Source organism: Streptomyces sp. NPDC102441 (assembly GCF_044765585.1).
In the GTDB taxonomy this organism is placed as follows: Bacteria; Actinomycetota; Actinomycetes; order Streptomycetales; family Streptomycetaceae; genus Streptomyces.
Genome location: NZ_JBIWKH010000003.1, coordinates 113251 through 168481, shown reverse-complemented (window position 1 = coordinate 168481; position 55231 = coordinate 113251). Strand labels below are relative to the sequence as shown.

The following is a 55231-nucleotide window of genomic DNA, read 5'->3' as shown; positions in this document are numbered from 1 at the left end:
TCGTGGAACCCGTCGCGGTCCGCGTACGGCACGCCGAGCAGTTCGCAGATGACCAGGCAGGGGATCGGCAGGGCGAGTGCCTGGATCAGGTCGAAGGTGGCCGGCCCGGCCTCGATCGCGTCCAGGTGCTCGTCCACGATCCGGTCGATGTAGGGCTGGAGCTTCTGTGCCACCGACTTGGGTGTGAACCGCCCGGACAGCAGCCGCCGGTACTGGCTGTGGTCGGGCTCGTCCATCATCACGAACGTGGGGTTGAACGGGGCGTCCTCGCCCGCCTCGGACGCCTCACCCTCCGGGGTGTCGTGTCGGGGGCGGCGGGCGGACAGCTTCGGGTGGCCGAAGACCTCGCTGCCCTCCTCGAAGCGGGTCACCAGCCAGCCCGAAGTGCCATTGGGGAAACGGACCTTGAGGATGGGCTGGTCCTCGCGCAGGGCGGTGTACTCGGCCGGCGGGTCGAGCAGCGCGGTACGAGCGACGGGCATGGCGGGCAGAGCGTTGGCCGTCCGGGGAGTCATGGGGCCTCCAGTGCGTCGGATTCCGGCGTACGGAACCGTGCGAGTGTGGGTGTGGGTGTGAGCACCGGGGCGGGGCCGGGGGAGTTGTCCGTGCCGCCTCGGGGCTGTTGTGGCGGAAGAGGGTGTCGGGGCGACCGGTCGGAGCCGGCCGCCCGGGTCAGTTCTGTGGCGGGGTGCCGGTCTGAGCCGTGATGGCTTCCTCGACGCCGGTCCAGACGGACGAGGCGTTGCCCCAGCCGACGTACAGCGCCAGATGCAGTACAGCTTCCCTGAGTTGGCTTGTGTCGAGTTCGCCGTTGATCAGCGCGCCCTCGGTCTGTATCCGGATCAGGTCGCTACGCCCCAGAGCGGCGGTGGCGCCCAGTACCAGCAGGCGCCGGTCGCGCACCGACAGGGCGGGACGCGACCACACCTCGCCGAACAGATGGCTGACGGTGGCGTCGGTGAAGGGATCGCCGGTCGGAGCCTTCGGCATGGTGTCGCTGAACCCCGGACCGTAGACTCGGTCCATCAGTTCCAGGCCGCGCCGGTAGGGGTCGTCCGAGTCCTCGGGTGCGACCGGCTCGGCCCGGGGGAGATCCAGTGTCTCCGCGGCCCCTTCCCGTGCGACCGCTACGGCGGGTACGGAGACCCCGAGGGTTGCCGCGAGGTCCAGGGCGGCGTCCAGATCCTTGGTCATCAGCGGCGTGATCTGCCCGCCGACCGTTTCTGGAAGCTTCCCGTCCTTGCCGCGCATTCCGAGCAGCTGCAGCAGGGTGTGTCCCTCCGGATCGGCCGCTTGGATCACCTCGGCCAGCCGGTTGGGGGCGACGCCCGCTGCGGAGGCGAGTGCCGCCGCCTCGTGGACCGTGCGCCATGTCCCGTACGTCACCACGTTACGCGCGATCTTGGTGGCCATTCCGGTGCCGGAAGGGCCACAGTGGACGACGAGTTTCGCCCAGTCGTCCAGCACGGGACGGGCGGTTTCCACCACCGCGGCGTCCCCGCCGACGATGGCAACCATGCCGTGCTCGGCGGCTTTGTCGCCCGGGGTGACTCCGCAGTCGAGGAACCCCACGCCGCGTTCGGCGCAGGCCGCCGCCAGCTCCTGTACGACCGGGAGCGCGACAGTGGAGAGCAGGACCACCGTGGATCCTGGACGGGCAGTCGTGAGGAGCCCGCCCTCGCCGGTGATCGCCACACGTGCCTGTTCGGCGTTGACGACGGCGACCATCACCACGTCGCTGGCTGCGGCCACCTCGGCGGGCGAGCCCAGGACGTCCGGTACGCCGGGCAGAGTGCTTGCCGCGTCGGGGCGGATGTCGTGGACCGCGGGTGCCCGGCCGCTGCGGGCCAGGCTGACGGCGACGCCGCCGCCGATCATGCCGAGGCCGATCACCCCGGCCCTCACGGCCGGTTCCGTAGTCATGACACGCTCCCAGCGGTCGGGGTGGGGGACGTGCCGGCGGTGTCGAACGGCTCGGCAGCGACCACTGCCGCCCGCCAACTCCGCACGGCGCGGACCATGTTGACTCCCGCCACACCACAGACCCGGCCGCCCTTGCCGTAGAGGGCGACCAGCTTGCGCGTGGCCGTCGAGCCCTCCACGATCCGGACGCTGTCGGCGCCGCGTGTCGCACCGTAGATCTGGATCTTCAGGTCGTACTGGTCGGACCAGACGTAAGGCACCGGTGCGAAGGGAGTGGCGCCCTGAGGGCCGGCGAGGATGTTCCGGGCGACCGCGAGACCTGCCTCGGAGGCGTTGGTGCGGTGTTCGATGCGGGTGGGCTCGCCGGTGATCGGATGGGTCCAGCACGCAACGTCCCCGGCCGCCCACACCCCGTCGCCGGCATGCAGAGCCGCATCGCACAGCACACCGTTGCCGAGCGGTACGCCGCTGCCCTCCAGCCAGTCCGTGGCCGGGCGGGCGCCGATTCCGACCAGAACGGCGTCGGCCGCCACGGTGCGGTCGTCGGCGAGCCGGACTCCGGTCGCGCGGCCGGCACCGTCGTGCAGGACTTCTCGGACCAGGACCCCGGGCTCGATCCGTACCCCCTTCTCACGGTGTACCTCGGCCAGCATCGCGCCGAGTTCAGCGCCGAGACTGTCGGCCAGCGGCACGGCCACGTCGGTGACCATGGTCACGTCGCACCCCAACCCGCGTGCGACAGAAGCTGCTTCCGCACCCACGAAGCCGGATCCGACGATCGCGAGCCTGGTCCCCGGCCGGAGCGCGGTGCGCAGTTCGAGCGCGTCCTCCACGGTGCGCAGCGTGTGTACCCCGGTGAGTTCCCCGGTGCCGGGCAGGCGCCTGGCGTGGGCTCCGGTGGCCACCACCAGATGCTGGTAGCCGATCCGCGTGCCGTCCGCCAGGGCGACTTCGCGGCGGCGGGTGTCCAGCGCGACGGCCGCGCTGCCCAGCCGCAGATCGAGGCCGAGTGTGTCCAGGGCGTCGGGTTGCCGGAGCGCCAGGCGGTCGACGTCCCAGGCCCCGGAGAGCAGTTGCTTGGAGAGCGGGGGCCGGTCGTAGGGGTGGTGCGGTTCGTCGCCGACAAGGGTGAGGGGACCGGTGTAGCCGCCTCTCCGCAGTCCCTCCGCCGCGCTCAGACCGGCGGCCGAGGCTCCCACCACCACGATCGGGCCGGTAGGGACGCTCACGCCACTACCTCGATGGCCGCTGCGGGGCAGACCGCCGCCGCCTCGCGGACCGCCGCGAGCTGCTCGGCGGGCGGGTCGGTGTCGAGAAGGATCACGACTCCGTCGTCGTCGCGCTGGTCGAAGACCTCGGGCGCGGCCAGGACGCACTGTCCGGCGCCGCAGCACTTGTCGTAGTCGATTGAGATGTTCACAGCAATACCTCCATCACGCCCCGTGGGGGGTTGGGATGCGCGCAGTCGGGCGAAGCGGAGCAGATGCGTGCCCCTGTCACCTAACTAAGTTCAGTTACGCACGCTAGCCCCCTCGGATCGGTGGTGCAATCCGGATCGCGGGATTTTGCCGACTACTGACCTGCGTCAACCTGTCTGGCAGGACAGCATGTTGTGACGGAAGCGCTACTCCTCGGCGGCGTCACCCGTGAGGATCGCGCGGATGTTCCGTGCTGCTTCCGTGTCGGCCGCCGGGGGCTGCGGGCCGCCCGGCACCGCCGGCGAAACCAGCGCGTCGATCAGCCCCGACGCCAGTTCCTCGGTCAGGGCCCCCGCCCCCTCGACCATCAGTGTGTGGTGCAGGGCGATCGAGCCGTGCAGACTCGCCCACAGCGTCTGCGCAGCCTGCTCGTCCGGCATCATGACGGGATGGCCCGCCGCCCTGCACTGCGCGAAGCCCTCACGCAGCGACTGGCTGATGTGGCGGGAAGGATGCAGATGCAGCCGGGAGACGTCGACCTGCGGCTGCTGAGTCTCGTACATCAGGCGGTAGTGACCCGGTAGCTCCTGCGCGAACAGGCAGTACGCCCGAGCCTGCGCCAGCAGTCGCCCCTTCGCCGGCTCCGCCGCGTCCGTGGCGCATGTGTCAGCTGTCCGCATCCGTGCCGCCAGGTCCGCGTACTTGTCTTCCAGGGCGGCCCATACCAGGTCCGCCTTGTCGGAGAAGTGCAGGTAGATGCTGGGTGCGGCCACCCCTGCCTCGCGTGCCACCGCGCGCATGGTCAGCTTCTCGGTGCTGCCCCACTCGTCCAGCAGTCGTGCCACCGCGGCCAGGATCTCGCGACGTAGCTGCTCCCCTTGGCCGCGCGGACTGCGCTTCCGTCCGCCGATGGCGTTTGCATCCTTGCTCATATCGCCCTCTTCCCGTGGTAGAGGACAGAGTAATCCGGCCGTCTGCGCAGGTCAGGCGGTCCCGCCACCGAGAGGAACAGGGGGCGTCCCCGTCGTGGCGCACGACCAGGACGTGGGTCGCCCTCACTCGTCCCCGTCTGTCGCGCGGTGGATGAGTGGACCCTTGGACGGCACTCGGCCATGGGATACCGGGCAGGACCTGCTCGGACGTGCCTGCGGGGCACGTCCGAGCAGCCGGATGCCGGGGGCGTACCTCAGACGGTGGCCGGGACCTTGCGCTCACCGGGCATGACGAAGTCCTTACGCTGCGGCCGGCCCTCCTGGGGTAGCACGGGCGTCGTGGCGGGCCGGCGCCCCGGGGCCGAGAGAATCATGATCAGGAACTGTTCCGGCATCCCCGTGAGCCCGTACGCGCCGTTCTCGTCGGTGCGGGTCCGGGTCAGCTGCCGGCCCTGGGCGTCGATGACGGTGATCTGTGCACCGGTGAAGGCAGTGCCGGATTCCTCCGTCACCGTTCCGTACACCATGGGCGTCTCGCCGAGTGCCGAGTGGTGGCCGGGGCGGGTCGCGTGCGGCGTCGGGGCCTCGATGGAGGGATCCTCCACGACGGCTTCCAGCGAGGTCTCGTCCCCGTCGGTGTCCGCCGCGCGGCGCTTCAGCCGACGCTCGCGCAACACCCCTGCGGCGACGAGGGTGGCTCCGGCCGCGAGCCAGGCACAGAGCACCAGGGTGGGGCGGAGCAGTCCCTTGTTGTCGAAGTAGAAGACTCCGTGCAGGACGTCCACCAGGTTTCCGAGCGGCATCACGGGGTGCAGCCAGCGGAAGATCCCGGGAACCATCTGGTACGGGATGGCGCCGCCGCTCGACGGGATGTTGAGGAGGACGAACAGCCCGATGGCCACACCGGGGATGAATTGCTTCACGTACGGCACCAACCCGTACGTGACCCAGGCGACCAGCTGTGTCATCGCGAACGCGTAGACGAGGGCGAGCGGTTCGTTGGGGATGACGTCCACGGCCAGGCCGATGAGATAGGCCACGGCGGTGATGAACGCTCCCACACCGGCGAACGTCAGCAGCTTCGCCCGGCGGCTGAGAGTCACCACGCGGAGCATCATCATGACGGATACGTACGGCACGACCGTCCACGCCATCGTGAGGTAGAACAACGACGTGCCGGTGGCGTCTCCTGAGGCCGTCGGTGCGACCTCGGTCGTGGTGAGCTCGGTGCTCGAGGCTCCGGCCACCTTCTCGAAGGTCTGCTCGACGACCGACTCCAGCATGGAGCCGTTCGCCTTCGCCACGTACAGCGTGGCCTTGCCGTCGTCGCCGACCGCGTAGGAGGCGACCGCGTCCCTGTCCAGCACCTGCTGCTTGGCGTCGGCCGCGTCCGTCGCCGTCAGGATCTCGAAGGCGCCGGGGGCCTCGGCGGACAGGGCGGTGCGGACCTGCCCGGCGGCTGCCGGCGAGGACACCGCGACGCTCACGTCATGGGGCGTGGGGTTGTGGAACGGAAGCATGTAGCAGAACAGGAACCCGAAGAAGAAGAAGATCGGGAACCAGAGTCCGCCGGTCAGGGTGCGCAGCAGACCCAGATCGTCGTCGCGTGGCTCGGACACGTGCGCTCCTTTCGGACCCGGCCGGAACCAGGACGTAGAGATTACTTAACTTAGGTAATGATATCTCCTCGCTGGCCTGTTCTTCACCCTGGGGGTCGGTGGGGGAGGATGGAGGGGTGTCCGACCAGGAAGATTCCGCGCTCCATGAGCTCCAGCAGGCGATGATGACGTTCGCCTACGCCATGACCCGCTCGCAGGTGCATGCGACCTTCGTGGCGACGCTGGACGTGAAGGTCGAGCGCGCCGGGGTCTCGCTCCTGCGTGTGCTGCGCCGCGCGGACGAGCCGATGAGTATCGGTGCCGTCGCCGACCGCCTGCTCGTGCATGCGCCGCACGTCACCCGCCAGGTGACGCAGCTCCAGGGGCAGGGGCTCGTCGAGCGGACCCGGGATGCCGACGATCAACGGATCCAGCGGGTGCGACTGACGTCCCGGGGCGAGGCCGTGGTCGATCAGCTGGAGGAAGAGCTGGTCGACAAACTGCGGAGCCTTCTGGCGGACGTGGACGTGGCGGACGTGGCCGCGACGGCGCGGGTCCTGCGGCTGCTGTCCGACGACACCGTGAACGACCGGCAAGGTGGCCGGGGGGTCGGCGAACGCCGCGCGTGAGGGCGGGGCGCCATGGCCCGGGGGGCATGTGGGGGTGATCGGCGGGCATATGTGGACGCGCGTGTTGGGTACACATCCGAATGGGCAGTCGCCCCTTGTCCTCTGCGAGGTGCCGGCGCGCGAGCCCGGTCACCGGGTGACTTCGGATCGGGCCTTCCGTGCTGACCGGGCACTCGGAGACCGATTCCGCCCCGAGCGTCGGACCGGCGGCATTTCTCCGGGAGTCACGCGACGGCTCCCCACGGTGCGCGATCCCATGCGGCACCGGGCTCTTCTCACCCGTACGGCCACGAAGTTCCCTGGAGAGAAAGGCGTTTCTCATGCGCGCTGTCGTCTGCCATGCCTATGGCCCGCCGGAGGGTCTCGCGGTCCAGGAGGTGTCCGCGCCACGTCCCGGGCCCGGTGAGGCGATCGTCGCGGTGCGGGCTGCGGCAGTGAACTTCCCCGATGTGCTGATCGCCGCGGACCGCTACCAGGTGACGGTTCCCCTGCCCTTCGTGCCGGGCAGCGAACTGGCCGGCACGATCCTGGAGACGGGCTCCGACGCCGCGGAGTGGCGCCCTGGGGAGCGCGTATTCGCGACGCTGCCGACCGGTGCGTTCGCCGAGCGCGCGGTGGTGCCTCTCGCCTCGCTCACCCGGATACCCGGCGACATGCCCTACGCGCAGGCGGCGGCGGCCGGAGTCGCCTACCGCACCGCCTACCACGCGCTGCGGTCGGTCGCGCGGGTACGGCCGGGACAGTGGGTGATGGTGCTAGGCGCCGCGGGTGGGGTCGGCTCCGCCGCAGTGGACCTGGCCCGGCGCCTCGGGGCGCGGGTGGTGGCCGCGGCCTCGGGGCCCGAGAAGCTCGCCCTGTGCCGCGCACGCGGCGCCGAGCACGCTCTGGACTACACGCTGCCGGACCTGAAGAGCCGGCTCAAGGAGTGCACCGGGGGCGGCGCGGACATCGTCCTCGACCCGGTCGGCGGACCGTACGCCGAGCAGGCCCTGCGCGGCATGCGACGCGGCGGCACCTTCGTCACGCTCGGCTACGCGTCCGGCGAGATCCCCGCGATCCCGCTCAACCTCGTGCTGCTCAAGGGCGTGACCGTCCGCGGCCTCGAAGTGCGCACCTTCGCCCATGACGCCCCCGAGCAGTCCAGCCGTGACATGGCGGAACTGCTCGGGCTGCTCGGGCAGGGGCAGATTGCTCCGCACATCGGTGCGCGCTTTCCCCTGGAGCGCACGGCCGAGGCGCTGCGGCTCGTCGCGGACCGTTCGGCGCTCGGCAAGGTCGTCATCGACGTGAGCGAGGACGACTGAAGGCGACGGCGCCGTCGGGCCGGGTCAGCGCATCATCAGGGTGCCACCGTCGACCGGGAAGACCTGGCCGGTCATGAAGTGGGCGGCCTCACTCGCCAGGAAGGCGAGCACCGGAACGAAGTCGCGGTCGATGTCTCCCAGTTTGCCGCCGAGCGGGACGGCTTTGGCCATCTTCGTGTCGTGGTCCGCGAGTTGCTCCGTGGTCATGGCGGCGCGGGTCTTGTCGTACATGGGAGTCCAGATGGCGGGCGCGATGGCGTTGACGGTGATGTCGTACCGGCCCCACTCGACGGCGACCGACCGGACCCAGGCGACAACGGCCCCCTTGCTGGCGGCGTAGGCGGCCTTCAGGGGGTACCCCTGCACGCCGGCGGCGGACGCGAAGTCGAGGATCTGCCCGCCGTTCTCCTTGAGGTGGCGGAACGCCGCCTGATTGGTGAGGAAGGTGCCGGTCGCGTTGATCGACAGGACCCGCTCCCACACCTCTGCCTCGATGTCCTCCGCCGGAGACCCCGGGGCGATGCCGGCCGCGTGGATGAGCACGTCCAGGCCTCCGAGGAGTTCGACGGCCCCGTCGATCGCCGCATCCACGGACGCCTTGTCGGAGACGTCGCAGGTGAGGAAATCGGCCCCCGCCTCAGTCGCGATCCCCTTGCCCGCGTCGGCGGAGAGGTCGAGGGAGACCACCCGGGCGCCCAGTGCCGGAAAGGCGCGCACGAGCCCGGCACCCATGCCGCTGGCTCCGCCGGTGATGACGATCCTGCGGTCCTGGAGTTGTTGCTGAGTCATGGTCGGGTCCTTTCGCGGGCTGCTGGGCAGCCCGATGCGCGCTGGTGGGGGGCTGTCTCCTGCCGTTGCGCCTGTCCTCCCGGAGGTGAACGCCTCCACAGTCCCCAATGAGTGACGTACTAGTCAGAATATTAGCTGGCCGGATAGGGGCATCGTGAGCTGACACCCGGTAGGGTCGCAGAACGCACTCGTCAGAACCTAGGGTCGACGTGGTCATGAGGGAGACGGGTCGGAAGGCCGGAGGAAGCGTGCACCTGACGGAGATCGCCCGACGTCACCCGGACAAGCCCGCGGTCGTCGCCGCCGCGACAGGGGATGTGCTGACCTACCGTGAGCTGGACGAGCGCTCGGTGCGCCTGGCCCGGCTCTTCGCCACCCGCGGAATCGGCTACGGCGACCACGCGGCGCTGCTCTTCGACAACGTTCCGGACTTCCATGTAGCGGCCTGGGCCTGCCAGCGCGCCGGTCTGCACTGGACGCCTGTCGACCGCCACCTGAACCCCGACGAGGCGGCCTACATCGTCCGCGACTGCGGAGCACGACTGCTCCTCGCGGCGCATGGCGTCGCCGAGTTGGCCGATGCGGTCGCCGGACGGGTGGACGCGGTGGAGACCCGGCTGTCCTTCGGCGGGCCCGTGCCCGGCTTCGAGGCGGCGGACGGGGCCTCGTCCGGGCTCCCCGCCGATCCGGCGGGAGATGAGCGCGAGGGCACTCCCATGTTCTACTCCGCGGGCACCACCGGCCGGCCCAAGGGCATCCTCAGGCAGCTCTCCGGTGCGCCCTTCGGCACCGGCCTGCCGCTCGACCAGGCGTTGACGGGCCTCGCAGGGCTGGACCCGGACACGGTGTATCTGTGCCCCGCGCCGCTCTACCACGCGGCATCGGCCGGCTGGACCCTCGCCACGATGCGCCACGGCGGCACCGTCGTCCTCATGGACCGCTTCGACGCCGAGGGGGCTCTGCGCCTCGTCGAGCGGCACCGGGTCACCCACGTCCAGTTCGTGCCGACGATGATGGTCCGCCTGCTCAAACTGTCTCCCGGGACACGCGCCCGGTACCGCACCGGCAGTCTGCGCTCGGTGGTCCACGCGGCCGCACCGTGCCCCGTCGACGTCAAGCGGGCCGTCATCGACTGGCTCGGCCCGATAGTCCTGGAGTTCTACTCCGGCAGTGAGGGCAACTGCTTCTTCTCCATCGGCTCCGAGGAGTGGCTCGCCCACCCCGGCTCCGTGGGCCGGGCCACGCTCGGCCGGGTCGTCGTGACGGACGACTCCGGCAACGAACTGCCGGCCGGCGACGTGGGCACCCTGTGGTTCGAAGGCACCCCGGACTTCCGTTACCACAAGGACCCCGGCCGGACCGCGGACGCCCACGACACGAAGGGCCGCTCCACCCTCGGCGATCTGGGCCGGGTCGACGCCGACGGCTATCTCTACCTGGCCGACCGCAGGGTCGACCTGATCGTCAGCGGCGGTGTCAACATCTACCCACGGGAGATCGAGGACGCGCTGACCATGCACCCCGCGGTCGCCGACGTCGCCGTGGTGGGTGCACCCGACCCCGAGTTCGGCCAGCGGGTGCGCGCGATCGTTCAGCCGACCGACCTGTCGGCCGCCGGCCCGGCGCTGGAAAGGGAGCTGATCGACCACTGCCGTGAGCGACTGGCCGCCTACAAGTGTCCGCGCTCCGTCGAGTTCACCGAACGGATGCCGCGCACCCCCACCGGCAAGCTGCTGCGGCGGCTGCTGTCCGACGGGGGCGCCGGCTGAGGCGCCCCACCTAGCGGTCCGTCCACCCAGGCGGACCGGGAGCACACCGAGAGAGGAACACGATCCCATGTCCGACGAGGTGCTGGTCGAGCACGCGGACGGCGTCACCGTCATCACCATCAACCGTCCCGACGCGAGGAACGCCGTCAACAGGGCGGTCAGCGAGGGCGCGGCGGCCGCGTTCGAGGAGTTCGAGTCGCGCAAGGACCTGACGGTGGCCGTCATCACCGGTGCGGGCGGTACCTTCTGCTCGGGCATGGACCTCAAGGCGTTCGTCGCCGGTGAGGAGGTCGTCCACGAGACCCGTGGCCTGGCCGGCATCACCCGGCAGCCCCCGCGCAAGCCCGTCATCGCCGCTGTGGAGGGCTACGCACTCGCCGGCGGCTGCGAGGTGGTGCTCTCCTGCGACCTGGTGGTCGCCGCGGAGAACGCGCGGTTCGGGATCCCCGAGGTCAAGCGCGGTCTGGTGGCGGCCGGCGGCGGGCTGCTCCGGCTGCCCCGGCGCATCCCGTACGCGGTGGCGATGGAGCTCGCGCTCACCGGCGACTTCCTCAGCGCGCCCGACGCCCGTGCCTACGGCCTCGTCAACCGGGTCACCCCGCCCGGCGGCGCGCTGGACGGCGCACGTGAACTCGCCGCGCGCATCGCGGCGAACGGTCCGCTCGCGGTCGCGGCCAGCAAGGAGATACTCGCCCGGGCCGTCGACTGGCCCACCGACGAAGCCTTCGAGCTCCAGGAACCCCTCATGCGCCCGGTGTTCGCCTCGGCCGACGCCCGGGAGGGCGCGGTCGCCTTCGCCGAGAAGCGCCCTCCCGTCTGGCGCGGGGAGTAGCACCCTGGCCCTCGTACAACCCGCCTGCCGCCTTGGAGGATGACCGTGACCGCGCCCGCCGAACCCCGAAGGCATCTGCCGCCGCGCAGACCGGACTCGGTCCGGCGGACCGTCACCGTGCGCATGACCCCGGCGCCCCGCTGGGACCGCGGCATCGAGCTGGCGGCCACCGGCCGTGACGTCGTGACCCGCGCCGACGGCTCTTCGAACGTCCTGGCCGAGGCGCGGATCGACGTGCGGATCGACGCCCGGGGCACGGTCACGGCGGCGCGGACGCCTGGCACCCCGGATCTCGGGGCCCGGGTGGAGGGGACTTCGGTGACCGACCGGTTCCGCGCCCGGGTCGTCGCACCGGCCGCACTGGCTCTCGGACCGGTTGCGCTCGAGGTCGCACTGCTCGACGATCTGCCCGTGACACGGCTGATCACCGGGTACGCGATGCTGCGGGCGGTCCAGGCGGGGCGCCTCCCGGCGCCCGCCGAGCCACAGGGCGGCCGACGGGCGGGGCCGCCGTTGAACGTGTGCGTGGGGTGGGCACCGGGCGCGACGGCGGACAGCAGGACTCGTTCCAACGGCTTCGTACTCGGGCCGCCGGTCCCTGCCCCACCACTGGCGGAACTGCTGCATGACGCGGCCGACTGGCACGAGGAGCCGGCGCCCGGCCCCGACACCATGTATCGCAGGCGGATGCTGGAGCTGCGCCCGGACGGCGGACGGACGGAGATCGAGTGCTATCTGCGGGATTCGTGGAGCGACGACGCGAACACCGAGTCATCGCTCCACGAGTACACGGTTCTCGCCTCCGCCGCCGGTGAGCCCGCTGTCCTGACCGAGCTGCACAGCCGTCCGCACTGCCTGCCCTTTCCCGAGTGCCCGCTCGCCGTCCGCGCGGCGGACGCGCTCGTCGGGACGCCGCTGACCGACGTTGACCCGACCGTGCGCCAGGTCGTCGGGGGCCCGCGGGGATGTACCCACCTCGCCGACACCCTGCGGTCGATGAGGGTCCTGCCGGCGCTCCTGGAAGCGTTGCGATAGGCGCCGTCGCGGCCGGGCCGCTGAGGACACGTCTTAGCCGCCCCGCACGGAAGACAGGACGGCTGGTCACACGGAACGGACGGAGGGGACGGGCGAAGTCCCGTTCGGGAAGTTCACCCGTCCCCTCCGCCGCCTCAGCTGCCGCCGAACCGGACCGGCAGGTCGTCCACCATCGACACGAGCGTCGAACCCCGTTTGTGCGGGGCCCCCACCACTTCGAAGTCGGGGAACCTGGCAAGCAGTTCGCCGAAGATGACGGAGGCCTCCATGCGGGCGAGCGGCGCGCCGACGCAGATGTGCGGCCCGAAACCGAAGGCCACGTTGCGCTTCACCGGCCGGGTGATGTCGAACTCCTCGGAGCGCTCCCAGACGTCCTCGTCGCGATTCGCGCTCTGGTAGAGCATCACGACGTAATCGCCCCGGGCGATGGACTGCCCGCGGATCTCGGTGTCGGCCGTGGCGGACCGGCCGAAGGCGACGACCGGGCTGACCATGCGCAGCATCTCCTCGACGGCCGGAGCCATCAGCTCCGGCTCCCGGACGAGCATCGCCCGCTGGTCGGGGTGCTCGGACAGCAGCTGCAGGCCGCCGGTGACCAGCCCGCGGGTGGTCTCCGTACCCGCGCCCAGGAGTAGTTTGCAGAAGGTCAGCAGATTGACTTCGGAGAGAGGCTGTCCTCGGAAATCCCCGTGCACCAGGGCCGATACGACGTCGTCCTGTGGATCAGAACGTCGCAGCGCGCACAGTTCACGGAAGAACTCCATCAACTCGGCGATGTTGGCGGCATGTTCCGGCTCGGTTCGGGCGTCGGCCTGGAGCATCGCACTGTTGGTCCACCTCCAGAACTCCGGCCACCGGTCGCGGGGCACGCCGAGGAGTTCGGCGATCACATAGGTGGTGGCCGGAGCCGAAAGGGCCTCCACGGCGTTGCTGACCCCGTCGCCGTCGATCCCTTTGAGGAGGTCGCGGACGATCCGGCGGGCCTTGTCGGTCATGGCGGCGACGGCCTTCGGGGTGAAGGCCCCGGAGACGAGTCTGCGCAGCTCGGTGTGGTCCGGCGCGTCGCTCCGGATCATGTGGGAGGCGCCGGGCATGTGCGGGCCGTTGCCGTCGCGGTCGTGCGCGTCGGAGATCAGCGTGCCGCGCGTGGACGAGAAGAGGGTGGTGTCACGTCCGACGGCGCGCACCTCCTCGTACGTGGACAGGGCCCAGAAGCTGCCCGGCTCACACCAGTGCACGGGAGACTCGGCCCGCAGCCGCGCGTAGGTGGGATAGGGGTCGCCGGAGAAGAAGTCCGGGGCGGTCAGATCGGGCTGGAAGGCGGGGGCGGTCGTGATCGGCATGGCTGGCTCCAGCGGACGCGGTTCAGGAGGGCACGGCGGCGGATGCCCCGGTCACCAGGCGATGGGCTCTAGGCCCGCCTCGCGGCGGACGCCGTCGATATGCAGACGGACCGAGTCGTGGACGGACCTCAGCTTCCAGTCGAACTCGGACACGGCACGGCTGTTGTCGAAGACCTGTGCGTAACTGGGGGAGCGGTCCGGGTTCGCCGGGTACTCGATGGCCCCATCGGGAAGCAACTCTCCGAGCAGAGAGACGAGTTCTGCCATCGTCACGTTGTGTCCGCACGCGAGGTAGGTGTCGTGGCGGAGCGTCGGCCGGGTCAGGAGCTCGGTGAGCAGGGCGGTCAGGTCCTCGACCGCGATGACGTTGTCCCGGGCCTGCGGGCCGTACGGGGCGAGACCGGTCTCGCCCACGGCGAGCCGCTCGATCAGCCGGGACGGCCAGATGGTGCTGCCGGGGCCGAGGATCGAGGACGGCCTGACCTTCACCACCTCCATGCCGTGGACCTGTGCGTAGCGGTCGGCGACCGCCTCGTTGAGCGCCTTCATCCGGCCGTACATGCTGCGGGGTGCGAGCAGGTCGTCCTCGGTCACCGGCCGGTCGCCGTACAGATCCTGGGGGCCGTAGGTGCCCACCGTGCTGGCCAGCAGCAGCCGGCGCACCCCGGTGAGCCGCGCGGCCTCCAGCACGTTGGTGACACCCATGATGTTGATCTGCGAGGCGAGTAGGAAGTCGGAGAAGTCCGGTGACATCAGCGGGCCCATGACGTACGACAGGCAGGCCACCTCGGAGACCTCGTGGCGTTGCATCAGGTCGATCATCTGGTCGAGGCGCGTGATGTCACCGCGCGCGTACGTGATCGACTCACCGGCCCTGCTCTCCGCGTCGGCGGGGGCGGTCACGTCACAGGCCACCACCTGGTGCCCGGCGGCGGCGAGGGTGTGCACGAGCTCGCGGCCCACCAGGCCGGAACTTCCCAGAACAAGAATGGACATGTGCTGTCTCCCGATGACGGCGGGCCACGAGGCCCGCCGAGTGAGGCCGCTCAGGCGCGGACGATGGTCTGGTACTCGATGTATGCGTCGAAGCCCTCGGGGCCGCCCTCGCGGCCGAGTCCCGACTGCTTGAACCCGCCGAACGGCCCGAAGGGGTCCAGCGGAGAAGGAGAGTTGACTGCCACGGAGCCTGCCCGGAACCGTCCCGCGACCTGCTCCGCGCGGTCGGCGTCGCTGCTCCACACAGCGCCGGCCAAGCCGTAGTCGGAGTCGTTGGCGAGGGCCACGGCCTGGTCCTCGTCGTCGTAGGCGAGGACTGTGGCCACGGGGCCGAAGATCTCCTCGCGGGCGATGGCCATGTCCGGCGCGACCTCGTCGAAGAGCGTCGGCTCGACATACCAGCCGCGGTCCAGGCCCGCGCGGGAACCGCCGTGCACCAGCCGCGCTCCCTGCGAACGGCCCAGCGAGACGAGGCGTTCCACCCGGCCCCGCTGGCGCTCGGAGATCACCGGTCCGATCTGGGTGGCCGGGTCATCCGGGTCCCCGACCCGCAGCGCCGCGACCGCGTCCGCCAGGGCTTCCACGGTCTGCCGGTGACGTCGGCGGGGCACCAGGATGCGGCCCTGCGCCGCGCAGATCTGGCCGCTGTTGGCCATCGCCCCCATGACCAGTGCCTTGGCGATGTCGGCCGTCGGCTCCAGGTCGTCGAGGAGCAGCGCCGCCGACTTGCCCCCCAGCTCCAGCGTGCAGCGGCGCAGGTCGTGGCCGCACAGCTCGCCGATCCGGCGGCCTACGGAGGTGGAGCCCGTGAAGCTCACCTTGTCGACGTCCGGGTGGCGGATCAGGTGCTCGCTCACCTCGGCCGATGCTGGGAGGATGTTGAGGACCCCGGGCGGAAGTCCCGCCTCGAGGGCGCATTCCGCGAGCAACTGCGCGTGCAGCGGGGCCTCTTCCGAAGGCTTGAGGACGACGGTGGCGCCTGCGATCAACGCGGGGGCGAGCTTGAGGGCACTGATGAACAGCGGTGCGTTCCACGGCACGATGGCGACCACCACGCCGACGGGCCTTCGGTGCACCCGCAGGGTGCGGCCGCGTGAGCCGTCCCGGGTCTCGGCCCACGGATAGCGTTCGGCGAGTTCGGCGTATGCCGCGAACACCCCCTGCGTCTTGGCGATCTGGCCGGCCGGAAGGGAAGCGCGGGGCAGGCCGACCTCGGCCGTGAGTACGTCGACGAACGCGTCGGCGCGTGCCGTCACGGCATCAGCGAGGCGGCCGACGGCTGCCGTCCGCTCCTTGACGTCCAGGCCGGTCCAGCCGCCGTCGTCGAAGGCGCGCCGCGCCGCGGCGACCGCCCGGTCGGCGTCCGCGACCGAGGCGAGCGGCACACTGCCGATCCGCTCCTCGGTGGCGGGGGAGAACACCTCCAGGCGTTCCGTGCTCCCCGGGGCGGTCCACACACCGTCGATGAAGAACTTCTGATGGTCTTGCACGAAGAGATCCTCGCTTTCGCGGGTACGGCTCGGTCCCGGCGTGAGCGACGCTGCCGATACGGTGGGTGAAAGATAACTGTGCTGTCAGATATGGGTCAACGGTCAAGCTGTCTTTTATTGCATGAGAGTGTCAGCAGTCCGTTTTGTGGGTGAAAATCCTGGAGAAGTGAGAAGTCCAGCCTGCTTCATCCATTGCGACAGTGATGTCAGATGTATAGCTTGCCATGCAAGGAGACCCACATCCTCAGGAGGCAGTCATCAGCGACCACCAGCTCCGCCGGACAGCCGGGGGACTCGGCTGTTACGTCCTGCCCGGCGGCATCGACGACCCCCGTGAGGGGCTGGCGCAGGCCCGTGCGGCCGAGCGTCTGGGCCTGGACGCCGTATGGATCGGGGAGCGCTACGACACCAAGGACCTACCGTCCCTCGCGGGCGCCATCGGACAGATCACCTCGCGGGTGCGGATCGGGGCGGCCGTCACCCACACGGGGCTGCGCCACCCCATGGTCCTCGCGTCCATGGGGCAGACCCTGCAGTCGTTGACCGAGGGCCGGTTCGTCCTCGGGCTCGGCCGCTCGGCGAGCTGGCGATGGGACTCCTACGGCGTACCGGCACCGACCCTGCGCTCCCTCACCGACACGGCGGACATCCTGCGCCGTCTCTGGGCGGGCGAAACCGTCTCCTACGACGGACCCGCGGGCCGTTACCCGAGTCTCCGGCTGCCCCGGCGCCCCGCGGTCGAGCCGCCGCCCCTGCTGCTCGCCGCCGTCGGTCCGCGCACCCTCGATGTCGCCGGAACGGCCTACGACGGGGCGATCCTGCACCCGTTCCTGACCGTCGAAGGAGTGCGGGAATCGGTCCGGCGGGTGCGAATGGCCGCGGAGCGGGCCGGCCGGGATCCCGAGGCGGTGCGCTGCGTCGCCACGGTCGTCGTCGCGCCCGACGCTCCGCAGCCCGAGGAGGATCTGGCCGTCCGGGCCCGTGCCGCCGGCTACTTCTCCGTTCCCGGGCTGGGGGACGCACTGGTCCGCGCGAACGGCTGGGACGCCGCAGACCTGGCCCGCTACCGAGACCAGCCCGCTCTCACGGCACTCGGCCCGCTCCCGGCGGACAAGCACCTCACCCGAGACGAACTGATCGCCCTGTGCGCGGGCATGCCTGACCACTGGATTCCTGCCTCCGCGGTGCTCGGTGACACGGACGCCTGCGCGCGCAGGCTCGCCGAGTACAGGGCGGCCGGTGCCGACGAACTGATTCTGCACGGCATGGTCGGGGAGCAGGTCGGCGCACTGTCGGACCGGTACTCGACGGTGCGGGATGGGAGCACCGGTGCGCGGCGCTGAGGACGGGCAGGCGGACCCGGTCCTGCGGGCCCGCCTCGGGCCGTGGCTGGCGGAACGACTCGGTCCGGGCGTCCGCGACGTACGTGTGGGTGAGCCGCGTCCGCCCGGCGCCGGGCAGTCGAGCGACATCCTCGTCTTCGACGCGGAGTGGGAGCAGGACGGAATCCCCCGGAACGGCGCCTTCGTGATGAAGCGTCAGCCGCCCTCGGACCGGATCTTCCTGGAAGCCGACGTCCTGGACGAGTACCGGATCCTGCGCGCGCTCGCCGGTACCGGGGTGCCGGTGCCGAAGGTGATCGGAGCGGAGGAGGACCCCGCGGTGCTCGGGGCGCGCTTCTTCGTCATGGCCAGGGTGCCGGGGACCGTACCGACCGGGAAGCCGTCGATCCACACCGCCGGATGGCTGCCGACGCTCACGGCGGCCGAGCGGCACCATGTGTGGGGCTCCGCGCTGGACGCGATGGCAGCCGTGCACCGTACCGACTGGCGGCCCGCTCTCACCTTTCTGCCGGGTGCCGACGAGGCGCTGGAGAAGGGGGAGCCGGACCGCGGGGCGGTGGGCCGCAGGGTGCTCGCCGCGCATGTGGGCCGCCTCGGGCACTGGTACCGGTGGGCCACAGAAGGCCGGTCCTTCCCGGTCACCGACGCGGCATGGGAGTACCTGCGATCACGTCTCTCCGAGGTGCGGGGAAGCGAGCCGGTGCTGCTGTGGGGTGATGCCCGCCCCGGAAACATGATCTTCGGGGCGGATCTCTCGGCCGTCGCCGTCATCGACTGGGAGGTCGCCGCGATCGGGCCCGCGGAGATCGATGTGGCGCACTGGCTCGTCTTCGATGAATTCGCCACCCCGGAGGGGGCGGCACGGCTGCCGGGCTTCCCCGGCCGTGAGGCGATCATCGACCGGTACACGCGGTTGGCCGGCCGCACCCCGCTCTGCCTCGACTACTTCGAGGTGCTGCAGAGCTTCTTCCTCGCCACCACCCTGATCCGGCAGGCCGATCTGGGGGTGCGAGCGGGCCGCTTCCCCGCCGGCACCGACATGGGCCGCGGCAACGCCGTCACCCGGAGTCTCGCCCGGCGCCTGGGCCTTCCCGTGCCCGAGCTCTCGCCGGACTATCTGCGCCATCGCGCACCGCCCGGAGCAGCCTCGCGCTGAACAGCGCCCCAGCCGCTCCGGCAGGAAAGCCCGCACCACCCGTGAAGAACGCTCCGAGGGACAAGGACACCTGACGCATATGTCACACACCGTCATCGACGCCGGGACGGCCCTGCCGCCCGAAGGGCCCGTCCCGTGGAGGCACAACCCGGCCTGGGACACACCTGACGCGGAGGCGTTCGCCGAGCTGCTGGGAGCGCTGCGGCGCGTCCAGTCCACCGCCGCCTTCTGCGCGCCGCCCGCCGACCTCACCTCGGCACTCGTCGGTCCCCTGGAGGAGATCGCCGACCATCTCGCCGCGCACCGGGTCGGCGAGGACGAGCGCCTCGCCGGCGCGTCGGCCACCGGCGGCCCCGGCCACCCGCTGCTCATCCCGTACGAGATCGTCTCCTGCGAGGACAGCACCCTGCACGCCACCGTGGAGTTCGGTCCGGCACACGTCGGCGGCAACGGCGCCGTACACGGCGGCATGCTTCCGCTGCTCTTCGACGACGTGCTCGGCGTGTTCGTCGCGAGCCAGGGGGAGCACCGCTGCCGGACCGCCTACCTCCATGTCGACTACCGCAAGGTCACGCCCATCCACCGGCCTCTGCGGATCGACGCCGTCATCGACCGGACGGAGGGCCGCAAGACCTACGTCACGGGTCGTCTCCACGACGGGGAGTCCCTGCTCGCCGATGTCGAAGCCCTCTTCGTCCAGCTGCTCCCGGGCGCGCCGTGAACACGGGGCCGGCACCCGGCCCGCCGCAGTTCGGGCTGTACGTACCGCAGTTCCGTACGGACGTCGACACCATGAGGTCCCTGGCCGTCGCCGCCGACACCCACGGCTTCGACTCGTTCTGGCTCATGGACCACCTCCTGACTCCGGGCGCCCCGCCCACCGATGTCCTGGAGAGCTGGACGCTCCTGACCGCGCTCGCCACCGCGACCCGCCGGGTGCGCCTCGGCCACCTCGTCGGCTGCAACCCGCTGCGGCCGCCGGCGCTGCTGGCCAAGATGGCCGCGACCGTCGACCACATCTGCGGCGGCCGGCTCGACCTCGGCCTGGGCTGGGGCTCGGTCGACGAGGAGCTCACCGCCTTCGGGCTCGGCGACAGGTCCCGTAGCCGCAGATCGAGGGAGCTCGGGGAGACCCTGGAGATCCTGGCGAAGATGTGGACGGGCCAGCCCTTCGACCACACCGGTGAGGCATTCACACTGCGTGGTGCCTACGGGCTGCCCACCCCGGTGCAGGGCCGCATCCCGGTGCACATCGGCGGGGCGGGACGGACCCTGACGATGCCTCTGGTCGCCACGCACGCCGACTGGTGGAACTGCCCGGGATCCGCCCGCCACCTGCTCTCCCGGCTTGCACCCTTGCGCGGCGGCGCGCGCATCTCCGCCCAGTACGCCGTGGGGCTCGTCGCACCGGGTGCCGACCGGGCGCGCGTCGAGTCCGCCGTCGAACGGCGGATGCCCGAACAGTCGTGGGGGCGCCCCTTCGTCGGCACCCCGGGTGAACTGGTCGAGCTCTTCCACGCGGAGCGGGCCGCTGGTGTCGAACTGTTCGTCGTCCGCCTCCACGAACCGCGCAGTACGGCGGCCGTGGAGCTCTTCGCCCACGAGGTCGCCGCGAAGGTCCGGTCCCGTGCGGGCGGCGACGCACGAGTGGCGGACGGGATGCCCATGTCGAGCACGAGTACGAGGAGGACGCGATGACGACAGGCCGACGACTGGTGGTGTGTGCCAGCCACAGCCCCGGTATGGAGCGGGACACGGAGAAGGCGCAGGGCAGGGAGTTCCGCGACGGGCTCGCCCGGGCCCGCGAGGAGGTGGCGGCGTTCGATCCCGAGCTCGTCGTCCTCTTCGGCGGCGACCACCGCAGGGCCTTCCGCCACGTGGTCCCCGCTTTCGGAATCGCGCTGTCCGCAGGCGTCATGGCCGAGGCTGGGCATCCTGCGGCGACCCTGGATGTCCCCGGGGACATCGCCCGGGCGATGAGCGAGCACCTTCTGCGCTCGGGAATCGACGTCGCCGTGTGCCGGAAGATCGACCTCGACCACGCCTTCGCGCAACCGCTGCGCGACCTGCTCGGCGGCCTGGACCGGACGCCCGTGATCCCCCTGCCGGTCAACTGCGCGACCCCGCCGCTGCCCCCGGCCGAGCGGGCCCTCGCCTTCGGCCGCGCCGCGGGAACCTTCCTGGACGGCCTGACGGAACGGGTCCTCGTCATCGGAACCGGTGGTCTCTCCCACTCGCCGCCCAGCCTGGAGGTGGACACCTTCGAACTCGCCGACGAGGAACGCGCCCGGCTCATCGCCCAGGGCGCCGAGGCCGCCCGCAAGAAGATCAACCCCGAGTGGGACGCCGCGTTCCTGGAGGCTGTGGCCGCCTGGGACGAGCCCGCGCTCACCGTCCTGGCCGACGAGGCGACCGAGCGCGCCGGTGTGGGCGCCAACGAGGTGCGGACCTGGCTCGCTGCGGGCGCCACCGGCGGGGCGGGGCTCAGGACCCTGCGCTACCAGGTGGTCGAGGAGTGGATCACGGGCATGGCGGTCGCCGCGAGCACGTGAGATGACAGCGGGTCCCCGTCCGCGGGGACCCGCTCTGCGCTCAGCGTCGCTGCGGGGGCAGCTTCGCGGCCAGGTCCCGCAGGGCTCGGCGGTCGATCTTGAGCATCGACGTCAGCGGCAGCGCGTCGACGAGTTCCAGGCGGTCCGGCGCCTTGTAGTCGGCCAGCTGCCGTCGGCAGAACTCCCTCAACTCGGCCAGTCCTGGAGGTCGTCGGGGATCGGCCGGCACCGCGAACACGACGCCGATCTCCCCGATGACCGGCGCCGCCGACCCCACCACGGCCACCCGCGCGAGCTCCGGGTGCTCGCTCAGCACGTTCTCGACCTCCAGAGGGTGCACGTTGTACCCGCCGCGGATGTAGACGTCCGAGGAACGTCCCGTCAGGACCAGGTTTCCCTCCTCGGTGAACCGGCCGACGTCGCCCGTGCGCAGCCAGCCCCCGTCGTCCAGGGCGTCCGCCGTCCGCTCGGGATCGCGCCAGTACCCGCGCATCACCGCGGTCCCGCGCACCCGCACCGCGCCTGTTTCTCCCGCGGGCAGCGGGCGCTCCTCCTCGTCGACGACCAGAACCTCGACGCCGGACTGCGGGCGGCCCACCGTACGGAACTGCACCTCGGGCGGGTCAACCGGCTCCGTGCCGCTGATGCTGGGGGACTCCGTCATCGCGTACCGCACGACGAGAGGCACCCCGAGGGCCCTGTTGACGCGGCGTACCAGCTCGGGCGCGGCCGGGGCGGTGGCCGAGATCCCCAGGCGCAGGTGCGGCCACGGAGCCCGCGCGGAGTCCGGGAGCTCGAGCAGCTTGGTCCACTGGGTGGGCACGCCGCCCGCGACTGTGATCCGCTCGGTGCCCAGTATCTCCGCCATCTCCGCGGCCCTCCACGGCACTCTGCCGATGACGAGGGTCGTCCCCCACGCGAGCTGGTCCCAGACCTTCGCCATATAGCCGGCGTGCGCGAAGGGCGTCGCGACGAGCTTGCGGTCGAAGGGCGCGCTCATCACGCCCGAGGTCCACACCGCGGCCTCCAGGCCGGCGTGGTCGTACCAGGCGCCCTTGGGGGTGCCCGTCGTCCCGCTCGTCCAGATGATCACCGCGGGGTCCGCCCTGGTGAGCCCGGGAAGTGCGCGCGGACGCGCGTCTGTGTGCCGCGCGGTGTTCAACGCCTTTGCGGAGAGCACCGGTTGCGTGACCCCGGGGAGGCCGCCCTCCTCGTCCCGGATGACGAGCACCGGGCGGCAGCGGTCGAGGACGGCGCGCGTCTCGCGCGGGCCGAGGCGGGTGTTGAGCCCGGTGACGACGGCGCCCAGGCGCACCACCGCCGCGTAGGCCACCGCGTAGGCGGCGCCCGAGGGCAGCATGAGCGCGACGACGTCGCCCCGCACCACACCGCGCGCGGCCAGCTCGCCGGCGACCGCGTCCGCCTGTCGGTTCCACTCGGCGAAGCTGATCCGCTCGCCGCCGTCCACATAGGCCTCGCGGGAGCCGAACTGCGAGGCCGCGGCGGCCAGCGCCTCACCGAGGGAGGCGTACGAGCCGCACAGCACTGGCGCCGGGAGTTGAGGGGAGTCCGTCATCCCGACAATCTATCTAACTAGTGCGTCATTTGTGGAGAGGTCCTGCCTTAGAAAAACGCTGCTGATGCGCATGACTCTTGCCCGAGCGTCGTGCGCCTGGTTATTTTCTGACGCTGTGTGTTTTTCTCCTGGAGGGAAATGTCATGCCAACCGGCTCCGCACCCCCGCAGTACCGCGAGCTGATCGCGGCCCGGCTCGACCGCCTCCCCCATGGCCCGTTCCACCGTCGCGTGCTGATCTGCGCGGTCGTCGTCTTCCTCTTCGAGGTCGGCGACCAGACGGCCGCGGGCATGGTCGCCCCCTTGCTGCCCGAGCGGCTCCACACGAACCTCGACGGTGTCGCCTTCGTCATCTCCTCGATGTACCTCGGTCTCCTCGTCGGCTCGGTCATCGCAGGGCGGGGCGACCGGCACGGCCGACGGCAGATGCTCACCTGGGGCATCGTCCTGATGTCGGTCTTCTCCGGCCTCAGTGCCCTCTCGGTCAACGTGCCGATGCTCGTGGGGATACGCTTCATCGCCGGGATCGGCCTCGGGCTCACCTACATCAGCATGATTGTCTACCTCACCGAGGTGTTCGCCCCGCGCCGCCGGGCGTTCGGCCTCGGCCTCGGGATCGGCTGCGGCGCCGTCGGCTCGATCGGGCTGACCCACCTCGCGCGCGCTGTGATCCCGATGGGCGAGAACGGCTGGCGCGTGATCTTCGCCGTCGGCATCCTCGGGCTGATCGCGCTGCCCACGATCCGCGCGATCCCCGAGTCCCCGCGCTGGCTCGCCGCCGAGGGCCGCGAGGACGAGGCGGAGGCGGTGCTCGGTGCCATCGAGCGCGACCTCGAACGGCGGAAGGGAGCCCCGCTCCCCGTCCCGGTGCCCACACCACTCGATGGGCCGGAGACGGAGGGGAACGGCAGGCCCGGCGAACTCTTCCGGGGGCGGCTGCTGTTCGGGATGGTCATGGTGATGATCGTGTGGGTCTGCCACTCGCTCGGCATGCAGATCATGAACAGCTGGACACCGACCCTGCTCGGCATGCGCGGTTTCACCCCGGACGAGGCGTTGTCGATGTCCTCGACGATGCTCTACGGCGCGGTGTGCGGCTCGGCCGTCACGGTCCTGCTCGGGCACCGCTTCCCACGCCGCGCGGGCATCGTCGGCTTCATGTCGGTGGCCGCCGTCGCCATGGCCGTCTTCGGGCTCTCGACGAACCAGGCCGCGATCGTCCTCGCGGGCGTGGTCGTCCAGTTCACCGTGGGTACGGGGCTGCCGTTGATCGCCGTGTACGCCGCCGAGCAGTTCCCCACCGACCTGCGCGCGCGTGGCAGCGGCATCGGCTACTCGGTCGGACGCCTCACCAATGTCATCGCGCCGTTCACCATCGCGGGCGTTCTCGGGGCGCTCGGGACCAACGCCATCGGGTGGCTGGGCTTCCTCACCTGGGGTCTCATCTCGGTCGCCGTCCTCGTGCTCGGTGGGCGCAGCGCGACGGGGATCCGCAAGCCGGCGCCCGCCGCCGAACCGGAGACCCCGGCGCCGGTCGGCTGAGTGCGCGCCGACGCGTGTGCGCGGGCCGGAAGGGTTTCCTTCCGGCCCACGCACACGCGTCCTCCGACGGTCAGTCGCTGGACGGCAGCGGCTTGGCGGTCTTCTGCGCGAGGGCGAGGGCCCCGAGCGACAAGGAGCCTGCCCCCGCGTGGGTGACGAGGAGTTCGACGCTCCCGTTCGGGTCCGTGTACCGCTTGCCGAGGGCGCTGCCCCCGGAGAGGTCGGAGGAGGAGACGAGCCCCTCGGCGGGCGTCGCGGTCAGGTCGATCATCGGGTGACCGCCGCAGCGGACCTCCGGGTCGCCGGCCGCGCGGACGACGATGACCTCTGTCTGGCAGCACTGGCTGCGCAGTCGGACTCCGGGCTTCAGCACTGGTTCTCTCCGTTCTCCGCCGTGGCGACGAATCCCACGACGATGTCCTTGCGAAGGATCTTCCCGGTGGCCGTCGTCGGCAGTTCTTCCCGGAAGACGATGTGGTCGGGGGTGCGTGAACCGCGCAGTCGCGCGCGGACGTAGGCGCGTAGCTCCTCCGCCTGCCCCACGGCCCCCGGAGCGGGCACCACGGCGGCGAGGATCGCCTGGCCCCATTGCTCGTCCGGCACCCCGACGACAACGACGGAGCTCACTTCCGGGTGCTCCACCAGGACGTCCTCGATCTCGGCCGGGGCGATGTTCTCGCCGCCGCGGATGATGGTGTCGTCCGTGCGTCCGACGACGAACAGATAGCCCTCCGCGTCCTGGTGGGCGAGGTCACGGGTGGGGAACCAGCCGTCCGCGTCCAGAGCCGATCCCGTGCCGAGGTACTCGCCGGAGATCTGCGGGCCCCGCACCCACAGTTCGCCCTGCTCCCCGACGGCGGCCGGCGAGCCGTCCGGCCGGCGTACGACGGCCTCGACCCCCGGCACCGGCTGCCCGATCGAGCCGAGCCTCGCCCGCACGGCGTGATCGTCGCTCTCCAGCGCGGCCCGGTGGTCCTCGGGGCCCAGCAGGGCGATGGTCGAGCTGGTCTCGGTCAGCCCGTACGCGTTGACGAAACCCACGTCGGGCAGCGCCTGCAGCGCGGCCTCCAGCAAGGGACGCGGCATGCGGGCACCACCGTACGAGAGGGACCTGAGGGTGGGGATCACGGCGGGAGCCCCGTCCAGGTGGCGGACGATGCGCTCCAGCATGGTGGGCACCACCATCGCGGACGTCGCCCCCTCACCGCGGGCGAGGCCGAGCCAGCGGCCGGGCTCGAAGTCCGGCAGGTACACCAGGCGGCGGCCCGCGTACAGGTTGGTCAGCACCGTACCTGTGCCGGCGACGTGGTACGGCGGCACGCTGATGAGGGCCGCGTCGCTCCCGTCGGCCGAGTCGAACTCGACGGTGCCCATCACGTAGCTCAGCAGATGGCTGTGGCGCAGCACGACACCCTTGGGCGCGGAGGTGGTCCCGCTGGTGAACAGAACCACCGCGGGATCATCGGCGTCGACATCGGCCGCGGGCAAGGGGTCCCTGGCCCGCGCGACGGTCAGGTCCCGGAACTCGTCCAGCGCCAGGACCGGGGCCCCGGCGTCGGCCACCGCGGGGAGATACCGCGGGTCGGCGATGACGACCGCGCCCTCGATGCGGCGGATCAGTGACGTCAGCTGTTCCTTGCCGAGCCGGTAGTTGAGCGGTGAGAACGGGATGCCCGCGTGGGCCGCGGCGAACAGCATCGTGGCCTGTTCGATTCCGGACCCGGCGAGGAAGACGGCATGGCGGGCGCCGTGGTCGCGCAGGACGCTTCCGGCGCCGGCGACCGACTCGGTGAACTGCTCACAGGTCAGGGTCACGTCGTCGGCGGTGACCACCGGCCGGCCGGGATGGCCGGCGAGGGCCATCTCGAGGATCAGCGAAATGCTCATGGTGAGGTCGTCCGATCGCGGCTGCTCGAAACGGGGTGGTGAGGACGGGCGGGTGGCACGGCCGTCACTTCGGTCCGAAGCGCAGCGCTCCGTCGAGGCGGATGACCTCACCGTTGAGGTAGTCGTTGGAGGCGATGTGCGCCACGAGCGCGGCGTACTCGGAGGGGCTTCCCATACGCTGCGGGAAGGGGACCCCTGAGCCCCAGCGCTGCTCGGCCGTCTCGCGGTCCATACGGAACGCGGGGGTGAAGAAGGTGCCGGGCGCGATGGCCATGACCCGTACACCCGCCTTGGTGAGGTCGCGGGCGGCAGGAAGGGTCAGGCCGACGACGCCGGCCTTGGCGGCGGCGTACGCGGTCTGGCCGATCTGGCCCTCATAGGCGGCGATGCTCGCCGTATTGACCACGACACCCCGGTTGCCCGCCTCGTCGGCGGGGTTCGCCGCCATCGCCGCCGCGGTCAGCCGCAGCACGTTGAACGTGCCGTTGAGGAACAGGTTGATATACCACTGGAACTGCTCGAAGGAGGCGGGTTCGCCATCCTTGCCCACGACGCGGGAGGCACCCGCCGCGCCGCCGTGGGCGTTGACCGTGATGCCCAGCGGGGCCATCTCCTGGGCCGCCGCGATCGCGCCGCGCACGCTCTCCTCGTCCAGGACGTCCGTGCGGACGTAGGTGGCCCGGTCGCCCAGATCCGCCGCGAGGGCCTTACCCCGGTCGTCGTCCAGGTCCGCGACGACGACGGCTGTGCCCTCGGCCGCGAGCCTGCGGACCGTGGCCTCGCCGAGCCCGCCGGCGCCGCCAGTCACGAGTGCCGATACCCGGCTGATGTCCATGTCGGAATTCCTCTCCCGCGCCCGAGACGCTAAATGACAGAGCTGTCAGAAATATGGAAACACGTTGATCGCGTGGTGTACAGGGGTGTAACAGGAACAGGTGTTATTCACTGTTTTGTTACCCCGCCACGTGGGTTTTGTTACCCCGCCACGTGGACCGTATCGAAATGTCGAAGGTGTCAGATGAGTGGTACGGCAAGGTGGCTGAAGAACCCCCGGCGCACACTGAAGACCAGCAGGTCGATGATCTGCTCCTCGGCCATGGGAATCTCGGTCTCCTCGCGCAGGGCCTCCGGCACGCGGGTCAGCAGGGCGCGGAACAGCAGTGTTCCTGCAAGCGGATCGAAGGGGTAGTCACGCCGCGCGGAGGTCAGCACCTCCAGCAGTGCCTGGTCCAGTACCCCCTGGGCGTGTGCCCCCAGCGCGACGATCACCCCGCCCTCCGCCAGCCGCTCCGACCACACGTCCACCGATCCGCGGTAGTGGTCCAGGAAGCGCACGAAGTCCCGCAGCCACGGGCGCAGCGCCGCGTCGTCGAAGACGTCGACCCGGCGCAGCCGGCCGGCCAGTTCGACCGTCGCGGCCGTCGCCTCGACACACACGGTGTGCAGCAGGTCCTGCTTCTCGTGGAAGTACTTGTAGAAGGTGCCGCGCGCGAGGCCTGCCGCCGCCACGATGTCGTCGACGTTCGTCCGGTGGTAGCCCTTCGCGGCGAACTGCTGCGCCGCCGCCGCCACCAGCCGCTCGACCGTCGCGACCGCACGCGGGCTGAGGCCGCGCACCCGCGTGCGCAGCGAGAGCGCCTCGCACTCGGGCGGCGGGGGAACGGCCGGCGTGTACGGCGTGACGGGGGAGAGGAAGGGGAGCAGCACCTCGGTCGGGGTGTGCGGGAACAGCACCAGTTGGAGGAAGACAGACAGGGCCTGCGTCAGCTCCTGGCCGCCGGCCTCGTACACCCGGCCGGTGTGCCGGTACAGGTGCAGCCGGTGGACCACCGCGGTCATTGCCACGGCGGCGGACTCCGGGTCCACGCCGGACACGTCGGCGGCCTCCAGCCGCGCGGCCATGCGGTGGTTGTAGCCCTCGACGAAGTGGATGACCTCGGGCTGCACCGCGGGGTCGGCCGAGGCCACCAGGGACCACTGCACGAACATCGTCCGGTACTTGTCGAAGACCCAGCTCCACTCGCCCAGCCACCAGTTGAGGTTGTCGAAGCCGATCTCGGTGGGTCCGAGCTCGCCGATCCGCCGTGCGACCCGCACCAGGGCGCGGGCACACTCGTCCATGAGTTCCAGGAAGATCTGGTCCTTGCCCGGGAAGTACTGGTAGAGCGTGGCACGAGAGACTCCGGCGGCGCGTGCGATCGCCTCGACGGAGGTGTGGTGGAGGCCGAGCTCGTCGAAGAGGCCCAGTGAGGCGTCGACGATCCTGCGCCGGGTGTGGGCGCCCCTGGCACCCACCTCGGGACTGGTCGGACCGTAGCTGGTGCGGCGGACGGCGGACCCCGGGCCGGGCAGGGTGGGTGCCCGGAGCCCTCTGCCGGGGCCGGGTGGGCCCGCCGGTGTCGATGTCGGCATCGCGGCCTAGGTGCCGGACGGTACGACGAAGTCGGCGCTGCCGCTGATGGCGACGCCGCCGGTCTGCCGTGCACAGGTCAGCGCGACGGTGACCAGTTGCGCACCGTCATCGGACGGCTGGACCTCGGTGACCTCGCCGGAGCAGCTCAGCACGTCATCGGGCCACACCTGTTCGCGGAATCGCACCTGGAACCGCCGCACTCCGCGCGCGCCGAGCCAGTCGGTGGCGAAGGTGGCGAGGAGCGCCGCCTGGTGCATGCCCTGGGAGAAGACCGAGGGGTACCCGGCCGCGCGGGCCTGCCGGTCGTCGTAGTGCATCGGGTTCAGGTCTCCCGACGCCCCCGAGTAGCGGACGAACATCTGGGTGGTCAGCGGGCCGAATTCGCGGGGCCCGGCCTTGGTGCCGACGACGATCGTCTCCGTGCTCTCACTCATGGCCTGCCTCCTTCGGTGCTGTCTCGATAAGGGTCGCCCGTGCCTCGGCGAGCAACTCGCCTGCGGTCGAGCGGAATTCGGTGACGACCACCGCGAAGCGCATCTCGCCGCCGCGGCGCCCGGCCTTCGAGTACCGCTCCACGAGCCTTTCCCGTGCCACCAGCACGGCACCGGCCTCGGGCGGTGGGCCGTGGAAGACGTACTCCTGCTCGCCGTGGAGCAGCCGGGCCCGGACGAAGCCGGTGTCGATCCGGCCGCCCTCGGGGGCCCAGCGCACGGCCGAGGTCAGGAAGGTCGGCGGGATCACCGCGTCCGCACCCTGGTAGGAGGGGTTGTCGGACTGCATGGCGGTCGCGAACTCGCGGATCTTGCCCTGCTCCACGCGGACTTCGTACGGCGTGGCGCTCGCGCCGACCGCGGTGGGTTCCGCGGATGACGTGGTCATGTGTCTCACCTCTTGATGTGTTCGGGTGCGCCCGGGGGTACCGGCCGCGCGGTGTCCGGAGACAAGGAGTCGGACGGGTGGGCTTCGGTCCCGGCGGGACTTCGCTGACACGGCCTAGAGAACGGCTCCCGCCACCTTCAGATCGATGATCTCCTCCATGGACAGGCCCAGTTCCTGCAGCACCTCGTCCGTGTGTTCACCGTGCTCGGGGGCCCTGCGCACCGTGCCGGGACGCTCGTCGAACTGCACGGGCGCGGAGACCAGCTTGAAGTCCTTGCCGCTCGCGTCCGTCACGTCGGCGATGATGTCGTTGGCGAGGATCTGCTGATCGGTCACCACTTCGCGGGGGCGCTGCACAGGGGCCCAGGCGCCGTTGATGTGCTGGAGGATCTTTCGCCACTCGGCGAGGGTCTTCTTCGCGAAGCCGGTGGCGAGCGCTTCGGTGCAGCCGGCGGTGTTCGCCATGCGCTTGGCGTGGCTGTCGAAGCGCGGGTCGTCGATGAGTTCGGGGCTGCCGAGGACGTGCATGAGCTCGGGCCAGAAGCGGTCGCTCTCCATCATGACGATCGCGATGTAGCGCCCGTCCGCGGTGCGGTAGCTGTTCACCATGGGGTTGGCCGGACGGTCGGGCGTCGACTTGGGCATCTCGTCGATCGCGAAGGCGTGGGCTCCCGCGATGGTGGCGCCCATGGCCCAGGCGCCCATGGCCAGCAGCGAGCCGTCGACGGTGAGCGCCTCGCCGGTGCGCTCGCGGTGCAGCAGCGCGGAGGAGACCGCCCCGGCCAGGGTGAGTCCGCCCATGACGTCGCCGAACGCCGGGCCCGGCATGGTCACCGGGTAGCCCAGGGCGACCGGGCTGACGTTCTCGGCGGCTCCGCTGCGGGCCCAGAAGGAGGTCAGGTCGTAGCCGCCCAGCTCGCTCTCCGGTCCCCGCTGTCCGGCGGCGGAGCCCCGGACGTAGACGATGCGGTCGTTGTGCGCGCGCACGTCCTCGACATCGATGCCGAGCTTTTTGCGCGCCGCGGGGCGGAAGTTGGTGAGAAAGACGTCGGCCTCGGCGACCAGCTTCATCAGTGTGGCGTGTCCCTGTGGGGACTTGAGGTCGAGGCCCACACTGCGCTTGCCCCGGTTGGGCAGCTCGAACATGTGGTTGACGCCACCGGCGGGGACCAGGCCCGACGTCACCAGACCGCGCTGGGGGTCGCCGGACTCCGGGTGCTCGATCTTGATGACGTCTGCGCCCCACTCGGTGAGGATGGCGCCGGCCACCGGTACGTAGGTCCAGGCGGCCACTTCCACGACCCGGATACCACTCATGACTTCGGCCATGGCACGACTCCTTCCGCTGCGCCCGAATCCGGCCGCCCTGCGGGGCGGCCCGATCGGTGGCAACCTGTCGACTGTCAGAAAATCTGACGCTGTGTACATTATGACGCTCGGCCCTGGCTGTCGATAGGCGAGGGAACGAGCGAGAGGCGCGGGCTCTTCTGACGCTTCCGTCCTTCGCGGGCCGTAAGGCGGCGCACGGACGTCCGTGACTCGTGATGTTCATACACGACTGTCAGAGAGTGGTCCATAGGAGCGGCGGGACTGGGACGTGAAACCTCCCCGGACTCCGACGTAAGGCGACTAAATCGCGTGTTTACGGGGTTAAGAAGCTCCCGACTATTTCGTGACGCCACCATCAGATGTTACGGTCCGAGCGGCTGGTGACACGGAGGTCTCAACGAGTTGGCCCACCGGGTCCACCAGGCCGACGACGGCACCTGGTGCCGCAGTTGATCCCGGAGGAAACCCATGTCAGAACAGCCGGGCCGCATACTTCCGGAGGTAACGGAGGAATCGAGAGCGTTCTGGACCGGTGGTTTCGAGGGCAAGCTCCTCATCCACCACTGCGAGTCCTGCGGACGCTGGTTCCACCCCCCGGTCGGCGCCTGTTTTCGCTGTCGCAGCCGTGAGGTCGGACCGAAGGCCGTCTCCGGACGCGCCAAGGTCGCGGCGTACACGGTCAACCACCATCCCTGGCTGCCGGCGTTCCCCCCGCCCTATGTCATCGCCGCCGTCGAACTGGACGACGAGCCGGATGTCCGGCTCACCACCTGTCTGGTCGACTGCGACATCGCCCGCGTCGAGGTGGGGATGCCCGTCGAGGTGGTCTTCGACGAGCAGGACGACGTGGCCCTTCCCTTCTTCAGGCCGGTGAGCGCATGACCTTCGTCGAAGACCGCGCTGTCATCACCGGTGTCGGACAGTCGCAGATCGGCCGCAGGATCGGACGCAGCGGGATCGATCTCGCGCTGGAGGCCGCCGAGCGGGCCGTGCACCACTCCGGCCTCGACTGGGACGCCATCGACGGGGTCGCGAGCTACCCCGGCCCGGTCGCCGCGGAGGCCGGCTTCGTCGGCGCCACCACCCACGACGTGCGGGACGCCCTCGGGCTGCGCACCCGCTGGCACACCAGCTCCGTGGAGACGTCGGGCCAGATCGGCACACTGCTGGACGCCGCCGCGGCCGTCGCCACCGGCCGTGCCACGCACGTGCTGTGCTTCCGGTCGGTGTGCGAGGCCACGGCACAGGCCGGGGGCAGGGCCTCGGCCCTCGCGGACAAGGCCCGACGGGCCTCAGGCCACGGCGAGTTCCGGATGCCCTTCGGGGCGGCCTCGCCCGCCAACTGGATCGCCATGTACGCCCAGCGCTACATGCACGATTTCGGCCTCACCAGGGAGCAGATCGGCAAGCTGGTGATCAACTCCCGCACCAACGCGGGCCGCAATCCGGACGCGATCTACCGGCAGCCGATGACCATGGACGACTATCTCGGCGCCCGGCTCATCTCCTGGCCGCTCGGCCTGTACGACTGCGACGTGCCCTGCGACGGCGCGACAGCGGTGATCCTCTCCCGCCGGGAGGAGAGCGGCGGTCTCGCGCAGACACCGATCGCCATCGAGGCGGCCGGATCCGCGCTGTACTCCCGTCACTCCTGGGACCAGCGGCCGGACCTGACCACCATGGCCGCCCACGACGCCGCCTCCGCCATGTGGGACACCACCGACCTCACACCGGCCGATGTGGACCTCGCGACGCTCTACGACGGCTTCAGCTATCTGACCACGCAGTGGATCGAGGCCCTGGGCTTCGCCGAGCACGGCAAGGTCGGGCCGTTCCTCGACGACACCGACCGCTACCGGCTGGAGGGCAGCCTGCCCATCAACCCGCACGGCGGTCAGCTGTCGGCCGGCCGTCTGCACGGCTACGGCTTTCTGCACGAAGCGTGCGTCCAGCTCTGGGGCCAGGCGGGCGACCGGCAGGCACCCAAGGACCTGGCCGTCGCCGCCGTCGGTATCGGCGGCGGCCCCGAAGCCGGCTGTCTCCTGCTGCGCAGGGACAGCTGACCGCGCCGGAGCCGCACCGCGGCCCCGTACCACGCATCATCGCGCGCGGCCCCGAGCCGCGCCGTCCCGACGGGGCAGGCCCCGCCGAGGCTCCAGTTTGGAGGAAACATGCCGCTTCAGGACCACATGCAACTGATCTCGGTGGACGACCACCTGATCGAGCCCCCGTCCCTGTGGACAGACCGGCTGCCGAAGAAGTTCGTCGACGCCGGCCCCCGCATCGTCGAGAAGGACATGAGCAACGAGACCGGGGACGAGGGCCTGTCCTCAGTACTCCTCACCGCGGCCCGGCACGGGGAGCAGGGCAAGAAGCGCCTCGCCGAGGTCTGGCAGTACGAGGGTCGCATCTACCCGAACATCGGGCTCAACGCCGTGGCCGGCAAGCGGCCCCAGGAGTACGGGATGGACCCCACCCGCTACACCGACATGCTGCCCGGCTGCTACGACGTGAACGCCCGCATCGCCGACATGGACGTCGACGGCGTCCAGGCCGCCCTGTGCTTCCCGTCCTTCCCCCGGTTCTCCGGCACGGTGTTCCTGGAGGGCAAGGACAAGGAGCTTGCGCTGCTGTCGGTCCAGGCCTGGAACGACTTCCAGCTCGACGAGTGGGCCGCCGCGTACCCGGACCGCATCATCCCCATGATCATTCTGCCGCTGTGGGACCCGGAGGCCGCGGCACGGGAGATCTACCGGTGTGCGGCCAAGGGCGCCCGGGCGATCACCTTCCCGGAGAACACGGTCGGCCTCGGCCTGCCCTCGTTCTACACCGACCACTGGGACCCGGTCTTCCGGGCCGCGCAGGAGACCGGGATGCCGTTGTGCATGCACTTCGGCTCCTCGGGCAAGCCGCCGATCACCTCCCCGGAGGCCCCGATGGCGGTCATGATCTCGCTGTTCGGCACCAACTCGATGGACGCGACGGCCGACCTGCTGTTCTCCCAGGTGTTCCACAAGTTCCCCGAGTTGAAGATCGCCCTGTCCGAGGGCGGCATCGGCTGGGTGCCCTACCTGCTGGAGCGCATCGACCTCACCTGGGAGAAGCACCGCTGGTACCAGAACGTCGACAAGAAGGTCCGCCCCTCGGACCTGTGGCGCAAGCACTTCTACGGCTGCTTCATCGACGACCTGGAGGGCGTCGTCCGGCGCGAGAAGGTCGGCATCGACAACATCATGTGGGAGTGCGACTACCCGCACTCGGACTCCAACTGGCCCAAGAGCCGTAGTTACGTCACCGAATTGATGGAGGGCGTACCGGACGACGAGGTGCACAAGATGGTCGAGTGGAATGCCAGGCGCGTATTCAACTTCCCCCGTGCCGAATGATCGTGAAGGGGAACAATAAGTCCCTCGGCTGACCGATGTGACTGACCGATGGCTGACCTGTTTGGCTGATCGCTCCGGCTGACCGCCCCCGGTCGGCCCGTCAGCCAAAAAATGCATCCGCGTGCACGGTGAAGAATTCCGCATGGAATGAAACACTCGCCGCGGGTGCATTTTTTATTTTCCCTGCGAGTAATTGCGTTCTGTGGGACGGGTCATTAGATTTCCGCGTATGGCCGATCAGAAGAAGACCACCGAAGAAGCCGCCGGCACGGCCGGGTTGGACGCCGCAACCCTCTCCCGCTGGATGGACAAGAAGTCCCTGCCGGGTGCGGGGGAGCTCGCCGGGATCAAGCCCCTTTCCGGGGGTTCGCAGAATGAGCTGTACGAGATAAGCCGCGGCGGCAGCTCCCTCGCGCTGCGTCGCCCGAGCCGTGCGACACCCGGCCAGGCGAAGGTCCTGATGCGTGAGGCGCGGCTGCTGAAGGCCATCGCCGACACCGACGTCCCCCACGCCCGGCTGCTGGCCGCCAGCGACGGCGCTGACGTCCTCGACAGGCCCTTCTACCTCATGGAGCTCGTCGACGGCTGGAGCCCCATGCAGGGTGGCTGGGCGGCTCCCTTCGACACCGGCCTCGGGGCGCGTGCCGGACTGGCCCGCGAGCTCGTCGACGGCGCCGCCAGGATGGCCCGCGTCGACTGGAAGGCCGTCGGTCTCGAAGGCTTCGGCAAACCGGACGGCTTCCTCGACCGCCAGGTCGACCGCTGGCTCTCCCACCTGTCCGGCTTCGGCTTCCGCGAACTGCCCGGGCTCGACGAGGCCGCCGCCTGGCTGCGCGCCCACCGTCCCGCCTCCTTCCGGCCCGGCATCATGCACGGCGACTACCAGTTCGCCAACGTCATGTTCCGGAACGGTGCCCCTGCCGAGCTCGCCGCGATCATCGACTGGGAGATGGCCACCATCGGTGACCCGTTGCTCGACCTCGGGTGGGTCCTGGTGGCCTGGCCGCCCGAGGGCGACGACATGACGGAGTCCCGCTACCTCGACTACGCGGGCATGCCTCCCAGGGACGACCTGCTGGAGCACTACGCCTCGGTCAGCGGACTGGACGTCACCGAGATCGACTACTACGTGGTGCTCGCCCGCTTCAAGCTGGCCATCGTGCTCGAGGCCAGCGTCGCCCGCTACGCCAAGGGCGAGGCCGACGAGCGGGTCGCGCGGTTCGGGCCGATGGTCCTCGAACTCATGCGCAAGGCCGCGGAACTGACCCGCACGACCGACCGCCGCTGACGCACGCAGCCAGCCGCCTCCCGGCTGTCCCGCGGGCCGACGGGGAGAAGGCGACCGGCCCCGGAGCGTCGCGGCACGGGCGCACCGCCACACCACCGCCGCACCACAGCCACACCGAAGAGGAGCCGACATGTCCTGGGACTTCGAGACGGACCGCACGTTCCAGCAGAAGCTGGACTGGGCCGAGGGGTTCGTCCGCGAGGAGATCGAACCGCTGGACCTGGTCTGGCCGCACGACAACTACAAGCCGCTCGACGACGAGCACCGCAAGATCGTCGACCCGCTCAAGCAGAAGGTGCGCGAGCAGCAGCTGTGGGCCTGCCATCTGGAGCCGGCCCTCGGCGGGCAGGGGTACGGCCAGGTGAAACTGGCCCTGCTCAACGAGATTCTGGGCCGTTCCACCTGGGCCCCTGTCATCTTCGGCACCCAGGCGCCCGACACCGGGAACGCGGAGATCCTCGCCCACTTCGGCACCGAGGAGCAGAAGCGCGCCTACCTCCGGCCGCTGCTCGACGGCGAGATCTTCTCCTGCTACTCGATGACCGAGCCGCAGGGCGGGGCCGACGTGTCCGGCTTCGGGACGACCGCCGTGCGCGACGGCGACGAATGGGTCATCAGTGGCCGGAAGTTCTTCTCCTCCAACGCCCGCTACGCCACCTTCTGCATCGTCATGGCGTACACGGACAGGGAGGCCGGCCCGCACGGCGGCATGTCCATGTTCCTGGTGCCCACCGACACCCCGGGACTGACCATCGAGCGCAATCTCGCCCTGATACACGAACCGGCGGAGGAGGGATCCGAGGGCTACCTCCACTACGACGACGTCCGGGTCCCCGCGACGGCCCTGCTGGGGGAGGAGGGCAAGGCGTTCGAGGTCGCCCAGGTCCGCCTCGGCGGCGGCCGGGTCCACCATGCGATGCGCACCGTGGGGCTGGCCCAGCGTGCCCTGGACATGATGTGCGAGCGGGCGCTGTCGCGCACCACCCGTGGCCGGCTGCTCGCGGAGCGGGAGACGGTGCAGGCGTACGTCGCCGAGTCCTACGCGCAACTCACCCAGTTCCGGCTGTTCGTCCTGCAGACCGCCTGGAAGATCGAGAAGACGCAGGACTACGCGCAGTGCCGCAAGGACATCAGCGCGATCAAGTTCCTCACGCCCAAGGTGCTGCACGACATCGTGCAGCGGGCCATCCAGGTCCACGGCGCGCTCGGCGTCACCCAGGACACCCCGCTCGCCAAGATGTGGGTGACCGCACCGGTGATGGGCCTGGTGGACGGCCCGACCGAGGTGCATCTGCGACAGGTGGCCCGGCAGGTCCTCAAGGAGTACCGGCCGACGGAGGGGATGTGGCCCACCGACCACATCCCCTCGAAGATCGGGGCGGCCCGCACGAAGCTCGGCGTCGCCTGACAGCTGCGCGGAAGGGAGGAGGTGCCTCGGCCGGGCGGCCTACGGAATGCCGCCGTCCGAGCGCACCACTGTGCCCGAGGTGTAAGAGGCGGCGTCACTGGCCAGGAACAGTGCGGCGCCGACGATCTCGTCGGGACGGCCGATCCGCTTCAGGTGGAGACGCTCGGACATCCGCATCGTCTGGTCCATGTCCCAGGCGGCGCTGACATCCGTCAGATACTGGCCGGGCATCAGGGTGTTGACGCGGACCTCGGGGCCCAGCAGCTCGGCGAAACCCTCGGTCATGGCGTTGAGGCCGCTCTTCGCCGCGGCGTACGGGATGATCGAGCCCGTGGGGCGGAGCGATCCGGTGCTGCTGACGTTGATCACGCTGCCGGAACCCTGTTCCTTCATCCGCGTGCCGACGAGCTGGGTGAGCCGGAACGGGCCCTTCAGGTTGAGGCCGAGGACGGAGTCGTACATCTTCTCCGTCACGTCTGCGATGTCGTCGTACACGGGTGACATACCTGCGTTGTTCACGAGGACGTCCACGGTGCCGAAGCGCTCGTAGGCGGCGTCGACGAGGCCGGGTATCTCGTCCCAGCGGCCCATGTGGCAAGCGTAGGCGAGGGCGTCGCGGCCGGTCGTCTCCTTGATCTCGGCGACCACCTCCTGGCACTTGTCGAGCTTCCGGCTGGCCACGACGACGTCCGCGCCCGCCTGCGCGAACGCCAGGCTCATCCGGCGGCCGAGCCCTCGGCTCCCGCCCGTGATCAGTGCGACCTTTCCGGTGAGACCGAACAGGCTGAAGGGATAGGGAACACCGCCCTCGGTGTCCGGGACGGGCTGATCGCTGCTGGAATTCATGAAGTTTCCCTCGAATCGGAATCGGGTTGCTCGCGGAGATGAACGATAGGACAGAGAAGGCCGTTGTCACAGGGGCCGGCCGTGCCGCCCTGGCGGTGGACCGGGGGATGATGGACCGCCGGGAGGCCGTCGAGGCAGAAATCGAAAGGATTCTGACGGTGACGCTCGAATTGCTCTCACGGGAGACGGCAGCGGTGCCTTCGGTCTCGGAGATAGTCCGGGCCGCTGGGATTTCGAACCATACGCTGTACCGGTTCTTTCCGAGCAAGCACGACCTGATCATGGCCGTTTTCGAAAAGGGTGTCCAGAGGGCGGCGGAATGGATAGGGGCCGCTATGGCCCGAGAGTCTTCGCCCCGGGAGCAGGTGCGGGCCTGGGTCCAGGGGCTTCTCCATCAGGTCTCCGGCCGTGCGGTCGCCCGCACCAGCCGCACGGTGATCCGGCACCTGGGCACTGCCGGATTCCCGGCCGGGGCGGACGCCGAGGACGCGCTGCTGCGGCCGGTGACCTCGCTCCTCGACGAGCCGTTGCGCCGGCTGGGCCGCGACCCGGACAGTGACGGGCCCTACGTCGCGGACCTGACGCTGGGCGCCATGCGCAGATACCTGTGGACCGACACGGCTCCGGCACCCGAAGACGTCGAGAGGCTCGTCGGCTTCGTCCTGCGGGGCCTGGACGCCGGCCTTCGGTGAAACGGGACGCCGGACACCCGGTCGCGGAGAGGGGAACGCCCGTGAGAGGCGACGAGAAGGACCTGGTCGGCAAGGTCGCGGTGGTGACCGGTGCTGCGTCCGGAATAGGCCGCGCGCTCGCCGGGGCGCTGCGGGCGGCCGGCGCGGAGGTGGTACTCGCGGACCGCGACGAGCAGAGGCTCGCCGGGGCGGCCGGTGAACTGGACGCGCAGGGCGTCGTCGTGGACGTGAGCCGGTGTGCGGACATGCGACGGCTCGGCGATGAGGTGATGGAGCGGCACGGCCGGGTCGACCTCGTGGTGAACAACGCAGGCATCGCCCGCATCGCGCCCTTCGAGGAGCTCTCGTCGGCCGACTGGGAGCGGACACTGGGCGTGAACCTCTGGGGGACCGTCCACGGGATGCGGGTGTTCCTGCCGCTGCTGGAGCGGTCCGGGGGCGACGGGTTCCTGGTGAACACGGCGTCGATCGCCGGGGTGCGCAACGGCCCGGGACTGAGCGCGTACTCCGCCTCCAAGTTCGGGGTGGTCACCCTCACCGAGACCGTGGCCCAGGAACTGGCCGGGTCCGGCTCACGGGTGGGCGTCGGGGTGGTGCTGCCGGCCCGCGTCCGTACGGGCATGACCGGGCATGCAGGGGCAGGGACCCCCGGAGTTCTGGAAGCCGAGGACGTGGCCCGGACCGTGCTGGAGGGGATCCGCTGCCGTGACCTGTACATCGTGACCCACCCCGAGGCGCTGGAATCCGTCCGCGAGCGGCATCGCCGCATCGAGGCGGCGTTCGAGGCGGCCGCGGACCGGGAGAGCGGGACCTGAAGGCGCTGTAGAAGACGGAACAGTCAGAAACATGACCTGTGTGTGACGATGGCATCTACCCCCATGACGCATGAGTTCCCAGCCAGAGCCGCCCAGGCCATTGACGTCCGCGAGTGCCCTGCTTAATGTACGTCGTGTCAGAAAGCGGGAGCGAATAGCGGCGTCCCGGGCCATGGGTGCGGTCTTCCGTCCCATGGCCCGGACCCGTCCTCATGCTGGGAGCCGGAGATGAGCCACGGACACGACATCGATGCGGCCGACTGGACCGACGACGATCTGCTCACGCGCCAGGAGGCGGGTGGCCGGCTGAAGGAGGAGATCGACGAGGTGCGCGACCGCCTCGCGGGGCTGACGGGCAAGCCGGGCGACACCGACGACGCCGAGGCCTCGCTGCGGCTGCTCACCCGCCGGCTCACGGCGCTGGAGAAGGCGTACGCCGCGCTGTGAGCGACGGCGCGCCACTCGCACCACCACTCACGCGCTTCGGGAAAGGACGTCCTGTGGGAGACAGGCTGAAGGGCAAGGTGGCGCTGATCTCGGGCTCCACGCGGGGGATCGGGCGCTCGACGGCCGAGCACTTCGCCGCCGAAGGAGCCCGGGTGATGGTTGCCGGGCGCACGGTGGAGAAGGCGGAGAAGGTCGTCGCACGGATCCGGGAGGCGGGCGGTGAGGCCGACTTCCTGAGACTCGACGTCGGCGACGAGGACAGCGTGCGCGCCGCCGTGGAGGCCACGGTGGAGCGCTTCGGCGCGTTGCACACCCTGGTGAACAACGCGGCGCCCACCGCGCTGGTCGCGGCGACGGTCAAGCCCCTGCACGAGTGCACCACCGAGGAGTGGGAGGCGATCCTGCGCGGAGCGCTGACCGGATCGGTGTTCTGGATGTCCAAGTACGCCTGGCCGCACCTGGCCGAGGCGCGGGGCGCCTCGATCATCAACGTCTCTTCGGGCCAGTCGCTCGCCGGGTTCCGGGGATTCGGCGCCTACAGTGCCGCCAAGGGCGCGGTGAACAGTCTCACCCGGACCCTGGCCGCGGAGGGCGGCCCGGCCGGTATCCGCGCCAACTGCCTGGTCGTCGGCAGGGTGGTGGCGGTGCGCGGTGACGCGGGACTGCACACCGGCGGCGGCAGGCTGACCCGGCTGGGCAGTCCGATGGACATCGCGTACGCCGCGACCTGGCTGGCCTCGGACGAGGCCGAGTTCGTCACAGGATCCACCATTACCGCGGACGGCGGCTTCTCCGTCAACGGCGACGCCGTCGGCGACGCGGAGGCGGCCGGACCGTTGTGACCGCCACGCTTCTCTGTGCCGCCGGGCATTCCCGGTTCAGGGGGCGGCGGGCAGCCGCGCGATGACCTCCTGCGAGGTGCGGACGCGGGCCAGTACGGCGAGCTGGTTCTCCACGAAGAACCGGTGCGCCTCGGGAGAGGATCCCGCCGTGCAGTCCTCCGCGAGGACCACGTCGTAGCCCCGGTTGACGGCCTCCAGGGCGAGCCCGGGCAGGGCCACGTTGGTGGACACACCGGCCAGGACCAGGGTGCGGACGTCCTGCAGGCGCAGCATCGCGTCCAGGTCGGTGCCGTAGAAGGCGGTGAGCCCGGTGGCCCTGCGGCTCACGAAGTCGCCCGTCTGCGGCGTCAGTTCGGCCGGCGGGAGCACGTCGTCGGTACCCGCCGTCATGCTCCGGCCGCGCAGTGCGAGCTTCCCCAGATACGAGTTGGGCAGCATGCCGGCCTGGTCGGGCCGGTGCTCGATCAGGCAGTGGAAGACCGGCAGCCGGAGGCCGCGGAAGGCCCGGGCGAGTCCCGCGGTGCGCGGCACCAGACCACGTGCGGCCGCGTGTTCGGCGAGGCCGGGGGAGACGGAACGGCCGGGATCTAGGATGCCGAGCTGGCACTCGCTGATGACGAGCGCAGGGGCGGTCAGAGGGGATGTCATGGATCCACCTTCCATGAAGTGACGTAAAAGTCTGATGTGAGACTCGTCATCGCAGCAATAATGCTAACTACCTGCTGACATTATGGTGACGATACTGCCAGAATTGCCTGGACATTGAGATCTGGGCAGGCGAGGAGGTTCCGTGACGGACACGGATCGTGATCATGGCGGCGACGAAGCGGTGCGCGCACGCACCGAGGCGGGCGCACTGACGATCACGCTGAACAGGCCGGCCGCGGGCAACGCCCTGCGCCCCGCAGACCGAGACGAGGTGATCCGCCTGCTGGCGGTCGCCGACGGCGACCCCCACATCCGGGTGGTGGTGATCCGGGCCGAGGGCCGGCACTTCTGCACCGGTGCGGACGTCACCACGATGGGAGGCGACACCAAACGGGTCACGGGCCCGATGCGACGCATCATGAACGGCGCGCAGAAGCTGATGAGCGCGGTACTCGACTGCGGGAAACCGGTGATCGCGGTCGTGCAGGGGGCCGCCGCGGGGATCGGGGCCCATCTCGCCTACGCGTCCGACCTGGTGATCGCCACCGAGAACGCCTACTTCGTCGAGTCCTTCGTCAAGCGTGGACTCGTGGTCGACGGCGGTGGCGCCTATCTGCTGCCGCGCCGGATCGGCATGCAGCGGGCCAAGGAACTGGTCCTGTTCGGCGAGAAGCTGGGCGCCTCCGAGGCGTCCGCACTGGGCCTGGTCAACCGGGTCGTCCCGGCGGACCTGCTCGACAAGACCGTCACGGATTTCGTCGAGCGGCTGACGTCCGCTCCCACAAGCTCCATCACACTGACCAAGCGCCTGATGAACGAGTCCCCGGACACCGACCGGGCGGGCTCCTTCCTGGCGGAGGCCATGGCGCAGGAACTCCAGTCCTACGCGCAGGACTCGACCGAAGGGGTGCGTTCCTTCGTGGAGAAGCGCCCCGCCGACTACGTGGGCTGGTGAGCGGAATGGCGCAGAAGGAAACCCCCGGGGCGACGAAGGCCGCCACGGCGCCTCGGCAGCCCGCACGGCCCCGCGCCGACCTGCCGACCGTGGAAGCCGAGACGCGGCCGTACTGGGAGGCCGCCGCGCAGGGGCGGCTGCTCATCGCGAGCTGCGCCGACTGCGGCGCCGTGCACCACTACCCGCGCGTGATGTGTCCCTCCTGCTGGAGCGAGGAGGTGACGCCTGTCGAGGCCGAGGGGACCGGCACGGTCTACACCTACTCCACGGTCCACAGGAACGACCTCCCGCCGTTCAACGAACGCCTTCCGTACGTCGCCGCGCTCGTCGAACTCACCGAGGGGCCGCGGCTGATGACCAACATCGTGGGCTGCGCCCCCGAGGAGGTCGCCATCGGGATGCGCGTGAGTGCGCGGTTCGAGGAGATCGACACCGGCGTCCACGCGCTGTACTTCGGTCCGGCAGCGGCCTGAACGACCGCCCCGAACGCAGAACACAGAACACAGAACGAAGAACAGTGACGAGAAGAGGATCGACATGAGTGGTCTGCTGGAGGGCAAGGTCGCCCTGGTGACGGGCTCGGGTCACGGCATCGGCCGCGGCCATGCCCTGGAGCTCGCCAGGCACGGCGCCACGGTCATCGTGAACGACCTGGGCACCTCGGTCAGCGGCGAGGGCGAGGGCAAGGTCGCCGACGAGGTGGTGGGTGTCATCACCGGGCGCGGGGGCAAGGCCGTGTCCGACTTCAGCGATGTCGGGGACGAGGCGCAGGTCGACGCGCTCGTCGAGCGCGCCTACGACGAACTGGGCCGCCTGGACATCGTGGTGAACAACGCCGGCATCGTCCGCGACCGGGCGATCTGGAACATGAGCGCCGACGACTTCGACCTCGTGATGCGCGTCCACGTCCGCGGCACCTGGCTCACCAGCAGGGCAGTGGCCCGCAAGTGGCGCGCGGAGTCCAAGGAGACCGGCGGCCCTGTCTACGGCCGTATCGTCAACACGACGTCCGGTGCGGGACTGCTCGGGCATTTCGGCCAGTCCAACTATGCCGCGGCGAAGGCCGCGATCGTCGGCCTCACCCAGACCCTCAGCCTGGAGCTTGCGTCGATCGGCGCCACCGTCAACGCGATCAGCCCCGGTGGGCTCACCCGGATCTCGGCCACCATGCCCGGTGCCGCGCCGGCCCTCGAACCCGACGAGCGCGACGAGGAGGAGTTCGACCCGAAGGACCCCTCGCTCGGCTCGCCCGTGGTCGCGTGGCTGGCGAGCCCGGAGGCCGGGCACGTCAGCGGACAGGTCATCAAGGCGTTCGCCGGCAACATCGAGCTGCTGCGCGGCTGGGCCCCGCAGGCGAGCGTCAGCAGCTCGGGCAAGCGGTGGGACGCGACGAAGCTCGGTGCCGTGATGGGGACCGATGTCTTCGGCACCCGCACCCCGGGTCTGCGCCTGGGCGGCTGAGACCGCGCCTGCGCACGACGCAAGGGAGGAGGCGGCCCCGACGGGGGCCTCCTCCTCCCTTGCGTGTCGGTTCAGGCGGGCCGCTGGGACCCGAGCAGCACGGTGCCGCTGGAACAGAACCAGCCACCCGTCCCGCTCACACAGGCCACCTCGGCGTCCGGTACCTGCCGCGGTCCGCACTCCCCGCGCAACTGGCGTACGGCCTCCACGACGAGGAACAGACCCCGCTGCCCCGGATGGCACGCGGACAGCCCGCCGCCGTCGGTGTTGGTGGGCAGTTCACCGCCCAGGCGCAGCCGTCCCTCCCGGACGAACGCCCCGCCCTCGCCCTTCTTGCAGAACCCGAGGTCCTCCACCGTCGCGAGCAGCATGTAGGTGAAGGCGTCGTACAGTTCGCACACGTCGACGTCCGAAGGACGCAGCCCCGCGCGTTCGAAGGCGAGACGGCCGCTGACCTCCGCCGGGCCCGTGGTCAGGTCGTCCCACTGGCTGGTCAGCATGTGGGAGGTGGCCTCCCCCGTGCCCAGCACCCACACCGGATCGCCGGGCAGGTCCGGGATCCGGTCCTCGGCCACCAGCACGGCTGCCGCGCCGCCGTCGGAGCGGATGCAGCAGTGCAGTTTGGTGAACGGGTCGGCGATCATCGGGCCGCTCAGCACGTCGTCGATCGTGATGGGATCCCGGTAGTACGCCTCCGGGTTCTCCCGCGCGTTGAACCGCGCCGACACGGCGACCTCCGCCAGGTCTTCCACGGTGGTGCCGTACTCGTGCATGTGCCGGCGCGCCGCCATGGCGTACTTCGAGATCAGGGAGTGCCCGTAAGGGGACTCCCACTGGAGCGGCCCGCGCGAGCCCCAGTCGAGGCTCGCCCCGCGCAGCCCCTTGCGCAGGTCGCTGCGGGCCGTCGAGCCGTAGGTGAGCAGGACGACGTCGGCGTGGCCGGCGGCTATGGCGTCGGCGGCGTGCGCGAGCATCACCTCCCAGGAGGCCCCGCCGACGGCGGTCGAGTCGATCCACCGGGGCCGCAGCCCCAGGTATTCGCCGACGTCCACGGGCGGCAGGGTGCCCTGCGAGGTGGAGGCGAGCCCGTCCACGTCCTGGGGGCGCAGCCCCGCCTCCGCGAGGGCCCGCCGACTGGCCTGCGCCATGAGCGCGTACGGCGTCTTGTCGTCCACCCGGCCGACATCGGACAGGGCGACTCCGGCGATCACGGCGCGCCTGCTCACTGGGCGGCTCCTTCGGCCAGGAGCCGGGCGAGGACGTCGGCCGGCTCGATGAACAGGTGGTTCAGGGAGTGCGCCCGCTTCAGGTAGAGGTGGGCGTCGTGCTCGTCGGTGAAGCCCATGCCGCCGTGCAGCTGGATGCAGGACGCCGCGTTGTCGACCGCGGCCCGGCCTGCCACGGACTTCGCCGACAGGAGCTGGAACAGGGCGTCCGGGCGCCCGGACCGGAGGGCGACGGCGGCGAACAGGGACAGATCCACCGCGGCCTCGGCGCGTACGGCCATGTCGACGCAGGCGTGCTTGACGGCCTGGTTGACGCCGATCGGCTTTCCGAACTGGACGCGCTCGCCCGCGTGCCGGGTGGCCAGCTCCGTGGTGGCCTCGGCGACGCCGGCCAGAGTCGCGGCGTTCAGCGCGAGGGCGCGGAGCCAGAGCGGGTCGGCCCCGGCGGGCACCCAGTGAAGTACCCGGGTGGTCTCCAGGGTGGCCGTGGCCAGCCGCATGCCGGGGTCGAGGGCCTCGACGGTCTCCACCTGCCCGGCGTCGGGCGCCTCGACGAGGGCCGCCCCGTCCTCGGTGACGACGAGCAGATGTCCGGCACCGGCCGCGTCGATCAGGTCGAAGGCGCCCTTGACTCCGTCGGGGCCGACCGTGGCCTCGCCGCGCGCCTCGGCCAGACCGACCAGGGCCCGGCCCTCGCCGACGGCTTCCGCGAGGGCGGTGTCCCCGCAGTGGGCGGCCACACGGGCGCCGAGGACGCAGGCCAGGTAGGGGCCGGAGGCGAGTCGCCGGCCCAGTGCGTGGAAGAGCAGCGCCTCGTCCTCGAGGGGGCGGCCGAGACCGCCGTGCTCCTCGTCGAGTCCGAGGGTCAGGAGTCCGATCTCCGCGGCGTCGGTCCACTGGGCGGGGTCGACGGCGCTGGCCTCGCCGCGCCGGGTGCGCAGGATGTCCACCAGGGGGTGCGAGTCCAGGAAGTCCGTCGCCGCCGACACGAGCTCGAGCTGTTCTTGGGAAGGAAGCAGGTCCATCAGGGGTGACTCACTTTCACCTGGGCAGGCCGAGGACGCGGTCCCCGATGATGTTGCGCTGGATTTCCGAGGTGCCTCCTCCGATGGAGGCGGAGAACGAGTGGAGGTAGGTGCCCACCCAGCCCTTGTGGTGGCGGTCGTCGCCGCGGCGCAGGGCTTCGGGGCCCACGATGTCCATGGCGAGGGCGGCGACCTCCTTGGAGAGGTCGGCGAAGCGCAGTTTCAGCATCGAGCCCTTGGGGCCCGGGGTGTCCGACTGCATGCTGCGGCACACTCCCGCGTACGTCATGGCCCGCAGCGCGGCGAGGTCGGCCCGGGCGCGCGCGAGGCGGCGGGCGATCTCGTCGTCGGCGATCGCGGGGCGCCGCCGGTCTGGGCCGACGTGCTCGCGGGCATGGTCGATGAGTTCCTCGACGATGCCGGCCAGGCGCACCTGGGAGGCGGTGAACGCGGTGCCACGCTCGAAGGCGAGGGTGGACATGGCCACGCTCCAGCCCTGGCCGAGCTCTCCGACGACGTTGGCCAGCGGGACGCGGACCTCGTCGTAGAAGACCTCGCAGAACTCGGCGTTGCCCTCCATGGTGCGGATCGGGCGGACCTCGATGCCGGGGCTGTGCATGTCGCAGATCGCCCAGGTGATGCCCTGGTGCTTGGTGCCGGTGTTGTCGGTGCGGACCAGCAGTTCCTGGTAGTCGGCGCCGGCGGCGAAGCTCGTCCAGATCTTCTGGCCGGTGACGACCAGGTGGTCACCGTCGATCACGGCCTTGGTGCGCAGCGACGCGAGGTCGGATCCGGCGTCGGGCTCGGAGAAGCCCTGGCACCACACGACCTCCCCGCGCAGGATCTTCGGCAGGTGGAAGTTCTTGTGCTCCTCCGGAGCCCGGGTCATCAGGGTGGGCCCGGCGTGGCTGAGGCCGACGAAGCAGGCGTCGATCGGGGGCAGCCCGTGGGCGGCGTACTCCTCGTACCAGATGAGCTGTTCGGTCAGGGTGGCGCCGCGGCCGCCGTACTCGGTCGGCCAGGCGATCCCCGCCCAGCCGCCCTCCCACTGGGTCTGCTGCCAGGCGAGGTCGAAGTCGCGCTGCTCCCCGGGCTCCTGGGGGCGCGGGTCCTGGGGCTTGTTCTCGTGCAGCCAGGTTCCCACCTCCTCACGGAACGCGCGTTGCTCCGGGGTGAAGTCCAGATCCATCGGGTGCCTTTCTGCGATGCGGGGCGGAGGCGCTCAGGAGGTCGTTTCCTGGCGTGCGAAATAACAGGAGAGGGTGCCCAGCGGCCCGTAGTCGGCCACGAAGGTGTCTCCGGGCCGGGCGTGGACGGGGGCCGTGAATGAGCCGGAGAGGATGACCTCGCCCGCCCGCAGCCCGTCGCCGTGCGCGGCGAGCCGGGCGGCGAGCCAGGCCACGCCGTTGGCGGGGTGGCCGAGGACGGCGGCGGCCACCCCGGACTCCTCGACGACGGCGTTGCGTGACAGCAGGGCGGAGACCCACCGCAGGTCCACGTCGAAGGGGCGCACGATCCGCCCGCCGAGGACGATCCCGGCATCGGCCGCGTTGTCGGCGATGGTGTCGACGATGGTGCGGGTGCGGCCCGTCTCCGGGTCCTTCATCTGCACGCGCGCGTCGAGGATCTCCAGGGCGGGTGTGACGAACTCGGTGGCCCGCAGCACGTCGTAGCGGGTGACGTCGGGGCCCTCGAGGTCCTCGCCGAGGACGAAGGCGAGCTCCACCTCGACCCGGGGCATGGTGTACCGGCCTGCCGGGACGGTGTCGCCGTCGTCGAAGAACATGTCGTCGTAGAGGACGCCGTAGTCCGGCTCGGTGATGTCCACAGAGCGCTGCATGGTCCGCGAGGTCAGGCCGATCTTGCGGCCGCGGACCCGGCGGCCGGCCGCGGTGTGCAGCTCGACGGTGCGGCGCTGGACGGCGTACGCGTCCTCGATCGTCATCTCCGGGTGCCGCAGGGACAGCTGGCGGACCGGTACCCCGGTGCGTTCGGCTTCGTAGAGGCTCGCCGCGGCGTCGGCCACAGCCTGCTCGGGCAGCATCCGGGCCCTCACCTGCCGAGGAAGCGGAGGGCGGCCGGGTTGAAGGCGGCCGGATCCTCGAAGTGCGGCCAGTGCCGGACCTCGGGCATGTCGAAGACCTCCGAGTCCGGGATGAGCCGGGCGAGGGTGTGTGCCGTGCTCTGGTACTCCCCGTGGTCCTTGCCGGACGCCACGATCATGGTGGGAGCCTGGAGCGCTGCCCAGTCGGACTCCGGGATCAGATTGCGGTCGCGGGCCTCGGCGTCCTGCAGGATCAGCAGGTGGTCGATGGTCTCCCGGGTGTCGGCACGCCGGTAGACGGCCTGACGCAGCGCGATCAGGTCGGGCAGCCGGTTGCTCTCGTCCGCGATCAGGTGCTCGAACACCTTGTGGATCGAGCTCCAGCTGGGGTCGTTGACGGCCGCGGTGCGCTCGGCACGGATACGGGCCATGTTGGAGGCGGTCGCCACCAGCCCGGCCGGCGACATCAGGATCATCCGGTCGACCCGCTCCGGGTGCCGGACGGCGGTCGACGCGGCCACCCACGCGCCCAGTGACATGGCGATCAGATGGGTCCGGTCCATGCCGAAGTGGTCCATGACAGCCTGGATCTGGCGGACATAGACGGGGATCTCGTAGTCGTGGCCGGGCTTCTCGGAGAAGCCGTTGCCGACCATGTCGACGGCCACGCAGTGGAAGTGCTCGCTCAGCGGCCCCAGGGTGGGCGCGAAGGTCTCCCAGTGTCCGCCCGTGCCGTGCAGCATCAGCACGTGCGGGGCGTCGGGCGAGCCGGCCTCCGCGTACCGGGTGCGCACCCCGTCGGCATCCAGGTAGCCCTGCCGGAAATCCAGTTCGCGCAGGTGGCCCCAGATGCTGCGGTACTCCTCGCCGGCTCCGGCGTGCTCGCTCTGCTCGCTCATACAGCTCTCTCCCTTCGCCCCACGGCCGGGACCGAAGTCCGACCACAGGGAGACTATTGCGTCTGAATTGACTTCAGCGTCTACCTTCGTGCGTGACCATATGTCTAGTGTGACCTGCCACGGAAGAGGTGAGAACTGAGTGACGCAGTTGTCATAAAGGATTGTTTCTGACAGTGGCATCCGCTATGACTATGGGGGGCCGCCAACCGGTTGGCAAGGAGCGCAGCCGAGCCGCGCACAGCACCGTCCGAGTGAGGAACGGGTCAGCAGATGCCGATGTCCGAAGAGAACGCAGCCACGGGAGCGGACCGCCGCGTCCCGGGCGAAGCGGCCGAACTGGCCGAACTGGCCAATGAGTTCGCCGTTGTCCGGATCGCCCTCGACACCGCGGGCAACGGGCCCCGGCTCCTGATCGAGGACCTGGAGACCGGTGCCCGGACCCTGCTCTCCCCGCTGGAGCTGGCCAGCCTCTGTCTGGCCACCGACCAGGACCGCGCCGACTGGCTGCGGGTGGGCGCCTACCGCGAGGAGCGCCACGACCGATGGGTGCGCGGCAGCGACCCCGGGAACAGCGACGCGGAGGGCGCCGCATGAGCGGGAGTGACGCCGCGATCGTGGGCCTGGGAATGACGGAGATGTCCCTCGAGCCCGGGGCGACCGCTCTCGCGCTGGCGACCCGAGCCACCCGCGCGGCCCTCGCCGACGCCGGTCTCGCCCCCGGCGACATCGACGGCCTGCTGGTCGGCACCAGCCAGGGTGTACGCCCCGACCGGCTCGGTGTCGCCTTCGCCGCCCAGGGCGGATTCGGCGATCTGAGACTGCTGGAGCACATCGAGATCAAGGGGGCCACGACCCTCGCCATGGTGGAGCGCGCCGCCCGGGCCGTGAGCGCCGGCGCCGCCCGCGCCGTGCTCTGTGTCTTCGCCGACGCCCCGCTGCTCGCAGGCCGCGGCGCCGGATCCAGCTACGCGCACAGTGGCGGCAACGAGGGACTGCGCGGCCTCGAACGGGCCTCCGGTGTCCTCGGATCGGTCCCCACCTACGCCCTCCTCGCGCAGCGCTGGCTGCACACCGCGGGCGAGGACCCCAAGGCCCTGTGCGCCGTCGCCACCGTCCAGCGCGCCTGGGCGGCCGGCAACCCGCAGGCCGTCATGCGCGAACCCCTCAGCGAGGACGACTACTTCGCCAGCCCACTGATCGCCGAGCCGCTGCGCCGCCTGGACTGCGCAAGGCCGGTCAACGGCGCGGCCGCCGTGGTGGTCACCGCCGACCGCGGCATCGGCGACCCCCGCCGCGTCACCGTGCGCGGCAGCGGCCGGGATCATCCGGTACGCCGCCGCAGGGCCGGTGCGGAATCCTGGTTCGGCGGCGGGGCGCGCGCCGTCGAGGACGCCCTGGCGGAGGCGGGGAGGACCAGGGCCGACCTCGACATGGCGCAGCTCTACGACCCCTTCTCGGTGGTCACCCTGATGCTTCTCGCCGAGTACGGACTGTGCGGCACCGCCCCGGTCGGCGAGTTCGTACGCTCCGGCGGGACCGGGCCCTGCGGCACCCTGCCCGTCAACACGGGCGGCGGGCAGCTCTCCGGGTTCTATCTCCAGGGCATGACGCCACTCGTCGAAGCCGTGACGCAGTTGCGCGGCGACGGCGGCAAGCGGCAGGTGCCCGGGGCCGCCACCGCCCTCGTGGGCGGCATCGGCGGCCGGCTCGACCACCATGCGGCGATGATCCTGGAGCGTACGCGATGACCGCGACGGCACGAACGGCCCCGCCCGACTGGCTGGTGGACGACAGCCTCGCCCCGCATGTGGACGAGTCTCCGCCCGGCGCGCTCTACCGGGCCGCCGAACGCGGCGAACTGGCCCTGCCCTTCTGCTCGGGGTGCCGGCTTCCGCTCGAACCGGAGCAACGGATCTGCGACGGCTGCGGCGGCGACACCGTCAGCTGGGAACCGGTGCTCCCGCGCGGGACCGTGCACAGCGCGACGCTCGTGCACCGTCTCGAAGCCGGTCTGGTGCGCGCCGCGGCTCCGTACCCGGTGCTCGACGTCGAACTGGACAGCGGGCACCGGCTCATCATGACGACCCTTCACCCCGCCACGGCCGCCCCGGCCGTCGGGGAGAACGTGACGATCGGCTTCCGCACGGTCGGCGGGGTGCACGTCCCCGCCGCCGTGCCGGCCCCAGCCCACAGCGAGACAACGGAGGACCGTTCATGACAACGGCCGAAACCACGCACACGACGGCGTCGGACGCCTTCGACGTCACCGCGGTCGTCCAGGAGAACCGGGTCCACGGATCCGTCTACACCTCCCCGGAGATCTTCGGGCGCGAGATGGACACGATCTTCCGCACCGGCTGGGTCTACGTGGCCCACGAGAGCGAGGTCAGCGAAAAGGGCGACTACCTGACACGGCGTATCGGCAGCAACCCGGTCGTCATCGCCCGCGGCAAGGACGACCGGGTCCGGGTCCTGCTCAACCGCTGCACCCACCGGGCCAACAGGTTGTGCAACGCCGAGAAGGGCAACGCCAGTTCGTTCCGCTGCCCGTACCACGGCTGGACGTTCTCCAACGACGGATCACTCACCGCCGTCCCCATGCGCACCGGCTACGGTGAGGACTTCCAGCGGGTCCGCTCCGACCTCGGGCTCGCCAGGGCGCCCCGCGTCGACAGCTACGGCGGCTTCGTCTTCGCCTCTCTCGCCGAGGACGGCATCACCCTCGCGGAACACCTCGGCCGCGCCACCACCGCCATCGACCGGCTCCTGGCGCTCTCGCCGACCGGCACGATCGACCTGCGCTCCGGCTGGATGAAGCACCACCACAGGGCGAACTGGAAGATGGTCGTCGAGAACAACGTCGACGGCTACCACGCGCTGTTCACCCATGCCTCCGTCTACGACGCGGTCCGTCCAGCCAAGGTCTCCCACGTCCCGAGCAAGGTCGACGTCGTCGTCCGCGATCTGGGCGGCGGCCACTCGGAGATCGACTACTCCGCCGAGTACCGCAAGCTCGACGAGGAGTTCATCTGGTACGGACGCAGCCCCCGGGAGAAGCTGCCGGAGTACATCGCCGCCATGGAAGAGGCACACGGTGCCGAGCGCACCCACGACGCCCTCGTCGTCGGCCCGCCGCACACGCTGATCTGGCCGAATCTTTTCCTGGCCGAGATGAGCGTCATGTTCGTCGAGCCGGTCGCCCCCGACGAGACGATCGCGTACACCGGGATCGCGGCCATGCCCGGCCAGGACCGGCTCAACGAGCGGACCCTGCGCCGCGCGGAGGGCGCCATGGGCCCGGCGGGCTTCCTCATCGCCGACGACGGCGAGATCGGCATGCGCAATCAGGCCGGCCTGGCGGCCGAGGACCCGGAGTGGCTGGTTCTCGCCCGCGGGGAGGAGTCCGACATCGAGGACGAGACCGGAACCGTCAACACCGACAAGAGCGCGGAGACCCCCCAACGCGGTTTCTACCGCCAATGGGCCGCGGTCATGGGACAGGAGGACCAGGCGTGAGCACCACCGACCGGACCAGCCCGGCCCCGGCGGCACTGCCCGCCGTCGGCCCCGGCATCACGGCCTTCCTGCACCTGGAGGCACGGCTGGCCGACGAGGCCCGCTACTCGGAGTGGGAGCAGCTCTGGGACGACGACGCCCTCTACTGGGTGCCGATGCACCCCGATGACGACCCGCGCCGCACCCTGTCGTACATCTACGACAACCGGCGCCGGATCCACAGCCGGGTCGCCCAGCTCAACACCGGCAACCGGCACGCGCAGACCCCACCGTCGGTGATGCGCCGGCTGCTGACCAACATGGAGGTCCTCGAACAGGACGAAGAGGCCGGCACCGTCACCGTCGGCTCCAACTTCGCCTTGTTCGAATACCGGCACCAGCAGCGTGTCTGGGCGGGCCGGGTGATCCACACGGTGCGCAGCCACCCCGACGGACACCGGCTGGTCTCCAAGGTCGTGCACCTCGTCAGTGCCGGAGGGCCGGTCGAGACGCTCGCCTTCCTGATCTGAGCATCACCGCTCGTCCCCCTCCCGTGCTTTCCGTGAACCTGTGAGGAACCGTGCTCGTCGGAGACATCTCCCGTAACAACGCCCGCCGTCACCCGGGCAAAGCCGCTCTCGTCGAGGCCGACCGGACCCACACCTGGGCCCAGGTGGATGAGCGCGCGTGCAGACTCGCCAACTACCTGGTCTCCCGCGAACTGACCAAGGGCGACCGTGTCCTCGTCATTTCGCGCAACGCCCTGGAATGGGCCGAGACCGTCTACGCCCTCTCCAAGGCCGGGCTGGTCGCCGTCCCCGTCAACATCCGGCTCGCCGCCGACGAACTCGTCCACATCCGGGACGACTCCGGGGCACGGGCCGCGATCGTCCACACCGACCAGGCCGAGCGGTTCGCCACCGAACTGGCGGGCCTCGACGTCGTGGTGGAGATCGGCGGAGCCACCGTGGGTACGGAGTACGAATCGGCGCTCGCGGGCGCGCCGGCCACCGACCCCACGCCGAAGGACCTCGTACCCGAGGACATCCTCTTCATCCTCTACACCAGCGGTACCACGGGCCGGTCCAAGGGCGTGATCCACTCCCACCGCGGGCTGATCGCCCAGGCCGTGGACACCAACCTCGTCACCGAGGGGCAGCGCGCCGACGTCTTCCTCGCCACGACCCCCTTCTTCACCGCGGGAGGCATGGTCCGCACCCTCGCGTGGACCTATCTCGGGCAGACGATGGTGATCCACCGCCGTTTCGATCCGCAGGCGGTGATCGACGAGATCGAGCGCAGCCGCATCACCTTCACCACGTTCATCCCGACGATGCTCCAGCGCACACTGCGTCTCCTCGAAGCGGACCCCGACCGGGACATGTCCAGTCTGCGACGCATCAGTTACGGCTCCGCCCCTGTGCCGCCCGGTCTCGCCAAGGAGGCGATGGACCGGCTGGGCTGCGACCTCCAGCAGCGCTACGGACTCACCGAGTGCGGCGGCCAGGCCACCATCCTCACCCCGCAGGACCACCGGGACGTCGTCGCCGGGCGCACCGCGATCGCGACCTCCTGCGGCCAGGAGACCCCGATGTGCGAGATACGGATCGTCGACGAGCAGGGAGAGGAACTGCCGCCCGGCGAGATCGGGGAGATCGTGATCCGCAGCGAGGCCAACGCCGCCGGCTACTGGAACCGCCCCGAGCAGACCGAGGAGGCCTTCCGGCCCACAGGACTGTGGTCGGGCGACCTCGGCTACCTCGACGAGGACCGCTACCTGCACATCACGGGCCGCAAGACCGACATGATCATCTCCGGGGGCTTCAACGTCTACCCCGCGGAGATCGAGCGAGTCATCGCACACCACCCCCAGGTGGAACTGGTCACCGTCGTGGGCGTACCCCACCCCGAATGGGGCGAGACACCCGTCGCCGCGGTCGTACCACGGGGCAAGGACACCGACACCGGCCGGCTCGCCGAGGAGCTCACCGAGCTCTGCCGCGAGCAGCTCGCCGGATACAAGCAGCCGCGCCGCTTCGAGTTCCGCACCGAACTCCCGCTCGGCCCGGCCGGCAAGATCCTCAAGCGGGTCGTCGCCGAGGAACTGCGCACCCCGGCGGGGAGCGAGCGATGAGCGACGAGAGCGTCATCGACATCCCGTACACCACCATCGAGTTCACCATCGCCGGACATGTCGCGACCATCACGCTGAACCGTCCCGAGCGCCTCAACAGCTTCAACGAGAAGATGGCCACGGAGATCGCCGAGGCCTGGGCCCGGGTCCGTGACGACGACGCCGTCCACGCCGTGGTGCTGCGCGCCGCCGGCGAACGGGCCTTCTGCTCGGGAGTCGACCTCGGCGAGGGCCCCTGGTGGACCCACCTGAACGACTGGAACCAGCAGGACCCGGGCGCCGCGCTCGGCCCGAAACAGCACCGGGTCTGGAAGCCCGTGGTGTGCGCCGTGAACGGCATGGCGGCCGGCGGCGCCATGTACTTCCTCAACGAGTCCGACATCGTGATCTGTTCCGATGACGCCACCTTCTTCGACCCGCACGTCAACGGCGGCATCGTCTCCGCGCTCGAACCCATGGGCATGCTCGCCCGCGGCGTCCCGCTCGGCGACGTGCTGCGCTGGGCGCTGGTGGGCAGCGAGGAGCGGATGACCGCGCAGACGGCGCTGCGCACCGGCCTCGTCACCGAGATCACCGAGCCCGGCGAGCTGTGGGACCGGGCCGCCCAACTCGCCGGCGAGATCGCGGCGCGTCGTCCCGAGGCGGTTCAGGGCACCGTGCGGGCCATCTGGGAGTCGCTGGAGATGTTCCCCTCCATGGCCCAGCGCAACGGGCTGTCCTACACCCAGATCGGCAACGCGGGCGCCGGCCGTGACGACGCCCGCACCAACAAGAAGACACCCAGGTTTCGCTGACGGGACGGCGGACCCGCCGCCCGAGCGGCGGCCGGGACCCGCGACCGAGGAGTGGCATGAACAACGAGGAGTCCCCGGGCGGTACGAGCACC

56 protein-coding genes and 1 pseudogene (2 of these 57 running past the window's edge) are annotated in these 55231 nt (G+C 70.5%); 32 read left to right on the top strand and 25 right to left on the bottom strand.

Translation table 11 applies throughout. The features are described from left to right. The 6 genes from ACIREO_RS07020 to ACIREO_RS06995 form a co-directional block, all read right to left on the bottom strand. On the bottom strand, positions 1-515 hold the 5' portion of the coding sequence (locus tag ACIREO_RS07020; protein WP_404106176.1) for a cytochrome P450. Its footprint begins 706 nt before the window's first position; 515 of the gene's 1221 nt are visible here — the first part of the coding sequence; its start codon is at positions 513-515; its stop codon lies beyond the left edge, outside the window. 157 nt (positions 516-672) lie between these two features. Beyond that, positions 673-1923 (bottom strand): NAD(P)-binding domain-containing protein, encoded by a 1251-nt coding sequence (locus tag ACIREO_RS07015; RefSeq protein WP_404106173.1) that lies wholly within the window; start codon positions 1921-1923, stop codon positions 673-675. Continuing rightward, a complete protein-coding gene (locus tag ACIREO_RS07010; RefSeq protein ID WP_404106171.1) occupies positions 1920-3152 on the bottom strand; it encodes an NAD(P)/FAD-dependent oxidoreductase in 1233 nt (410 codons plus the stop codon). The genes ACIREO_RS07015 and ACIREO_RS07010 overlap by 4 nt, the downstream gene beginning before the upstream one ends. Continuing rightward, positions 3149-3343, bottom strand: a complete 195-nt coding sequence (locus tag ACIREO_RS07005; RefSeq protein ID WP_404106168.1) for a ferredoxin — start codon at positions 3341-3343, stop codon at positions 3149-3151. The genes ACIREO_RS07010 and ACIREO_RS07005 overlap by 4 nt, the downstream gene beginning before the upstream one ends. Before the next feature lie 204 nt (positions 3344-3547). Next, on the bottom strand, positions 3548-4273 hold the full coding sequence (locus tag ACIREO_RS07000) for a TetR/AcrR family transcriptional regulator (protein ID WP_404106166.1): 726 nt from the start codon (positions 4271-4273) through the stop codon (positions 3548-3550). A 254-nt stretch (positions 4274-4527) separates the two neighbouring features. After that, positions 4528-5892 carry a carboxypeptidase regulatory-like domain-containing protein gene (locus ACIREO_RS06995; protein ID WP_404106163.1) on the bottom strand — a complete coding sequence of 455 codons (1365 nt, stop codon included), beginning with the start codon at positions 5890-5892 and terminating at the stop codon, positions 4528-4530. A 116-nt stretch (positions 5893-6008) separates the two neighbouring features. Here ACIREO_RS06995 and ACIREO_RS06990 point away from each other — a divergent pair, with 116 nt between their 5' ends. Together ACIREO_RS06990 and ACIREO_RS06985 are read left to right on the top strand one after the other, a co-directional pair. Beyond that, entirely contained in the window at positions 6009-6500 is a 492-nt protein-coding gene (locus ACIREO_RS06990) for a MarR family winged helix-turn-helix transcriptional regulator (protein WP_404106160.1), read from the top strand. Positions 6501-6820: 320 nt separating this feature from the next. Further along, a complete protein-coding gene (locus tag ACIREO_RS06985; protein ID WP_404106157.1) occupies positions 6821-7804 on the top strand; it encodes an NADPH:quinone oxidoreductase family protein in 984 nt (327 codons plus the stop codon). A gap of 24 nt (positions 7805-7828) precedes the next feature. On the opposite strand, the gene ACIREO_RS06980 is transcribed toward ACIREO_RS06985, so the two are convergent. Further along, entirely contained in the window at positions 7829-8593 is a 765-nt protein-coding gene (locus ACIREO_RS06980) for an SDR family NAD(P)-dependent oxidoreductase (RefSeq protein WP_404106155.1), read from the bottom strand. Positions 8594-8841: 248 nt separating this feature from the next. Between ACIREO_RS06980 and ACIREO_RS06975 the strand changes: the two genes are divergently transcribed. From ACIREO_RS06975 to ACIREO_RS06965, 3 genes are all read left to right on the top strand, one after another. Further along, positions 8842-10362, top strand: a complete 1521-nt coding sequence (locus ACIREO_RS06975) for an AMP-binding protein (protein WP_404106152.1) — start codon at positions 8842-8844, stop codon at positions 10360-10362. A 67-nt stretch (positions 10363-10429) separates the two neighbouring features. Further along, entirely contained in the window at positions 10430-11194 is a 765-nt protein-coding gene (locus ACIREO_RS06970; RefSeq protein WP_404106149.1) for a crotonase/enoyl-CoA hydratase family protein, read from the top strand. 45 nt (positions 11195-11239) lie between these two features. Beyond that, a complete protein-coding gene (locus ACIREO_RS06965; protein WP_404106147.1) occupies positions 11240-12229 on the top strand; it encodes a DUF2889 domain-containing protein in 990 nt (329 codons plus the stop codon). Between the two features lie 134 nt (positions 12230-12363). On the opposite strand, the gene ACIREO_RS06960 is transcribed toward ACIREO_RS06965, so the two are convergent. The 3 genes from ACIREO_RS06960 to ACIREO_RS06950 are packed head-to-tail and all read right to left on the bottom strand — an operon-like array spanning position 12364 to position 16058. Continuing rightward, positions 12364-13572 (bottom strand): cytochrome P450, encoded by a 1209-nt coding sequence (locus ACIREO_RS06960; protein WP_404106144.1) that lies wholly within the window; start codon positions 13570-13572, stop codon positions 12364-12366. Positions 13573-13623: 51 nt separating this feature from the next. Further along, positions 13624-14568, bottom strand: coding sequence for an NAD-dependent epimerase/dehydratase family protein (locus tag ACIREO_RS06955; protein WP_404106141.1), 945 nt, complete (start codon positions 14566-14568; stop codon positions 13624-13626). A gap of 50 nt (positions 14569-14618) precedes the next feature. Continuing rightward, positions 14619-16058 (bottom strand): aldehyde dehydrogenase, encoded by a 1440-nt coding sequence (locus ACIREO_RS06950; RefSeq protein ID WP_404106138.1) that lies wholly within the window; start codon positions 16056-16058, stop codon positions 14619-14621. 224 nt (positions 16059-16282) lie between these two features. On the opposite strand from ACIREO_RS06950, the gene ACIREO_RS06945 reads away from it, so the two are divergent. From ACIREO_RS06945 to ACIREO_RS06925, 5 genes are all read left to right on the top strand, one after another. Further along, the gene (locus tag ACIREO_RS06945) at positions 16283-17401 is read left to right on the top strand and encodes a TIGR03857 family LLM class F420-dependent oxidoreductase (protein WP_404106135.1); all 1119 of its coding nucleotides are present in this window, start codon (positions 16283-16285) and stop codon (positions 17399-17401) included. Next, positions 17388-18557, top strand: coding sequence for a phosphotransferase family protein (locus ACIREO_RS06940; RefSeq protein ID WP_404106132.1), 1170 nt, complete (start codon positions 17388-17390; stop codon positions 18555-18557). The genes ACIREO_RS06945 and ACIREO_RS06940 overlap by 14 nt, the downstream gene beginning before the upstream one ends. Before the next feature lie 79 nt (positions 18558-18636). Further along, entirely contained in the window at positions 18637-19278 is a 642-nt protein-coding gene (locus ACIREO_RS06935) for a PaaI family thioesterase (RefSeq protein WP_404106129.1), read from the top strand. Continuing rightward, positions 19275-20255: an LLM class flavin-dependent oxidoreductase gene (locus ACIREO_RS06930; protein ID WP_404106126.1), complete on the top strand. Its 981-nt coding sequence runs from the start codon at positions 19275-19277 to the stop codon at positions 20253-20255. The genes ACIREO_RS06935 and ACIREO_RS06930 overlap by 4 nt, the downstream gene beginning before the upstream one ends. Next, complete coding sequence (locus ACIREO_RS06925; protein ID WP_404106123.1) at positions 20252-21109, top strand: 3-carboxyethylcatechol 2,3-dioxygenase; 858 nt, start codon at positions 20252-20254, stop codon at positions 21107-21109. The genes ACIREO_RS06930 and ACIREO_RS06925 overlap by 4 nt, the downstream gene beginning before the upstream one ends. A 40-nt stretch (positions 21110-21149) precedes the next feature. Here the strand turns inward: ACIREO_RS06925 and ACIREO_RS06920 are convergent, their stop codons facing one another. After that, on the bottom strand, positions 21150-22685 hold the full coding sequence (locus ACIREO_RS06920) for a class I adenylate-forming enzyme family protein (RefSeq protein ID WP_404106121.1): 1536 nt from the start codon (positions 22683-22685) through the stop codon (positions 21150-21152). 143 nt (positions 22686-22828) lie between these two features. Between ACIREO_RS06920 and ACIREO_RS06915 the strand changes: the two genes are divergently transcribed. Continuing rightward, positions 22829-24226, top strand: coding sequence for an MFS transporter (locus tag ACIREO_RS06915; RefSeq protein WP_404106118.1), 1398 nt, complete (start codon positions 22829-22831; stop codon positions 24224-24226). Positions 24227-24296: 70 nt separating this feature from the next. Here the strand turns inward: ACIREO_RS06915 and ACIREO_RS06910 are convergent, their stop codons facing one another. The 7 genes from ACIREO_RS06910 to ACIREO_RS06880 form a co-directional block, all read right to left on the bottom strand. Further along, positions 24297-24599, bottom strand: coding sequence for a hypothetical protein (locus tag ACIREO_RS06910; protein WP_404106115.1), 303 nt, complete (start codon positions 24597-24599; stop codon positions 24297-24299). Next, entirely contained in the window at positions 24593-26113 is a 1521-nt protein-coding gene (locus ACIREO_RS06905; protein WP_404106112.1) for a class I adenylate-forming enzyme family protein, read from the bottom strand. Before ACIREO_RS06905 ends, ACIREO_RS06910 begins: the two co-directional genes overlap by 7 nt. A 64-nt stretch (positions 26114-26177) precedes the next feature. Further along, positions 26178-26948 (bottom strand): SDR family NAD(P)-dependent oxidoreductase, encoded by a 771-nt coding sequence (locus ACIREO_RS06900; RefSeq protein WP_404106110.1) that lies wholly within the window; start codon positions 26946-26948, stop codon positions 26178-26180. Between the two features lie 179 nt (positions 26949-27127). Further along, positions 27128-28525, bottom strand: coding sequence for a TetR/AcrR family transcriptional regulator (locus ACIREO_RS06895; protein ID WP_404106108.1), 1398 nt, complete (start codon positions 28523-28525; stop codon positions 27128-27130). A 6-nt stretch (positions 28526-28531) separates the two neighbouring features. Continuing rightward, positions 28532-28960, bottom strand: a complete 429-nt coding sequence (locus tag ACIREO_RS06890) for a MaoC/PaaZ C-terminal domain-containing protein (RefSeq protein ID WP_404106105.1) — start codon at positions 28958-28960, stop codon at positions 28532-28534. Continuing rightward, entirely contained in the window at positions 28953-29405 is a 453-nt protein-coding gene (locus ACIREO_RS06885; RefSeq protein ID WP_404106102.1) for a MaoC family dehydratase N-terminal domain-containing protein, read from the bottom strand. Before ACIREO_RS06885 ends, ACIREO_RS06890 begins: the two co-directional genes overlap by 8 nt. A 114-nt stretch (positions 29406-29519) precedes the next feature. Further along, complete coding sequence (locus ACIREO_RS06880) at positions 29520-30734, bottom strand: CaiB/BaiF CoA transferase family protein (RefSeq protein WP_404106100.1); 1215 nt, start codon at positions 30732-30734, stop codon at positions 29520-29522. Positions 30735-31202: 468 nt separating this feature from the next. Between ACIREO_RS06880 and ACIREO_RS06875 the strand changes: the two genes are divergently transcribed. The 5 genes from ACIREO_RS06875 (at position 31203) to ACIREO_RS06855 (ending at position 36816) form a co-directional block, all read left to right on the top strand. Further along, positions 31203-31616 carry a Zn-ribbon domain-containing OB-fold protein gene (locus ACIREO_RS06875; RefSeq protein WP_404106097.1) on the top strand — a complete coding sequence of 138 codons (414 nt, stop codon included), beginning with the start codon at positions 31203-31205 and terminating at the stop codon, positions 31614-31616. Next, the gene (locus tag ACIREO_RS06870) at positions 31613-32797 is read left to right on the top strand and encodes a thiolase family protein (protein WP_404106095.1); all 1185 of its coding nucleotides are present in this window, start codon (positions 31613-31615) and stop codon (positions 32795-32797) included. The genes ACIREO_RS06875 and ACIREO_RS06870 overlap by 4 nt, the downstream gene beginning before the upstream one ends. Positions 32798-32905: 108 nt before the next feature. Next, positions 32906-34120 carry an amidohydrolase family protein gene (locus tag ACIREO_RS06865; protein WP_404106093.1) on the top strand — a complete coding sequence of 405 codons (1215 nt, stop codon included), beginning with the start codon at positions 32906-32908 and terminating at the stop codon, positions 34118-34120. A gap of 229 nt (positions 34121-34349) precedes the next feature. Beyond that, a complete protein-coding gene (locus ACIREO_RS06860; RefSeq protein ID WP_404106090.1) occupies positions 34350-35408 on the top strand; it encodes a phosphotransferase family protein in 1059 nt (352 codons plus the stop codon). 130 nt (positions 35409-35538) lie between these two features. Continuing rightward, entirely contained in the window at positions 35539-36816 is a 1278-nt protein-coding gene (locus tag ACIREO_RS06855; RefSeq protein WP_404106088.1) for an acyl-CoA dehydrogenase family protein, read from the top strand. A gap of 39 nt (positions 36817-36855) precedes the next feature. On the opposite strand, the gene ACIREO_RS06850 is transcribed toward ACIREO_RS06855, so the two are convergent. After that, positions 36856-37662, bottom strand: a complete 807-nt coding sequence (locus ACIREO_RS06850; RefSeq protein WP_404106085.1) for an SDR family NAD(P)-dependent oxidoreductase — start codon at positions 37660-37662, stop codon at positions 36856-36858. 38 nt (positions 37663-37700) lie between these two features. Between ACIREO_RS06850 and ACIREO_RS06845 the strand changes: the two are divergent. The 5 genes and pseudogenes from ACIREO_RS06845 to ACIREO_RS06825 form a co-directional block, all read left to right on the top strand. Next, positions 37701-37937, top strand: a pseudogene (locus ACIREO_RS06845) (TetR family transcriptional regulator); the annotation flags it as partial. A gap of 60 nt (positions 37938-37997) precedes the next feature. After that, positions 37998-38354, top strand: a complete 357-nt coding sequence (locus ACIREO_RS06840; RefSeq protein ID WP_404106785.1) for a hypothetical protein — start codon at positions 37998-38000, stop codon at positions 38352-38354. A 41-nt stretch (positions 38355-38395) separates the two neighbouring features. Continuing rightward, positions 38396-39169, top strand: a complete 774-nt coding sequence (locus ACIREO_RS06835; protein ID WP_404106082.1) for an SDR family NAD(P)-dependent oxidoreductase — start codon at positions 38396-38398, stop codon at positions 39167-39169. 228 nt (positions 39170-39397) lie between these two features. Then, positions 39398-39616: a hypothetical protein gene (locus ACIREO_RS06830; RefSeq protein ID WP_404106079.1), complete on the top strand. Its 219-nt coding sequence runs from the start codon at positions 39398-39400 to the stop codon at positions 39614-39616. A 53-nt stretch (positions 39617-39669) separates the two neighbouring features. Further along, positions 39670-40458, top strand: a complete 789-nt coding sequence (locus tag ACIREO_RS06825; protein ID WP_404106076.1) for an SDR family NAD(P)-dependent oxidoreductase — start codon at positions 39670-39672, stop codon at positions 40456-40458. Positions 40459-40494: 36 nt separating this feature from the next. Here ACIREO_RS06825 and ACIREO_RS06820 read toward each other — a convergent pair whose 3' ends face one another. After that, positions 40495-41106 carry a cysteine hydrolase gene (locus tag ACIREO_RS06820; protein WP_404106073.1) on the bottom strand — a complete coding sequence of 204 codons (612 nt, stop codon included), beginning with the start codon at positions 41104-41106 and terminating at the stop codon, positions 40495-40497. 142 nt (positions 41107-41248) lie between these two features. Between ACIREO_RS06820 and ACIREO_RS06815 the strand changes: the two genes are divergently transcribed. The 3 genes from ACIREO_RS06815 (at position 41249) to ACIREO_RS06805 (ending at position 43522) form a co-directional block, all read left to right on the top strand. Further along, positions 41249-42061 (top strand): enoyl-CoA hydratase/isomerase family protein, encoded by an 813-nt coding sequence (locus ACIREO_RS06815; protein ID WP_404106070.1) that lies wholly within the window; start codon positions 41249-41251, stop codon positions 42059-42061. A gap of 5 nt (positions 42062-42066) precedes the next feature. Beyond that, entirely contained in the window at positions 42067-42534 is a 468-nt protein-coding gene (locus ACIREO_RS06810) for a Zn-ribbon domain-containing OB-fold protein (RefSeq protein ID WP_404106067.1), read from the top strand. Between the two features lie 64 nt (positions 42535-42598). After that, the gene (locus ACIREO_RS06805; RefSeq protein WP_404106065.1) at positions 42599-43522 is read left to right on the top strand and encodes an SDR family NAD(P)-dependent oxidoreductase; all 924 of its coding nucleotides are present in this window, start codon (positions 42599-42601) and stop codon (positions 43520-43522) included. A gap of 71 nt (positions 43523-43593) precedes the next feature. Here ACIREO_RS06805 and ACIREO_RS06800 read toward each other — a convergent pair whose 3' ends face one another. Genes ACIREO_RS06800 through ACIREO_RS06780 form a run of 5 tightly spaced genes read right to left on the bottom strand, consistent with a single transcriptional unit; the run spans position 43594 to position 48716 of the window. Further along, on the bottom strand, positions 43594-44748 hold the full coding sequence (locus ACIREO_RS06800; protein WP_404106062.1) for an acetyl-CoA acetyltransferase: 1155 nt from the start codon (positions 44746-44748) through the stop codon (positions 43594-43596). After that, positions 44745-45773 (bottom strand): acyl-CoA dehydrogenase family protein, encoded by a 1029-nt coding sequence (locus ACIREO_RS06795; RefSeq protein ID WP_404106059.1) that lies wholly within the window; start codon positions 45771-45773, stop codon positions 44745-44747. Before ACIREO_RS06795 ends, ACIREO_RS06800 begins: the two co-directional genes overlap by 4 nt. 16 nt (positions 45774-45789) lie before the next feature. Then, entirely contained in the window at positions 45790-46962 is a 1173-nt protein-coding gene (locus tag ACIREO_RS06790; RefSeq protein WP_404106056.1) for an acyl-CoA dehydrogenase family protein, read from the bottom strand. A gap of 33 nt (positions 46963-46995) precedes the next feature. After that, the gene (gene hpaH / locus ACIREO_RS06785; RefSeq protein WP_404106053.1) at positions 46996-47817 is read right to left on the bottom strand and encodes a 2-oxo-hept-4-ene-1,7-dioate hydratase; all 822 of its coding nucleotides are present in this window, start codon (positions 47815-47817) and stop codon (positions 46996-46998) included. A gap of 8 nt (positions 47818-47825) precedes the next feature. Beyond that, positions 47826-48716, bottom strand: coding sequence for an alpha/beta fold hydrolase (locus ACIREO_RS06780; protein ID WP_404106050.1), 891 nt, complete (start codon positions 48714-48716; stop codon positions 47826-47828). A 270-nt stretch (positions 48717-48986) separates the two neighbouring features. Here ACIREO_RS06780 and ACIREO_RS06775 point away from each other — a divergent pair, with 270 nt between their 5' ends. The 8 genes in view from ACIREO_RS06775 to ACIREO_RS06740 are tightly spaced (at most 56 nt apart) and all read left to right on the top strand, a layout consistent with a single transcriptional unit that may run on beyond the window. After that, the gene (locus ACIREO_RS06775) at positions 48987-49310 is read left to right on the top strand and encodes a hypothetical protein (protein WP_404106047.1); all 324 of its coding nucleotides are present in this window, start codon (positions 48987-48989) and stop codon (positions 49308-49310) included. Then, positions 49307-50464, top strand: a complete 1158-nt coding sequence (locus ACIREO_RS06770; protein ID WP_404106044.1) for a thiolase family protein — start codon at positions 49307-49309, stop codon at positions 50462-50464. The genes ACIREO_RS06775 and ACIREO_RS06770 overlap by 4 nt, the downstream gene beginning before the upstream one ends. Continuing rightward, entirely contained in the window at positions 50461-50934 is a 474-nt protein-coding gene (locus tag ACIREO_RS06765; RefSeq protein WP_404106042.1) for a Zn-ribbon domain-containing OB-fold protein, read from the top strand. Before ACIREO_RS06770 ends, ACIREO_RS06765 begins: the two co-directional genes overlap by 4 nt. Then, positions 50931-52232, top strand: a complete 1302-nt coding sequence (locus tag ACIREO_RS06760) for a Rieske 2Fe-2S domain-containing protein (RefSeq protein ID WP_404106039.1) — start codon at positions 50931-50933, stop codon at positions 52230-52232. Before ACIREO_RS06765 ends, ACIREO_RS06760 begins: the two co-directional genes overlap by 4 nt. Beyond that, complete coding sequence (locus tag ACIREO_RS06755; protein WP_404106037.1) at positions 52229-52741, top strand: aromatic-ring-hydroxylating dioxygenase subunit beta; 513 nt, start codon at positions 52229-52231, stop codon at positions 52739-52741. The genes ACIREO_RS06760 and ACIREO_RS06755 overlap by 4 nt, the downstream gene beginning before the upstream one ends. A 50-nt stretch (positions 52742-52791) precedes the next feature. Next, complete coding sequence (locus ACIREO_RS06750; protein ID WP_404106034.1) at positions 52792-54345, top strand: class I adenylate-forming enzyme family protein; 1554 nt, start codon at positions 52792-52794, stop codon at positions 54343-54345. Continuing rightward, positions 54342-55139 carry an enoyl-CoA hydratase/isomerase family protein gene (locus ACIREO_RS06745; protein ID WP_404106031.1) on the top strand — a complete coding sequence of 266 codons (798 nt, stop codon included), beginning with the start codon at positions 54342-54344 and terminating at the stop codon, positions 55137-55139. Before ACIREO_RS06750 ends, ACIREO_RS06745 begins: the two co-directional genes overlap by 4 nt. A gap of 56 nt (positions 55140-55195) precedes the next feature. Beyond that, a protein-coding gene (locus ACIREO_RS06740; RefSeq protein ID WP_404106029.1) for an aldehyde dehydrogenase crosses the window boundary here: on the top strand, positions 55196-55231 show its start. 1458 nt of this gene lie beyond the right edge of the window; only the first 36 of its 1494 coding nucleotides appear in the window; it begins with the start codon at positions 55196-55198; its stop codon lies off the right edge, out of view.

What these genes read in the sequence shown, in the direction of transcription:
- ACIREO_RS06830 (WP_404106079.1), top strand. Translation starts at nt 39,398, where the DNA reads ATGAGCCACGGACACGACATCGATGCGGCCGACTGGACCGACGACGAT.
- ACIREO_RS06900 (WP_404106110.1), bottom strand. Translation starts at nt 26,948, where the DNA reads ATGGACATCAGCCGGGTATCGGCACTCGTGACTGGCGGCGCCGGCGGG.
- ACIREO_RS06840 (WP_404106785.1), top strand. Translation starts at nt 37,998, where the DNA reads ATGGCCCGAGAGTCTTCGCCCCGGGAGCAGGTGCGGGCCTGGGTCCAG.
- ACIREO_RS06920 (WP_404106121.1), bottom strand. Translation starts at nt 22,685, where the DNA reads ATGACGGACTCCCCTCAACTCCCGGCGCCAGTGCTGTGCGGCTCGTAC.
- ACIREO_RS06850 (WP_404106085.1), bottom strand. Translation starts at nt 37,662, where the DNA reads ATGAATTCCAGCAGCGATCAGCCCGTCCCGGACACCGAGGGCGGTGTT.
- ACIREO_RS06915 (WP_404106118.1), top strand. Translation starts at nt 22,829, where the DNA reads ATGCCAACCGGCTCCGCACCCCCGCAGTACCGCGAGCTGATCGCGGCC.
- ACIREO_RS06790 (WP_404106056.1), bottom strand. Translation starts at nt 46,962, where the DNA reads ATGGATCTGGACTTCACCCCGGAGCAACGCGCGTTCCGTGAGGAGGTG.
- ACIREO_RS06980 (WP_404106155.1), bottom strand. Translation starts at nt 8,593, where the DNA reads ATGACTCAGCAACAACTCCAGGACCGCAGGATCGTCATCACCGGCGGA.
- ACIREO_RS06770 (WP_404106044.1), top strand. Translation starts at nt 49,307, where the DNA reads ATGAGCGGGAGTGACGCCGCGATCGTGGGCCTGGGAATGACGGAGATG.
- ACIREO_RS06935 (WP_404106129.1), top strand. Translation starts at nt 18,637, where the DNA reads ATGTCACACACCGTCATCGACGCCGGGACGGCCCTGCCGCCCGAAGGG.
- ACIREO_RS06945 (WP_404106135.1), top strand. Translation starts at nt 16,283, where the DNA reads ATGCAAGGAGACCCACATCCTCAGGAGGCAGTCATCAGCGACCACCAG.
- ACIREO_RS06970 (WP_404106149.1), top strand. Translation starts at nt 10,430, where the DNA reads ATGTCCGACGAGGTGCTGGTCGAGCACGCGGACGGCGTCACCGTCATC.
- ACIREO_RS06795 (WP_404106059.1), bottom strand. Translation starts at nt 45,773, where the DNA reads ATGGACCTGCTTCCTTCCCAAGAACAGCTCGAGCTCGTGTCGGCGGCG.
- ACIREO_RS06960 (WP_404106144.1), bottom strand. Translation starts at nt 13,572, where the DNA reads ATGCCGATCACGACCGCCCCCGCCTTCCAGCCCGATCTGACCGCCCCG.
- ACIREO_RS06985 (WP_404106157.1), top strand. Translation starts at nt 6,821, where the DNA reads ATGCGCGCTGTCGTCTGCCATGCCTATGGCCCGCCGGAGGGTCTCGCG.
- ACIREO_RS06820 (WP_404106073.1), bottom strand. Translation starts at nt 41,106, where the DNA reads ATGACATCCCCTCTGACCGCCCCTGCGCTCGTCATCAGCGAGTGCCAG.
- hpaH (WP_404106053.1), bottom strand. Translation starts at nt 47,817, where the DNA reads ATGCTGCCCGAGCAGGCTGTGGCCGACGCCGCGGCGAGCCTCTACGAA.
- ACIREO_RS06810 (WP_404106067.1), top strand. Translation starts at nt 42,067, where the DNA reads ATGGCGCAGAAGGAAACCCCCGGGGCGACGAAGGCCGCCACGGCGCCT.
- ACIREO_RS06745 (WP_404106031.1), top strand. Translation starts at nt 54,342, where the DNA reads ATGAGCGACGAGAGCGTCATCGACATCCCGTACACCACCATCGAGTTC.
- ACIREO_RS06875 (WP_404106097.1), top strand. Translation starts at nt 31,203, where the DNA reads ATGTCAGAACAGCCGGGCCGCATACTTCCGGAGGTAACGGAGGAATCG.
- ACIREO_RS06955 (WP_404106141.1), bottom strand. Translation starts at nt 14,568, where the DNA reads ATGTCCATTCTTGTTCTGGGAAGTTCCGGCCTGGTGGGCCGCGAGCTC.
- ACIREO_RS06775 (WP_404106047.1), top strand. Translation starts at nt 48,987, where the DNA reads ATGCCGATGTCCGAAGAGAACGCAGCCACGGGAGCGGACCGCCGCGTC.
- ACIREO_RS07015 (WP_404106173.1), bottom strand. Translation starts at nt 1,923, where the DNA reads ATGACTACGGAACCGGCCGTGAGGGCCGGGGTGATCGGCCTCGGCATG.
- ACIREO_RS06890 (WP_404106105.1), bottom strand. Translation starts at nt 28,960, where the DNA reads ATGAGTGAGAGCACGGAGACGATCGTCGTCGGCACCAAGGCCGGGCCC.
- ACIREO_RS06780 (WP_404106050.1), bottom strand. Translation starts at nt 48,716, where the DNA reads ATGAGCGAGCAGAGCGAGCACGCCGGAGCCGGCGAGGAGTACCGCAGC.
- ACIREO_RS06895 (WP_404106108.1), bottom strand. Translation starts at nt 28,525, where the DNA reads ATGCCGACATCGACACCGGCGGGCCCACCCGGCCCCGGCAGAGGGCTC.
- ACIREO_RS06860 (WP_404106090.1), top strand. Translation starts at nt 34,350, where the DNA reads ATGGCCGATCAGAAGAAGACCACCGAAGAAGCCGCCGGCACGGCCGGG.
- ACIREO_RS06885 (WP_404106102.1), bottom strand. Translation starts at nt 29,405, where the DNA reads ATGACCACGTCATCCGCGGAACCCACCGCGGTCGGCGCGAGCGCCACG.
- ACIREO_RS06805 (WP_404106065.1), top strand. Translation starts at nt 42,599, where the DNA reads ATGAGTGGTCTGCTGGAGGGCAAGGTCGCCCTGGTGACGGGCTCGGGT.
- ACIREO_RS06925 (WP_404106123.1), top strand. Translation starts at nt 20,252, where the DNA reads ATGACGACAGGCCGACGACTGGTGGTGTGTGCCAGCCACAGCCCCGGT.
- ACIREO_RS06870 (WP_404106095.1), top strand. Translation starts at nt 31,613, where the DNA reads ATGACCTTCGTCGAAGACCGCGCTGTCATCACCGGTGTCGGACAGTCG.
- ACIREO_RS06865 (WP_404106093.1), top strand. Translation starts at nt 32,906, where the DNA reads ATGCCGCTTCAGGACCACATGCAACTGATCTCGGTGGACGACCACCTG.
- ACIREO_RS06880 (WP_404106100.1), bottom strand. Translation starts at nt 30,734, where the DNA reads ATGGCCGAAGTCATGAGTGGTATCCGGGTCGTGGAAGTGGCCGCCTGG.
- ACIREO_RS06765 (WP_404106042.1), top strand. Translation starts at nt 50,461, where the DNA reads ATGACCGCGACGGCACGAACGGCCCCGCCCGACTGGCTGGTGGACGAC.
- ACIREO_RS07000 (WP_404106166.1), bottom strand. Translation starts at nt 4,273, where the DNA reads ATGAGCAAGGATGCAAACGCCATCGGCGGACGGAAGCGCAGTCCGCGC.
- ACIREO_RS06905 (WP_404106112.1), bottom strand. Translation starts at nt 26,113, where the DNA reads ATGAGCATTTCGCTGATCCTCGAGATGGCCCTCGCCGGCCATCCCGGC.
- ACIREO_RS06760 (WP_404106039.1), top strand. Translation starts at nt 50,931, where the DNA reads ATGACAACGGCCGAAACCACGCACACGACGGCGTCGGACGCCTTCGAC.
- ACIREO_RS06855 (WP_404106088.1), top strand. Translation starts at nt 35,539, where the DNA reads ATGTCCTGGGACTTCGAGACGGACCGCACGTTCCAGCAGAAGCTGGAC.